Annotated in this window: 53 protein-coding genes and 2 pseudogenes (2 of these 55 only partly in view); 23 read left to right on the plus strand and 32 right to left on the minus strand. The window is 64.1% G+C overall.

Translation table 11 applies throughout. The features are described from left to right. From BIWAKO_RS33065 to BIWAKO_RS33080, 4 genes are all read left to right on the plus strand, one after another. Positions 1 to 359 carry the 3' portion of a Ros/MucR family transcriptional regulator gene (locus BIWAKO_RS33065; protein WP_069883205.1) on the plus strand. It extends 118 nt beyond the left edge of the window, so 359 of the gene's 477 nt are visible here — the last part of the coding sequence; the start codon falls outside the window, past its left edge; the stop codon is at positions 357 to 359. 204 nt (positions 360 to 563) lie between these two features. Next, on the plus strand, positions 564 to 1,268 hold the full coding sequence (locus tag BIWAKO_RS33070) for an SDR family NAD(P)-dependent oxidoreductase (protein WP_069883206.1): 705 nt from the start codon (positions 564 to 566) through the stop codon (positions 1,266 to 1,268). A gap of 709 nt (positions 1,269 to 1,977) precedes the next feature. Further along, entirely contained in the window at positions 1,978 to 2,679 is a 702-nt protein-coding gene (locus BIWAKO_RS37510; RefSeq protein WP_371332367.1) for a hypothetical protein, read from the plus strand. A 947-nt stretch (positions 2,680 to 3,626) separates the two neighbouring features. Next, entirely contained in the window at positions 3,627 to 4,871 is a 1,245-nt protein-coding gene (locus tag BIWAKO_RS33080) for a hypothetical protein (protein WP_141740454.1), read from the plus strand. 1,252 nt (positions 4,872 to 6,123) lie between these two features. On the opposite strand, the gene BIWAKO_RS33085 is transcribed toward BIWAKO_RS33080, so the two are convergent. The 3 genes from BIWAKO_RS33085 to BIWAKO_RS33095 are packed head-to-tail and all read right to left on the minus strand — an operon-like array spanning position 6,124 to position 8,060. After that, entirely contained in the window at positions 6,124 to 6,918 is a 795-nt protein-coding gene (locus BIWAKO_RS33085; protein WP_069883208.1) for a metallophosphoesterase, read from the minus strand. A gap of 50 nt (positions 6,919 to 6,968) precedes the next feature. Continuing rightward, entirely contained in the window at positions 6,969 to 7,598 is a 630-nt protein-coding gene (locus tag BIWAKO_RS33090; RefSeq protein WP_069883209.1) for an HAD family hydrolase, read from the minus strand. Positions 7,599 to 7,604: 6 nt separating this feature from the next. Then, positions 7,605 to 8,060: an antitoxin Xre/MbcA/ParS toxin-binding domain-containing protein gene (locus BIWAKO_RS33095; protein ID WP_069883210.1), complete on the minus strand. Its 456-nt coding sequence runs from the start codon at positions 8,058 to 8,060 to the stop codon at positions 7,605 to 7,607. 116 nt (positions 8,061 to 8,176) lie between these two features. On the opposite strand from BIWAKO_RS33095, the gene BIWAKO_RS33100 reads away from it, so the two are divergent. The 7 genes from BIWAKO_RS33100 to BIWAKO_RS33135 all read left to right on the plus strand — a co-directional run bounded on the left by BIWAKO_RS33100 (position 8,177) and on the right by BIWAKO_RS33135 (position 15,029). Next, on the plus strand, positions 8,177 to 8,404 hold the full coding sequence (locus BIWAKO_RS33100) for a helix-turn-helix domain-containing protein (protein ID WP_069883211.1): 228 nt from the start codon (positions 8,177 to 8,179) through the stop codon (positions 8,402 to 8,404). An 851-nt stretch (positions 8,405 to 9,255) separates the two neighbouring features. Further along, positions 9,256 to 10,467 carry a plasmid partitioning protein RepA gene (gene repA / locus BIWAKO_RS33105; RefSeq protein ID WP_069883212.1) on the plus strand — a complete coding sequence of 404 codons (1,212 nt, stop codon included), beginning with the start codon at positions 9,256 to 9,258 and terminating at the stop codon, positions 10,465 to 10,467. Then, positions 10,464 to 11,504 carry a plasmid partitioning protein RepB gene (gene repB / locus BIWAKO_RS33110; protein WP_069883213.1) on the plus strand — a complete coding sequence of 347 codons (1,041 nt, stop codon included), beginning with the start codon at positions 10,464 to 10,466 and terminating at the stop codon, positions 11,502 to 11,504. Before repA ends, repB begins: the two co-directional genes overlap by 4 nt. Before the next feature lie 284 nt (positions 11,505 to 11,788). Then, positions 11,789 to 13,018, plus strand: coding sequence for a plasmid replication protein RepC (repC, locus tag BIWAKO_RS33115; RefSeq protein WP_069883214.1), 1,230 nt, complete (start codon positions 11,789 to 11,791; stop codon positions 13,016 to 13,018). Positions 13,019 to 13,219: 201 nt separating this feature from the next. Next, complete coding sequence (locus BIWAKO_RS33120) at positions 13,220 to 13,534, plus strand: WGR domain-containing protein (protein ID WP_069883215.1); 315 nt, start codon at positions 13,220 to 13,222, stop codon at positions 13,532 to 13,534. A 590-nt stretch (positions 13,535 to 14,124) separates the two neighbouring features. Further along, entirely contained in the window at positions 14,125 to 14,514 is a 390-nt protein-coding gene (locus tag BIWAKO_RS33130) for an MbcA/ParS/Xre antitoxin family protein (RefSeq protein ID WP_069883217.1), read from the plus strand. Next, a complete protein-coding gene (locus tag BIWAKO_RS33135; RefSeq protein ID WP_069883218.1) occupies positions 14,511 to 15,029 on the plus strand; it encodes an RES family NAD+ phosphorylase in 519 nt (172 codons plus the stop codon). Before BIWAKO_RS33130 ends, BIWAKO_RS33135 begins: the two co-directional genes overlap by 4 nt. A 501-nt stretch (positions 15,030 to 15,530) precedes the next feature. Here BIWAKO_RS33135 and BIWAKO_RS33145 read toward each other — a convergent pair. From BIWAKO_RS33145 to BIWAKO_RS33155, 3 genes are read right to left on the minus strand one after another with little or no spacing between them, the layout of a single operon-like run. Then, positions 15,531 to 16,598, minus strand: coding sequence for a tyrosine-type recombinase/integrase (locus tag BIWAKO_RS33145; protein WP_141740455.1), 1,068 nt, complete (start codon positions 16,596 to 16,598; stop codon positions 15,531 to 15,533). A 13-nt stretch (positions 16,599 to 16,611) separates the two neighbouring features. Further along, entirely contained in the window at positions 16,612 to 17,016 is a 405-nt protein-coding gene (locus BIWAKO_RS33150) for a PIN domain-containing protein (RefSeq protein WP_069883220.1), read from the minus strand. Beyond that, positions 17,016 to 17,261 carry a type II toxin-antitoxin system Phd/YefM family antitoxin gene (locus BIWAKO_RS33155; RefSeq protein WP_069883221.1) on the minus strand — a complete coding sequence of 82 codons (246 nt, stop codon included), beginning with the start codon at positions 17,259 to 17,261 and terminating at the stop codon, positions 17,016 to 17,018. Before BIWAKO_RS33155 ends, BIWAKO_RS33150 begins: the two co-directional genes overlap by 1 nt. 269 nt (positions 17,262 to 17,530) lie before the next feature. On the opposite strand from BIWAKO_RS33155, the gene BIWAKO_RS33160 reads away from it, so the two are divergent. Both BIWAKO_RS33160 and scpB read left to right on the plus strand, forming a co-directional pair. Next, entirely contained in the window at positions 17,531 to 18,487 is a 957-nt protein-coding gene (locus BIWAKO_RS33160) for a DUF1403 family protein (protein WP_069883222.1), read from the plus strand. Between the two features lie 3 nt (positions 18,488 to 18,490). Further along, the gene (gene scpB / locus BIWAKO_RS33165) at positions 18,491 to 19,192 is read left to right on the plus strand and encodes an SMC-Scp complex subunit ScpB (protein WP_069883223.1); all 702 of its coding nucleotides are present in this window, start codon (positions 18,491 to 18,493) and stop codon (positions 19,190 to 19,192) included. Positions 19,193 to 19,256: 64 nt separating this feature from the next. Here the strand turns inward: scpB and BIWAKO_RS34670 are convergent, their stop codons facing one another. Further along, positions 19,257 to 19,436, minus strand: coding sequence for a cold-shock protein (locus tag BIWAKO_RS34670; protein WP_074471711.1), 180 nt, complete (start codon positions 19,434 to 19,436; stop codon positions 19,257 to 19,259). A gap of 40 nt (positions 19,437 to 19,476) precedes the next feature. Between BIWAKO_RS34670 and BIWAKO_RS33170 the strand changes: the two genes are divergently transcribed. Further along, positions 19,477 to 19,716 carry a helix-turn-helix transcriptional regulator gene (locus BIWAKO_RS33170; RefSeq protein WP_069883224.1) on the plus strand — a complete coding sequence of 80 codons (240 nt, stop codon included), beginning with the start codon at positions 19,477 to 19,479 and terminating at the stop codon, positions 19,714 to 19,716. A 415-nt stretch (positions 19,717 to 20,131) separates the two neighbouring features. Beyond that, positions 20,132 to 20,338 (plus strand): hypothetical protein, encoded by a 207-nt coding sequence (locus BIWAKO_RS33175; RefSeq protein ID WP_069883225.1) that lies wholly within the window; start codon positions 20,132 to 20,134, stop codon positions 20,336 to 20,338. 133 nt (positions 20,339 to 20,471) lie between these two features. Here BIWAKO_RS33175 and BIWAKO_RS33180 read toward each other — a convergent pair. From BIWAKO_RS33180 to BIWAKO_RS33190, 3 genes and pseudogenes are all read right to left on the minus strand, one after another. Beyond that, a pseudogene (locus BIWAKO_RS33180) lies at positions 20,472 to 21,175 on the minus strand (IS6 family transposase). A 36-nt stretch (positions 21,176 to 21,211) separates the two neighbouring features. Beyond that, the gene (locus tag BIWAKO_RS33185; RefSeq protein WP_201788733.1) at positions 21,212 to 21,997 is read right to left on the minus strand and encodes an SDR family oxidoreductase; all 786 of its coding nucleotides are present in this window, start codon (positions 21,995 to 21,997) and stop codon (positions 21,212 to 21,214) included. A 76-nt stretch (positions 21,998 to 22,073) separates the two neighbouring features. Beyond that, a complete protein-coding gene (locus tag BIWAKO_RS33190) occupies positions 22,074 to 22,814 on the minus strand; it encodes an SDR family oxidoreductase (RefSeq protein ID WP_069883226.1) in 741 nt (246 codons plus the stop codon). A gap of 113 nt (positions 22,815 to 22,927) precedes the next feature. Here BIWAKO_RS33190 and BIWAKO_RS33195 point away from each other — a divergent pair. Next, positions 22,928 to 23,820, plus strand: a pseudogene (locus BIWAKO_RS33195) (LysR family transcriptional regulator). Positions 23,821 to 24,222: 402 nt separating this feature from the next. After that, the gene (locus BIWAKO_RS33200) at positions 24,223 to 26,010 is read left to right on the plus strand and encodes a Rieske (2Fe-2S) protein (RefSeq protein WP_069883227.1); all 1,788 of its coding nucleotides are present in this window, start codon (positions 24,223 to 24,225) and stop codon (positions 26,008 to 26,010) included. Positions 26,011 to 26,470: 460 nt separating this feature from the next. On the opposite strand, the gene BIWAKO_RS33205 is transcribed toward BIWAKO_RS33200, so the two are convergent. Then, positions 26,471 to 27,259: a FadR/GntR family transcriptional regulator gene (locus BIWAKO_RS33205; RefSeq protein WP_084652470.1), complete on the minus strand. Its 789-nt coding sequence runs from the start codon at positions 27,257 to 27,259 to the stop codon at positions 26,471 to 26,473. A 106-nt stretch (positions 27,260 to 27,365) separates the two neighbouring features. After that, positions 27,366 to 27,869 carry a MaoC family dehydratase gene (locus tag BIWAKO_RS33210; RefSeq protein WP_074471712.1) on the minus strand — a complete coding sequence of 168 codons (504 nt, stop codon included), beginning with the start codon at positions 27,867 to 27,869 and terminating at the stop codon, positions 27,366 to 27,368. Positions 27,870 to 28,032: 163 nt separating this feature from the next. On the opposite strand from BIWAKO_RS33210, the gene BIWAKO_RS33215 reads away from it, so the two are divergent. Further along, positions 28,033 to 28,818, plus strand: coding sequence for an SDR family oxidoreductase (locus BIWAKO_RS33215; protein ID WP_069883228.1), 786 nt, complete (start codon positions 28,033 to 28,035; stop codon positions 28,816 to 28,818). Between the two features lie 59 nt (positions 28,819 to 28,877). Here BIWAKO_RS33215 and BIWAKO_RS33220 read toward each other — a convergent pair whose 3' ends face one another. From BIWAKO_RS33220 to BIWAKO_RS33235, 4 genes are all read right to left on the minus strand, one after another. Then, positions 28,878 to 29,927: a phosphotransferase family protein gene (locus tag BIWAKO_RS33220; RefSeq protein WP_084652472.1), complete on the minus strand. Its 1,050-nt coding sequence runs from the start codon at positions 29,925 to 29,927 to the stop codon at positions 28,878 to 28,880. A gap of 5 nt (positions 29,928 to 29,932) precedes the next feature. Next, entirely contained in the window at positions 29,933 to 31,330 is a 1,398-nt protein-coding gene (locus BIWAKO_RS33225; protein WP_084652474.1) for a phenylacetate--CoA ligase family protein, read from the minus strand. A 96-nt stretch (positions 31,331 to 31,426) separates the two neighbouring features. Beyond that, entirely contained in the window at positions 31,427 to 31,846 is a 420-nt protein-coding gene (locus tag BIWAKO_RS33230; RefSeq protein WP_069883230.1) for a Zn-ribbon domain-containing OB-fold protein, read from the minus strand. Positions 31,847 to 31,850: 4 nt separating this feature from the next. Beyond that, positions 31,851 to 33,029, minus strand: a complete 1,179-nt coding sequence (locus tag BIWAKO_RS33235) for a thiolase C-terminal domain-containing protein (protein ID WP_069883231.1) — start codon at positions 33,027 to 33,029, stop codon at positions 31,851 to 31,853. 314 nt (positions 33,030 to 33,343) lie between these two features. On the opposite strand from BIWAKO_RS33235, the gene BIWAKO_RS33240 reads away from it, so the two are divergent. The 3 genes from BIWAKO_RS33240 to BIWAKO_RS33250 are packed head-to-tail and all read left to right on the plus strand — an operon-like array spanning position 33,344 to position 38,486. Beyond that, a complete protein-coding gene (locus BIWAKO_RS33240; RefSeq protein WP_069883395.1) occupies positions 33,344 to 34,564 on the plus strand; it encodes an acyl-CoA dehydrogenase family protein in 1,221 nt (406 codons plus the stop codon). An 11-nt stretch (positions 34,565 to 34,575) separates the two neighbouring features. Next, positions 34,576 to 36,681, plus strand: a complete 2,106-nt coding sequence (locus tag BIWAKO_RS33245) for a 3-hydroxyacyl-CoA dehydrogenase NAD-binding domain-containing protein (RefSeq protein WP_069883396.1) — start codon at positions 34,576 to 34,578, stop codon at positions 36,679 to 36,681. Beyond that, complete coding sequence (locus BIWAKO_RS33250; protein WP_069883232.1) at positions 36,678 to 38,486, plus strand: acyl-CoA dehydrogenase; 1,809 nt, start codon at positions 36,678 to 36,680, stop codon at positions 38,484 to 38,486. Before BIWAKO_RS33245 ends, BIWAKO_RS33250 begins: the two co-directional genes overlap by 4 nt. 86 nt (positions 38,487 to 38,572) lie before the next feature. On the opposite strand, the gene BIWAKO_RS33255 is transcribed toward BIWAKO_RS33250, so the two are convergent. The 10 genes from BIWAKO_RS33255 to BIWAKO_RS33300 form a co-directional block, all read right to left on the minus strand. Further along, positions 38,573 to 39,751, minus strand: coding sequence for an ABC transporter substrate-binding protein (locus tag BIWAKO_RS33255; protein ID WP_069883233.1), 1,179 nt, complete (start codon positions 39,749 to 39,751; stop codon positions 38,573 to 38,575). Positions 39,752 to 39,815: 64 nt separating this feature from the next. Further along, positions 39,816 to 40,511: an ABC transporter ATP-binding protein gene (locus BIWAKO_RS33260; protein WP_084652476.1), complete on the minus strand. Its 696-nt coding sequence runs from the start codon at positions 40,509 to 40,511 to the stop codon at positions 39,816 to 39,818. Further along, positions 40,511 to 41,221: an ABC transporter ATP-binding protein gene (locus BIWAKO_RS33265; RefSeq protein ID WP_069883234.1), complete on the minus strand. Its 711-nt coding sequence runs from the start codon at positions 41,219 to 41,221 to the stop codon at positions 40,511 to 40,513. The genes BIWAKO_RS33260 and BIWAKO_RS33265 overlap by 1 nt, the downstream gene beginning before the upstream one ends. Continuing rightward, complete coding sequence (locus BIWAKO_RS33270; protein ID WP_084652478.1) at positions 41,218 to 42,222, minus strand: branched-chain amino acid ABC transporter permease; 1,005 nt, start codon at positions 42,220 to 42,222, stop codon at positions 41,218 to 41,220. The genes BIWAKO_RS33265 and BIWAKO_RS33270 overlap by 4 nt, the downstream gene beginning before the upstream one ends. Continuing rightward, positions 42,219 to 43,067, minus strand: a complete 849-nt coding sequence (locus BIWAKO_RS33275; protein WP_069883235.1) for a branched-chain amino acid ABC transporter permease — start codon at positions 43,065 to 43,067, stop codon at positions 42,219 to 42,221. The genes BIWAKO_RS33270 and BIWAKO_RS33275 overlap by 4 nt, the downstream gene beginning before the upstream one ends. A 3-nt stretch (positions 43,068 to 43,070) precedes the next feature. Continuing rightward, complete coding sequence (locus tag BIWAKO_RS33280; RefSeq protein ID WP_069883399.1) at positions 43,071 to 43,844, minus strand: SDR family NAD(P)-dependent oxidoreductase; 774 nt, start codon at positions 43,842 to 43,844, stop codon at positions 43,071 to 43,073. A 7-nt stretch (positions 43,845 to 43,851) separates the two neighbouring features. Further along, entirely contained in the window at positions 43,852 to 44,628 is a 777-nt protein-coding gene (locus tag BIWAKO_RS33285) for an SDR family NAD(P)-dependent oxidoreductase (RefSeq protein ID WP_069883236.1), read from the minus strand. Beyond that, entirely contained in the window at positions 44,625 to 44,825 is a 201-nt protein-coding gene (locus BIWAKO_RS33290) for a hypothetical protein (RefSeq protein ID WP_069883237.1), read from the minus strand. The genes BIWAKO_RS33285 and BIWAKO_RS33290 overlap by 4 nt, the downstream gene beginning before the upstream one ends. Before the next feature lie 95 nt (positions 44,826 to 44,920). Beyond that, complete coding sequence (locus BIWAKO_RS33295; protein WP_176733503.1) at positions 44,921 to 45,715, minus strand: enoyl-CoA hydratase/isomerase family protein; 795 nt, start codon at positions 45,713 to 45,715, stop codon at positions 44,921 to 44,923. A 148-nt stretch (positions 45,716 to 45,863) separates the two neighbouring features. Continuing rightward, a complete protein-coding gene (locus BIWAKO_RS33300) occupies positions 45,864 to 47,045 on the minus strand; it encodes an acetyl-CoA C-acyltransferase family protein (RefSeq protein WP_069883238.1) in 1,182 nt (393 codons plus the stop codon). Between the two features lie 675 nt (positions 47,046 to 47,720). Between BIWAKO_RS33300 and BIWAKO_RS33305 the strand changes: the two genes are divergently transcribed. Then, positions 47,721 to 48,707: a hypothetical protein gene (locus BIWAKO_RS33305; RefSeq protein ID WP_141740456.1), complete on the plus strand. Its 987-nt coding sequence runs from the start codon at positions 47,721 to 47,723 to the stop codon at positions 48,705 to 48,707. Positions 48,708 to 48,710: 3 nt separating this feature from the next. Here the strand turns inward: BIWAKO_RS33305 and BIWAKO_RS33310 are convergent, their stop codons facing one another. The 4 genes from BIWAKO_RS33310 to BIWAKO_RS33325 all read right to left on the minus strand — a co-directional run bounded on the left by BIWAKO_RS33310 (position 48,711) and on the right by BIWAKO_RS33325 (position 51,815). Continuing rightward, entirely contained in the window at positions 48,711 to 49,016 is a 306-nt protein-coding gene (locus BIWAKO_RS33310) for a hypothetical protein (protein WP_141740457.1), read from the minus strand. A gap of 99 nt (positions 49,017 to 49,115) precedes the next feature. Then, entirely contained in the window at positions 49,116 to 49,859 is a 744-nt protein-coding gene (locus BIWAKO_RS33315; RefSeq protein WP_244523725.1) for an SDR family NAD(P)-dependent oxidoreductase, read from the minus strand. Between the two features lie 75 nt (positions 49,860 to 49,934). After that, positions 49,935 to 50,654: an SDR family oxidoreductase gene (locus BIWAKO_RS33320; RefSeq protein WP_069883241.1), complete on the minus strand. Its 720-nt coding sequence runs from the start codon at positions 50,652 to 50,654 to the stop codon at positions 49,935 to 49,937. A 45-nt stretch (positions 50,655 to 50,699) separates the two neighbouring features. Further along, the gene (locus tag BIWAKO_RS33325) at positions 50,700 to 51,815 is read right to left on the minus strand and encodes an alkene reductase (protein ID WP_069883242.1); all 1,116 of its coding nucleotides are present in this window, start codon (positions 51,813 to 51,815) and stop codon (positions 50,700 to 50,702) included. A gap of 110 nt (positions 51,816 to 51,925) precedes the next feature. On the opposite strand from BIWAKO_RS33325, the gene BIWAKO_RS33330 reads away from it, so the two are divergent. Continuing rightward, positions 51,926 to 52,837: a LysR family transcriptional regulator gene (locus tag BIWAKO_RS33330; RefSeq protein WP_201788730.1), complete on the plus strand. Its 912-nt coding sequence runs from the start codon at positions 51,926 to 51,928 to the stop codon at positions 52,835 to 52,837. Between the two features lie 1,145 nt (positions 52,838 to 53,982). On the opposite strand, the gene BIWAKO_RS33335 is transcribed toward BIWAKO_RS33330, so the two are convergent. Together BIWAKO_RS33335 and BIWAKO_RS33340 are read right to left on the minus strand one after the other, a co-directional pair. Beyond that, a complete protein-coding gene (locus BIWAKO_RS33335) occupies positions 53,983 to 55,281 on the minus strand; it encodes an NAD(P)/FAD-dependent oxidoreductase (protein ID WP_069883244.1) in 1,299 nt (432 codons plus the stop codon). A 43-nt stretch (positions 55,282 to 55,324) separates the two neighbouring features. Beyond that, positions 55,325 to 56,185: the 3' portion of an alpha-hydroxy acid oxidase gene (locus tag BIWAKO_RS33340; protein WP_069883245.1), read on the minus strand. The gene runs 294 nt beyond the window's last position; the window shows 861 of its 1,155 coding nt (coding positions 295-1,155); its start codon lies beyond the right edge, outside the window; the stop codon is at positions 55,325 to 55,327.

The following is a 56,185-nucleotide window of genomic DNA, read 5'->3' on the forward strand; positions in this document are numbered from 1 at the left end:
CGCTTACGCAGCTGGGCGCCAAGCCCGAAATCCCGTCAGCGCCGGTCGTGCCCGTTCCCGCCGTTCCGATCAAGAAATCCGTAACCGCCGACGCCATCATCTGCCTGGAAGACGGCAAGGCGTTCAAATCCCTCAGACGTCATCTGGGCACCGCCTACAATCTGACCCCCGAGCAATATCGCGCCAAATGGGGCCTGCCTTCAGACTATCCGATGGTCGCACCGAACTATTCCGAGGCTAGGGCCGCTCTTGCAAAGGCATCGGGCCTGGGGCGCAAGGCCAAGGTGACAACGGCCGCGCCCGTCGTCGCGAAGCCGCCCCGGGCAAAGCGCGGCCCACGTTCGGTGCCCAGCGCCTGACCCTGCCGCGAACCAAAACAAGCGGCCCGGCGCCATGGGACACGACAGCCACGGAGGCCGGCGGCGTCTTCTCATTTCGCCTGCGCTGGGCTCTGGAGGACGCTCGCGTTTTCTGCTGACCGGGCCGCCGCAGCGCCTGCCGCGCGATCGGCTCGCCGGTGACACCAATCGCCTCCGTCTGACCTCGAGAGGAAGATCATCCTGATGCCCAGCAAGGAACGCGTCCTCATCACCGGTTCCGCCGCCGGCATCGGCCGCGCCACGGCCGAGCGCTGCCGGGCCGAAGGCTATGAGGTGATCGGGATCGATCGCGACGGCGACGGCATCCGGGCGGACCTGTCCGATCCTGAAGCCACTGCCACCGCGCTGTCTCAAGCCCTACGCGGCGGGCCGATCACGCGGCTCGTCAACAATGTCGGCATAGTGCGGCCCGGGACCGTCGAGCAGCAGGGCCTGGCCGATCTCGATCTCGCCGTCTCGCTGAACCTGCGCTGCAGCCTGCAATGCCTACAGGCGCTCCTGCCGGGAATGAAGGAAGCGGGCTTCGGCCGGGTCGTCAACATCGCGTCCAGGGCGGCGCTCGGCAAGGAGCGGCGCAGCGTCTATGCAGCGACCAAGGCCGGTCTCATCGGCATGGGCAAGGTCTGGGCGCTCGAACTCGGCCGCCACGGTATCACGTCCAACAGCATCGGGCCGGGGCCGATCCGCACCGAGCTGTTCGAGCGCGCCAATCCCCCCGGAAGTCCGGCGACGCAGGCGATCCTCGACGCCGTTCCGGTCGGACGCATGGGAGAGCCGGACGACGTCGCCAACGCCGTCGCTTTCCTGCTCGACGCGCGCAGCGGCTTCGTCACCGGACAGACCCTCTATGTCTGCGGCGGCATGACCGTCGGCGCGGCCGGAAGCTGAATGCCAGTGAACTAGTGGCCTGGCTCGCAAGCGCGCACCATCCTGCGGAAGAACGAATGCCAGCTTTCCGGCAGATGCTCGATGTCTGCTGTTGGCGCAAATCGCCATCAATTGTGTAGCCACGCTCTGGACCACTACGCGCTCGATCCCTTTTCAGAACGGCAACTTTACCGTTGAAGTAGGAGACAGCCTGCATGGTTCACAACGCGAAACTTCGGGACAATCTCGCCCTTTGACCAATCGCAAAGAGGATTGCCGAAAAGCAGTCGTCCCAAATGTCAGGAAGGCGCCGGTGCGGGGGGCGGTTCCGCCCTTAACAGAAAACATTGGGACCAAGGATTTAGCACGCCGTGTGGGAGCGCAGCTCCATCTGCCGGGAGTCCTGTTTTCCATTCTGAAGCTGCTCACCACTGAGCTCTGGAATAAGGCGCATTGCTCCGCGGAACTCATCGCGCGCCCAAAGGTTTTCTGGCCTAGGAGGACCGCACCATGAGCAGGAGTTCCGATCATCTCACTGATGCACCCGCCCCCCTCAGGACAGCCCGACGCCCCGGACAGTCCGGAGAGGATGCTGAGCGTCGTGCCGGCCCAAACCCGCGCTCAGCTCATCCCACAGGGCCCCATGCGCCTTACGAACCGGGCGATAGCGAGGGCCTTGCAGCGGAAAAACACTATTCCGACTCGGTATCAGATCCCACCGCCGTGACAGGTGAGCCCAAGCGCGAGCCGAGCGGGACCATCAGGATCATCGACACTCGCAACAGCCACGACTAACGACGACCCGGCGGCGAGCGGATTTCTTCCCGCCGTCGTCAACGGCGTGCATCCATACGTCAAAGACCAGATCCTTGGGCATGCGGTCGACGACATGTCCCGGCTCTATACGAACGTGCCGAAGCAGCCGCTGATTGACGCGATTAATCAGATTGCCGTGCCGGAGCTTTGGCAAAAGGCCGAGTGGGACCCGCTGAAGTGGTCTGAAAAACTGGTCAACAGCCAGGAAGCGAGACGGACCCAAAGCGCCCCTAGACGCCGCCTGCGACAGCATGTCAGCCTAGCGACGGGAACAGTTGGGGCGGCAAAGATGAGGTGTCAAATCACGGCAGCGTTGGCTGTCCTGGCTTTGACGTCGGTGGGTGAGGCAAAGGCAGACACTGTTAGCAATGCCCACGCGCTTTGTCGGGTCATCGACCGTACCGGCCTTGCGAGCACCCCCTGCGCAGTGTCCGGCGGGAAACGGTCCGTTACGGAGGTGATCGATATGAACAGCGGCGATGCCAGTAAGACCTGCGGGAAAATCGTCGATCTGATGCGAGCCAAGAAAATCGGCTTCGACACTGGGTGGACGCTGCAAATCAAGTCTCCCTCCAGCGGATCAAACACCATCGCGATCTGCAACCTGCCAAAATAGAGCGATGGCCCTGCTCACGAGGCTGGCAAGTTATGGCAATCCACTAACCGCGCCAACCGGATGAGGCGTCATGACCAATCAGTGTCTCCGCCCCGTCTTCGTCAGCCATCAGACCGCGGCCGCCCTCTAGAGATCAGCATTGACACGTCCGACGGTTGGGTTCGCCGTGCCTCCGGCCGCCATAAACCGCGGGCGAATCGTGCCCCCTACCGCTCTCAGATGAGCGGTACCTCCACCAGAACAGCCCCTCGAGAGCGCGCGGCGGTAACGTCGGAATCTGCATTCATCTCCTCGAAGGAGCGCGGCGCTGGCAACTGCTTACCGGCAGCAAGCGAGTCCGCTACCCAAGTTCGGAGGCTGAACGCGCATGGAAACGCAGGGTTCCGCCGCAAAGAGGCCCGCCACACCTTTCGGAGCGACGGGCCAGCTTATTCCGGGCGAAGGATCGGGTCGCCCGACGATGTTCTAATTTTGACGCCAGATTCGCTCGCGTGAAAACCGAAGCTCCACAATGAGTGCGAGGAGGCTGCCGGGAGAGCCTGGCCAAGTGATCTGCGGCCAGAGCCACGAATGAAGCTGAGGAGCAAATCCCCGCGATCTCGGATCCAGACTATCAGGACCACTCCAATCGGCCGCGACTAGGCGGCCCTGCCGCGGACACGGGCGAGGAACAGTCCACTGCGAATGACGGGCGTATCCTTCTTCCAGCTGACGACGCCGTTCCGCTGGCCATTGAGAGCGGGGCTCCGGCAGCACACTCCTCACGTCCGCTTCCGGGCCGTGCGCCAATGTCTGGAGCTGGCGCCAGGCGGACGGGTAGGCGAGCGCAACGACCGAGATGGGTGGCTTCCGAATATGTATCGACTACCGAAAACCGGTCGCTGCCGCCAGAATAGCAAAGCCGTCAGGTTTGCCTCACACCAGGACCCAACTTTGCGCGGGGCATCATGCGCTATCGTTTCCCAGTGCTAACTCTGCTTCTGTGGTCGACATTCACGGCTTGTGAGGTGGGAGCGGCCACTCCGGTGGTCGTTGGATGCGGCAGCGGGGCCATTGATCCTGTCGCGGTCTATGCACCCTTCGGCGCCGGCCCGCTGACGCTTGCGAAGGTCCATTGCCTCCGATTTCCGCTAAGCAATTATCCCGTGTCTCCGCCGACACTGTCGCTGGACGGGAGCGCTGTCTTCGTTTTCGACAGCGTCAATGGTTTATGGCTCGCTGCTATGGAGGATGAGCCCGTTCTCCAGCGCTTCGATGGGCGCGTGACCGGCCTCATTCCCGGTGGCGACCTGCCGTTCGCGTGGTCGGAGGACGCGCGCTCGGTCCTGGGTGTCAGACAGAAGACCTCGAAACCTGGCGGCCTCGCCCTGGGGCCGCTCAAGCCTTTCCTCTTTTCGGTGGACGGCACGACGCAGCAACTGCCGGACCTCCTGAGCCCGGCCGGCCCTCTGGACGAGCTATACTGGGCGGGGCAAGCCGGCATGGCCGTGGCCGCTTTCGGGACCAGGGGCGCCTACTACCAACCCGAGCATGCTGATCCACAACCGACCATCGCGTTCGTGAATGCGCGCACCGGGCAAGTCATACAATCAATCGAGAAGAATGCTGTGCCCGGCCTCACCGGGAATGCCAGAACCAATGCGGTCGCATCGGTTGTGGGCGCCGATGGCCGTATCCATGCCCTGATCGCCTTCTCACCCAATCAATGGGTCCTGTGGGTTCAAGGTGAGCGGCCCCAGATCGTCCCTGTCGGCGTCACGATCTGGCGGACAGAGTTCGCGCTCAGTCCCGACGGCCGCAACGTGCTTGTGATGAAGAATTTGCGCGCATTTGGCGGAAACTGCGATCGCAGCGGCTCGGACTGTTCCCAATGGACGCCTGACACAGGCACCAGCGCCGAACTGCGTGAATTGCCAAGCGGAAGGCTGATCTGGTCCGTCAGTGGGACAGCAAAGGCATCGTCGAGCTACGGCGCGCCTGCGATCAGCCGGGATGGCCGATACGCGCTGATCTTAATGCTCACAGAAGATCGAGGACCAACCGCTGCCCTCATTTCCATGGAAACGGGCGAGGTGCTTCAAGAGATACCCAGCCCTGGGATGAGCGAATGTGCGATTGGCTTTTCGCGGGATAGCAGTGCTGCGTGGATCAGCTGCCGCTCACGTCTCGTGAAGTATGACATCGGACCGTGATGGCCCTCCGCACAGACCTTCGCAAATTGGGCTGAATTGGCACCCGCTATCGTCGCGCCGCTGACGAGCCAGAAATCCTGAGAGCGGATATTGGCGGGGTCCGTTTAGGGGAGCTTTCGGCCGTGCCGCTGTGCGCCAGGAGGTCGGCTTTCGGGCAGCAGCGATGATCCGGGACCCGGCTTTGCCAATCGAAACACCCGGCGAAGAATGAAGGAGCCGAGCAAAAGGCTTGCCATCAAGACAGCGCCGGACGCCGCGCCGATCAAGAGCGTATTGGCACGCAAAAAATGCCCCTACGTTGAAGCTTCGTCACCACCATGAGCATTGGACCGGTTCTGGGTAGGGCTCGTCCGCGCACCACGACGACCACCGCAGCTAGTTTGAGTTGCCCGGCACGGGATCCGAAAAGCGGCGGCAGGCCTTGAGAATTGAACCGGCGCGCTCATCTAATGGAACGGTGCCGGCTCCCATCACGGCGTTCCTCCCGGGTTGCCATTTCCACGAGGCGCTAAAGCACACTCGCGATTGGCCCCGGTTCCGGGGGCGTTCTCGAAAACGCAGGCTGTCCCAGGAGGGCTACCGCACATTCTCGGCATGTCGCGGAAGCCGACGCACCTTCCGCTTGAGACATGCCGATATCCGGGCCCGCCCTTGCAGCCGCACCCAGTGCATCGGCTTGTGTCCATGATACATCCGGCGGCGTAGGCAGGGCCACCACACAGCAGCAGCAAGGCGACGAAGACAGCGCCGTGCATCTGGCTGAAGCGTCGACGCATTTCTGGAAGAGCCAAGCGTGGATGTGTACGCACTGGATATCCCTGTGCTGCAGTCGGTCAGTTAATCAGAGGCGTGCCGAGCCCAATACGATCTCCCGGCAATTACTGCTTGTTATTATCCGCCAAAAAATTGTTCCCGCCTGCCTTGGCCTTCCATCATGAACCGTCTCGCCGGGGCCCGCGCAATACCGTTTCGCGGGGTTCATTTGACAGCTTTAGAACGGCTCGGATGGCACCCTCGTTGGCCTTCAGCCATTCCAATGTGCGAGCAACTGCCCCCAGGCGTTCCAGGTCGAACTTCTCGACGCTTTCGCCGCAGTTCCCCCGCACTGTCGGGATTCGCCGCGGGCTAAAGTCCGACCACCCCTCCCCTCCCCTACCCTACCCAGTCGCTCGTCATCGTGGGCGACGCTGTTTACCTCCACCGCTGTTCAAGCCCGAACGCTGCGCCGACAGGTCGACGAGGCCCCTTCCGCTTAAGCAACTTCAACGACGCAGCGTGGGTTGAATCCCTGATTTTCCCGATCGCCGTGAAGGTTTGGATAGCCGGCCTGATTGGCGAAGACGCGTGTCCGCCCGACACGATAATCATGCGAGCCGTGATCGTGACCGTGGATCCAGAGTGCAGGCTGAAACTCCTCGATGATGTTGCTGAGGTCAGAAGTGAATGCTGGGGTAAGCGGGCTGCCCTGATACCGAGACTCGATCGAATCCGGATGAGGGGCATGGTGAGTGACTACGACAGTCGGGCCGCTGTGAGGTATCGCAAGCTCGTGCCGGACAAACGTCAAGTCGAGCCTGTGCTCAGCTGCAGCGTGCCATGGCATGAACCGGCTATAGTGCCCGCTCTCTTCTCGATATCGTATGAGGCGGTGATCGTTCAGCGTTTCCCCGGCATAGACCATGGATGGCTTCGGCGTCCCGTACAGCCGATAATCGGTCCATAGGATACATCCGATGAAGCGGGCGCCGTTGATGATGACCGTCCGGCGAAAAAGCAGATCGACATCGGCGAGCGCCGCCGCCTTCACGCCCTTGGCAAGATTGGATTTGAATTCGGTTCCGTAGAACTCGTGGTTCCCTGGAACGTACACAATCGGCCTATCTCGCAGCGGTCCGATTTCCCTTTGTGTGGCCAGCCACTGAGCCGCTGCGGAAATTGGCTGCCCGATGTCGCCGGCGAAAACGGCCACGTCGAATTCGGGCATCGGGGCTGGAAACTCGAACCTTCCACATTCGAGATGAAGGTCGGAAACCACTAGCAGGCGCATTCTATATCCATTCGTAGATGGCGGCGTGCTCGGGCGGGCGGCCGGAGCTTTCAGCCTGCCTGGGCAGCGGCAATTCGGGCGAAGAGTTTGACGATCCTGCTTGGCGCATAGATCGATGGCCGCGCGGCATAAGACGCTTCGAACTCGACGATCGGCATTGCGGAGGCGCCTGCAGCCAGGGGGCCCATCACGTCGGCTTCGAGGCTATCGCCGACGAACAATATCTGTGACAGCTGAAGTTCGAGCTGCGAGGAAACCAGCTGATAGATTTCTTTCTGTGGCTTCATCAGCCCGGTTTGAAAGGAAAGAATGAACGCGTCCGGGAAGCCCGGGAGGCACTCGATCAGCGCTTCTTCGTATGGCGCCGTTAGATTCGAGCAGATGGCGATTTTGAGCCTCGCCCGTCGCATTGCCGCCCAAACCCCATCCATGCCCGGCCTTGCCCGGGTCGAAGCGCACTCGGCCTTGAGATCGCCCTCAAGCTCCGCCAACTTGTCTTCATCAATGAAAGTGGCGATCTTCCGTGAAAGCTCGCGAAGTCCGAGCGGCTGAGTAAGCGCCCGCACGGCTGCGACTCTTGAAGGCTCGCTCGCAAGAAGCGCGCGGAATGGTTGCCGCTTATCGGTGATCTCGACAACGGTGCCAAAGGCATCGAAGCAAATGGCGCGGATCTCAGTCATCGAGCCTCAGTGCCACTTTATGTCGTCGACGGTGTACGGCCGAAAGTTCTCGTCAGCTTCGTTTGGGGCGATGTGACGGACGACGCCTGCCAGGCATTGCCGAACGTCCATTTGACGTTCGAACGACACGCACAAAAGTTCTATCGGTGCCTGCCCAGCGAACGGTTCGGCCTCAATTGGGCGCAAGAGCCAACGCCTTTCCTCCTCGGCGGTGTTCACAAGCTGCCGTAAGCCGGCGAAGACTCCTAAGATCGCCGAGATCCGCATCATGGTGTCTGTTTCGAGAACCAGCGGCTTGTGCCATCGGGAGAGGCGAACCCAGCGGTGAAATTCTCGCTGTCTGCAGCCAAGAAGTTGAAGCTGTCTCCGCTCCGGCAGATCCCATCGCTTCACGATGTTGACGAACACGCGCATGACGGAGCCGCTCAAGCGCGCCCGCTCTTCGTCGGTTGGTTCTTTCACCGCTTGGCTCCTACGTGGATTCGAGTTTGACGAATGGCCGCACGGCAGCGTCATTCGAGATTCGTGTTGAGTATACTCCGTGGTGAAATACTCTACAATCCAGCTCTTTCCATCGGATGGAAATCCGTGAGGTCCTGGCGGCCAACATAAGGCGATACCGGCGCACCGCAGGTTTGTCGCAGGAAGAACTCGCTCTTAGAGCAGGGGTCGACCGGACGTACGTCAGTGCAATCGAGCGCTGTCGCTACAGCGCAAGCGTCGACGTATTGGATAGGATCGCCCGGGAGCTCGGTGTCGAAGCGGCTGCGCTTTTGACACGACCGAGCACCGAATTTGGCGAGTGAGGCATCCGCGCTGCGAGGCGTCCCACTGGCAGCGGTGCCGCGACCTATCCCGGTGCATCGGCTAGTGGCCCAAGTGGTAGGTGCGCTGCGCGCCCGGCAGGCGCCGGGGTTTGCGCATTGGCAGGTCGTCCCCTGCCCTCGAGGCCAGCACTGCCGCCGCGACAGCGGCCCGGGCATGCGTCTCCTCTTTCGCCCTCGCCTGCGCAAACAAATCGGACGCTCGGCACCCTCGAGCCACTCTTCGGCAAGCGAAAGCGAACTTCCCGACAAGGTCGTGATGTTGTCCGCTGGTTGAGCGGCGTCAGAGCTATCCCAGTTTACTTCCGGAGCTGCGATACCAATCGCGCGTGAGCCATCTTGTCCGGCGTCTTAGATCGGCATCCTGCCGGACGATCATCGCAACATCGCCGCCGCCGGTGTTGCTGCGGCTCTCACGAGGCGACCGGTCGAGGTGGAAGCGATCGTTTCAACTCCCCGAGGGACAGATGTGGCGCGCAGATTGTCGAGCCAGAATTATTCTGCCTGCCGGCCCAGAGTAATTAGCTCCTGATTCTACCAATCTGGCAGCTGTGCGAGCCTCGCTGGCCATCGGCTGACGCGACTTGTGGCCGATTGTTGGTTGGCCCGGAACGTATCAGGGAAGGCGGCACATTCGATCCGGTAAGCCAATGATATATATTGTCTATTCTCCGTAGTGGCCAACTTGAAAAGCTCTGGTTCGGCGCCGGTTCCACAAAGGTCAGAATCCATTAACCTTAAATGGCTGGACGCCCGCGGAGAATCGTGGCGTAGCTTGTCGGGCAATGGGCGCTAGAACGCCCTTAACCCGACAATGAGGACAAGAAGCGCCAATGGCCGACCCCCTGGCGAAGGATATCCGCCATAGTGAAGCCGCGGAGCGCGTCTGGCGGCACGCCGGTGTCCTGTCACGTCAGCTGAATGTCCTGCGTGAACGGATGTACCCGCCTCACGCACAGAAGCATTTGCGACACTTTCTAACGAATGAGGTGTCGAAGCTTACCTCTATTCCTGACTCGACCCTTAAGCTGATGTCGAACGAGGGCAAAGGTCCCCTGCCCGCTCGGCTTGAGAACAATCATCGAGCTTACACGCTTGCGCAGGTAAATGAGTTACGGCGCCTGTTTGCTCAACAGAAGCCTTCGGAGGCACTGCGCTTTTTGCCTCACCGGCGCCGTGGCGAACATCTGCAAGTTATCGCAGTTGCGAACTTCAAAGGCGGTTCGGCGAAAACCACCACGAGTTTGCATCTGGCGCACTTTCTCGCTCTGCAGGGCTATCGGGTACTGACCATCGATCTCGATCCCCAGGCTTCACTGTCTGCGATGTTTGGTGCGCAGCCGGAGATCGACGTTGGCGACAACGAAACGATCTGGGCGGCATTGCGATACGACGAGTTGCGCCGGCCGATGCGGGAGATCATTCGGAAAACCTACTTTGACGGCGTCGATCTTGTCCCGGGCAACCTCGAGGTTATGGAGTTCGAGTACGACACGCCCCGCGTGCTCGCACGAGGAACTAAGACAGACAGCTTATTCTTCGAGCGCCTGGGCTTGGCCATCGACGAGGTGGAAGCTGACTACGATGTTGTTGTGCTCGATACGCCCCCTTCCCTCGGCTATCTGACGCTCGGCGCGATTTACGCGTCGACGGGAATGATCGTGACGATCCATCCAGCGATGCTCGATGTGGCGTCGATGAGCCAATTCTTGTTGATGATGGGTGACCTGATTAATGTGATCGCCGGCGAGAATGCTACGATGCGTCAGGATTTCTTTCGCTATCTGGTCACTCGCAACAATCCGTACGACAAGCCGCAGACCGAGATTGTTTCGATGCTGCGGACGTTATTCCCTGATGACGTAATGACGCCGACGGCAGTCGAGAGCACTGCAGTTGAAGCCGCAGGGCTCGCGAAGCGTAGCATCTATGAACTCGAGTCGGGGGAGATCGGCCGAGATGCGTTCAAGCGCGCACGGGAGTCGTTCGACGCAGTCAACGAAGGAATTCTGGATCTCATCAAGCAGACCTGGGGGCGGGCATGAGTAAGCCGCCTCGCCGCTCGATCGTCTCCAGCTTTGGGGCGCTCTCGCTGACCGCGAGTTCCGCCGCAAGCGAAACGGATCCGAACCTCGACAGCGCGCTGAACACCCCGCCTCCGAGAGTTCCGGCTGGAGTAATCGGAGCCACTCAGCGGACGCTATCCGATATTCGCGAGGAGCGCGATCGGCTCAAGGCGTTGGTCGAGTCCGGGGCCGCTGGCCTTAAGGAACTTGATCCGGCGCTGATTGATCCGTCTCCGTTCCCTGATCGGTTAGCGGACGATTCTCCGGCGGAGTTTGAGGCCTTTCGAAAGACGTTTCTGGAAGAAGGACAACAGATCCCAATCCAGGTTCGGCCGCACCCGGAGCTGGAGGGGCGTTACCAGGTCATCTACGGACACCGCCGTGTCCGAGCTGCGCGCGACCTTGGTGTTCCGGTCAAGGCGTTGCTCCGGTCCCTCACTGATTCCGAGTTGGTGGTTGCGCAGGGTCTCGAGAATGGCAGCCGCCAGGACTTGACCTGGATCGAGCGCGCCCTGTTCGCGTGGCGAATGGAGAACGCCGGAATTAAGCCGCGCGACATCAAAGCGGCACTGTCGTTGGATGACCAGGAAATGGCGCGGATGCGTTCCGTCTGGCGCGCGCTGCCAATCGATCTGATTACAATGATTGGTCGCGCGCCAAAGGTGGGCCGGCCGCGCTGGCTAGAGTTGGCGGGAGCCCTTGGGGAAAAGCCGGCGATGCTCGAACTGGCTCGGAAAACCTTGTCAGCTGACAAGGTTTTGTCGTTGCCCTCTGACGAGCGTTTTCGCGAAGTCCTTGCGACTGTGCAGCCATCAGCCTCGCCGTCTCAGACGGAAGTCGCACTGCTTGCCGGGTCCGGAGACCGACTCGGGCGAGCGAGTTTCACCTCCAAAGAGGTGCGTCTTGTCGTTGATCGAGCTCATGCGGCTTCATTCGCAGAGTTCCTCAGGGGCGAACTGCCATCACTGATGGACCGATATCTGAGCCAAGCGAGTGCTGCGAAGGGCTCCGGGTGAGAAGACCTTGTCAGCTGGCAAGGTTTTGAAACGCGAAGAATGAAGGAGAGGGAATGGGAGCAGCTAGACTAGGCCCGACGGTGTGGAGTTCTCAAAGGCCTGGTCGACAACGAAGCTAACTGCAGTAGGCAAAGAAAAAGGCCCCCGAAACGGTGTTCCGGAAGCCCTTCTCATAGTCCGCAACTTGAGAATCGCACTTCCCTGAATCCCCGTCAAGAGTCCCGTTGGGATTTGAGCGCCATTTCGGCGAGCGGAATTCTTTTGCCCTAATCAGGCGAAGATCCATGGAAAAACGACTTTCGACGACGCCTTTTGGGCGGCGAACGCTGACGCTTGCGCATGTTGCAGGCCAAGTGATCGCAGACACTTGCCCGCCCGCCAAGGCGACTCATAAATGGAATGTGTTTCGAGATATCTGCGCGGCGAAGGTCCGGGTCGGCGTGTCCGAGCGTGCGCTTGCCGTCTTGGATGCCCTTTTGACCTTTCATCCGGAGACCGTGCTGACTGGCGAAGGGTTGATCGTCTTCCCGTCCAACCACCAACTCTGTCTGCGTGCCCATGGCATGGCACCGGCGACACTGCGCCGGCATCTTGCTGTTCTTGTCGATGCGGGGCTCATCGTTCGCCGCGACAGCCCAAACGGCAAGCGCTATGCCCGCAAGGGCAGCCACGGCGAGATCGAGCTGGCTTTTGGGTTTGATTTGGCACCGCTTGTTGCGCGGGCCGAGGAGTTCGAAGCCTGGGCCGAAGAGGTTCGCGCTGAAGAGCGGGCGCTGAAGCTTGTGCGAGAGCGCATCACGATCTGCCGTCGCGACCTCACGAAGATGATAGCGATGGGGATAGAAGAGGGCATCCCGACTCAGCGGCAGGGGATAGGTCCCGCGAGCTGGGCCGATATTCAGGGCGAACTCCTTACCATCCTCGGGCGGTTGCCGCGGAAGGGCTCGGTAGCGGTCCTGGAGCCGCTAGCGCAGGAGCTTTCTGTACTTGCGAACGAGGTGCATAGCCTTCTGGAAATGCACCTTAAAAATCAAAATATGAGCGGCAATGAGTCTCATACTGAGCGTCATATACAGAGTTCAAAACCAGACTCCCTCACTGACTCTGAACCTAGCTTTCCAGAAAGCAGGGGCGCCGCTTCGGAGAGAGAACTGGAAGCAATGCGCCTGCCAGTTCGCGCCTACCCCTTAGGGATGGTGTTGGACGCCTGCCCGGACATTATTGATTACAGCCGCGGCGGTATCTCGAGTTGGAGGGATTTGGTGGCGACGGTAGCGGTGGTCAGGCCGATCCTCGGAATTAGTCCGAGCGCCTGGGCCGAGGCACTGGCGGTCTTGGGCGAGATAGAGGCATCGATCGTGGTCGCTGCCATCCTGCAGAGGGCTGAAGCGATCACTAGCGCGGGGGGCTATTTGAGGAACCTAACGCGGCGAGCGGAAGCAGGGGAGTTCTCCTTGGGGCCAATGCTGATGGCGTTGATCGGATCCCGAACGCGCGATAGGCGAAGTGCGTGATCGTCAATAGAAGTTCGTTAAGGTTAATGAAGCCGCTGCAGCCTGCCTCGCGTGACGAGGCGAACTCTGGCTTGCGGGTGGGGGAGGGGAACCAACAAGAGTGTTATTCGGGTGGCTCGCATCAATCCGGTGAATCGATAATCGCCAATCGATTCAAGCTTTGCGTTGGACGTCGTCAGGGTGTGAGGATGAAGTGGCAGCATGGAACACGTGCTCGAACCTCCTCATTACAAGCTGCAAATGCTGATCCTCGAACGGCGAGACCAGGCGCGCAACATGGCGCGCTTTTATGTCCTGGCCGTCGAGCCAACTTTGTTTGACGAGTTCGCTCTCGTGCGCGAGTGGGGGCGATGGGGCAATTTCGGCAGGCGACGGTTGGATCTGTACAGAGATCTCGACGAAGCGGCTGAGGCGCTGGAGGATTGGCTGCTTCGAAAGACGAAGCGCGGCTATCGCATCGTCAGCACCACGGCTGGAGACAATGAGCCTGTATCGGATGAGACGCGGCGCTCCTAGTTGCTGGGGGGTAACAGCTGCGCGCCGGCTGCCACCGAGAGGCAAAATGGCATCGTACCCGGCGTACTCCCGCAGAAAGGTGCCTTCGATAAGGAGGCCATCGGTTTGCGTACGCCTGAAAACGCGGAAGCCTCAATGGCTCGTATTAACGCGGTTATGCTTCGGAGCGCCGTGGTCGTCGCGATTGCTTCGTTGGTTCTTTGATGTCCGTTTGCCCGGTGAAGTCAGCATTTTCTCGGGGAGGCTTTCCTGGCGCAGCAGCTTGAATGCGCGGCCGCGCACGACATTCCGGTCGAACGGCTGAAGGCCATGGCGGCGCATTTTGCGGCTTGGTCCGGCGAGAGCGATGAGCTCGCAGGGTAACGGCCGAGATTTACAGCCACGGCTCGTTCGGATGGCTGGCGCTTTGAGTGAGCGCGTTGGATCTGAATGCCACAGATTCGAGCCAAGCCTGGCGATGGTTGATCGAGTGCGGGCCTGTCAGGAGCACAAGCTCGGCTTCGAATGGGGGCCCGAGGTTGAACCTGGGCGATGAGTGCCATATATTCTGTCAGGTCGATGTGTGACTGGATGTGGCAAAGGAGAGCAGAATGGCTCAAGCTGTGAAGGCTCCGCTGCAGAGCGAATCCCTGATCCTGTCCTATATGGACCGAGCCGGCAGGATTGCGATCACTCAGCTGGCGGACGGCTTCGGCATGTCCAAGACCCAGCTCGCCGAAACCGCGGGTCTCGCTCGCGAGACGCTTTACCGAGCCGAGCGGAGCGGTGCAAGACGGACCCAGGGCCGGCTCCGCGAAATGCTCGAAATCATCAGCCGCGTCTCCGAATGGGCGGGTGGCAAGGAGCAGGCGATGGCCTGGTATCGGGCCCAGCCCCTGCCGGCCTTCGGCGGACGAACCGCCGAGGCACTAGTTAAGGAGGGTAAGGCTGCGGCCGTTCGGGACTATCTCGACCACATGGCGCTTGGCGGCTTTGCGTGAGGTTTGTCGGGACCTGCTACCGGGCACATGATCCGCGCTGGGCTTTCAAGCCGCTGTCGGGGGACGGCGCGGCGATCAGGGGCGCCCGCTTCAACCCAAAGGGGGTCCCTGCGCTGTATCTCGGCTTGAGCATCATGACCGCGATCAAGGAGGCCAACCAGGGTTTTGCGCATCGCATCGACCCCTGTGTGTTGTGTTCCTATGAGATCGATTGTGAGGATATCGCTGACCTGACGACGGAGCAGGGCAGGAGAGAGCATGCGGTCGAGCGCGATGAGTTGGCCTGTGCCTGGGGAGGAGCTCTTGCCGAGGGCGACCGGCCGGCTTCGTGGTCGGTCTATGATCGGCTCAAAGCACGGGGGATCGCCGGTCTGCGGGTGCCAAGCTTCGCACCAGGCGCCGAAGCGGCTGATCTCAACCTCGTGCTCTGGCGCTGGGGACCGGATCTGCCGCACAAGGTGACGGTCTTCGATCCCAGCGGTCGGCTTCCGAAGGATCAGCTGTCGTGGCGCTGACCTCCGATCGGGCAGAAGGGGAGGGGACGTTGGCGGCTATAACCCGGCGGCCTTGGTCAGGTTCACCCTGAATCGATCGCGCGGCGCTGATCACGGTGGGGCAGTTCGGCTGCGGCATGACCGGGTTGGCTGAGCCGCAAGGTGCAACGTGGCTCCCAAGCTGTTGCGCAGTGAATTGTTGGCTGATTGCGCGATCCGCCCATTTCGCTTGGCGTGCATTGCCCATAGCATAGCGCTCGGGGATGCGTAGACGAGGGGCGTGGGGTGATGACAAATCGCGTTGAACTCGCTGTCGAAGCGGCAGCGAAGGCTCTTCATGAGACGGTCCGACGTCAGCATCAGCTGCGCTGGGAGCTGATGACGGAGCGCTGGCGCGCTGACATGCGCGACTATGTCCGCCCCTGCGTTCTAGCGACTTTGAAAGTTGCAGATACACTCAGCCCGCAGCCGCGCCGGCCGACCGTTCCGAGCCGAATCTCGCTGCGGGCCCGAGGCTAAGCTCTAAAGGCCGGCTGCCTTCGTCAGATTGACCCGGAAGCGATCGCGGCGGCGCTGGTAGCGCCGGGTCATTTCGGCACTGGCGTGGCCGAGCTGCTTCTGGACATAGCGCTCGTCGACTTCGGCCGAGGACGCGAGGCCGGCCCGGAGCGAGTGGCCGGAAAATTTTTCGGCCCGCTGCGCCTCGGGGAGATCGCCGCGGACGCCGGCAGCCAGGGCAGTGCGCTTGACCAGGCGCGCGACCTCCTGGTCGAGCAGGCGCTCAGGACCGACATCCCGGCCCTGGCCGGTCACGCGGCGAAACAGCGGCCCGTGCGCGATCCGGGCGAACCTGAGCCAGGTCTGCAACGCGACGACGGGGCAAGTTGCGTCCGACGAGCCGCGACCGATCTCGACCTCGCGCCAGCCCGTCTTGCCGCGCAAGGTCACGATCATGCCCTTGTCGAGGATCTCGACCCAGCCGCGGCCATCGTCGCTGTGATCCGGGCCAACATCGAGGCCGACGATCTCCGAGCGCCGGAGACCGCCGGCGAAGCCAAGCAGCAGCATGGCGCGGTCGCGCAGGCCGCGCAGGCTGCCGCGATCGAGCGTCTCCAGCATGGCGATGACGTCTTCCGGCAGCACCGCCTCTTTCTGGACAGGCGGACGGCCATGGGTGTTTCGGATGCCGACGAGCACGGTGGCGATATGGCGATCCTGCCGGTCGAGGGGATGACCGCGCTGAGCGTAGGTCCAGGCCAAGGCAGAGAGGCGGCGTTCGATCGTGCTCACCGATGACGGCCTCCGGTCGCCGCTGGCGGTGCCGGAGGCGAGGGCGGTGATGTAGAGCCCGACGACCTGGGGATCGGGCTCTTGGGCCGAAATGCCCTGGCGGCGGCACCAGCCCGAAAAGTGCTTCCAGTCCGAGGCATAGGCGCGGCGTGTATTCGGCGAGCTGGCCGCTTCGACATAGCGGCGGGCCCGGCCGGCAAGATCCTCGAGCTGCGGCGAGAGACCTCCGTGAGCAGCGGCATCGGGCGCCGTGGGAGGGGAGGGGAGGGCTGTTCCGGATGGCCCTGTCTCGCTGCTCATGACTGCGCCGCCATCAGCGGACGTCCCAGGGATTGACGACCGAGGCGCCCATCGTCTCGAACTGGCTTGGCCGGCGGCTGACGACCAGCATGTCATGGACGATCGCTGTCGCCGCAAGCAGCGCGTCCGCCACGGCATCGGGGGCAGGGGAGGGGATTTGGCCCCACGCGGCCGCGACGCGATCGCAGACCGGCAGGATGCGATCGTGATGGTCATGGCGGAGCTTGCGCAACCACTCGCTGAGCTGCGCTGCCTGGTCGGGATCGTGCGACCGCTGCGCGGCGATGGCCCGGGCGAGCTCACCGAGGGTGATCACGCTCAGATACACCCCCAAAGGATAGACGGCGCGCAGCCACGCAACCGCCGGCGCTGATCCCGCGCGGACCTCGGCAACAAAATCGGTGCTGAGCAGGTACATCAGACGGACTCGCGATCGACCGGGGCCGGCCTGAGCGCCCGTGCCAGCGCCTCGTCCCAGAGCGGCGGGGCCAAAAGATCATCGACCAGCGTCGGCTGTGCCGCACGCAGTGCCTCATAGGCCTGGGTGGAGAGGATCACCGCCGCCGCTTCGCCGCGCAGCGTCACGACCTGCGGGCCTTCGCTGCGCGCACGCTGGACCACTTTTGAAAAGTGGTTCTTGGCATCCTGCAGCGGCCAGTCCATCACGCGAATCTCCTGGCTAGACAGGCTAGCTTGTTACGCCCGCCGTTAACCATATGCAATGTCCTCGCCGGCCGGACGACCGGAGCGGGGGGCGGCGGTTCCGGCTCGCAGCTTGCTCAGGCGATCCGGCGCGGCCCGAGTGAGCCTTTTCGGATCATGGCAGATATGAATGATAATGCAAGATTATCATCATTTTTGGCAAACGACATGCGCGGCGCTTTAATACGATATCTCTGGCGAAAAGCGCCGCTACTTGCTACGCTGCGGAGATGCTCCACCGCAGCGCCACCTTGCCTCCGCCGCCCGCGACCGTCCGCCCGGTCCCCGGTTGGGTCCGGCCAAAACCGCAATCTTATGAAGCGCTTGATGCGGTGTTTCAGGCGGGCGCCAGCCTCGCGGCGCTCGATCCGATTGCCCGTGACACGCCGGCCTGGAGCGGGGTGTTTCGGCAGCGCCTGGCGCTGCAGGCGGCGGCCACCAGCCTGCGCCTGATCGGCCGCCGCGAGGATCTCGGCCAATTGCGCGACGCGCAGTTGCTGCGCCGGCCCGGCGATGATCCCGGTCCGGCCGGACGCGTCCTGCTGGCCTGGCGGCAACTCGCCGGGCGTTCGCCCGATTGGTCGGAAGCGGCGATCGCGCGCGCCGCCAGCGGTTTTGGGTTGGCCCTGAGCGCGACCGAGCTTAAGGCGCTGGCGGATCTGGCCTCTGAAGCGGCCGGTTCGGCCCGAGCGGCGATCGTCGCCGTGGCCGAGTTGAGCGAGCGCGTCGTCAAAGTGCGCCCGGATGCCGAGATCTTGGCGCTCTGGCTCGCCGACGCGGTGCTCGCCCAAAAGTTCAAATGGGTTTTGCCGGTGCCACTCCTAGCCACTGCGATGCTGGAACCAGGTATCCGGATCGGAGCGGCGGGAAGACGTCCGCGCCCGGGCGGGGAGGGCTGGCAGCCGGCGCTGGCCCTGGCTTATGCGAGGGCGGCCGCTGGCGCGATCGACCTGGCCGGGGAGCTGGCGCGCCGCTCTGATTCCCTCCAGGCCGCGGCGCCCAAACTGCGCGCGAAAGGGGCGGGGGCGGTGATTGCCGCTTTCCTGAACGATGACGCGTTGGCGGGTTCGGCCAAAATCGGCGGCATTTCGGATCGCGGCTTGCGCCGTCTGTTCGATCGGCTTGTGTCGCTCGGCGCACTGCGCGAATTGTCGGGCCGGCCGAGCTTTCGCATTTATGGGCTGTGAGCCATGGCACGTCGCCCCAAACCGGAGGTTGCGCTCGACACCGAACTGGCCGAGCTGCCGCCCGAACTGCGCTGGCGCGAATGGATGGGCAGGGTCGAGGCCGTGATCTTTGCCGCGCCCGGGCCGGTCTCGCGCGAGGTGCTGGCGCAGGTTGTCGGGCGCGACTGTGCGATCGATCTCATCATCGCCGACATCCGCGAGGAATTGCGCGGCCGACCCTACGACCTGGTCGCCGTCGCCGGCGGCTGGCAGCACCGGACGCGGGGCGCCTTTGCGCCGGCCGTGCGGGTGGCTTCGGGAGCGCCGCAAGCGGCCGCCAGCCTGTCACAGACCGAGATGCTGTTCCTGTCCGGCATCGCCTATCTGCAGCCGATCACCCGCAGCGAGCTCGGCAAGGTCTTTGGCAAGGAAATGAGCCGCGACATCGTCGCGGCGCTGAAGCGCGCCGGCGTCATCACGGCCGGGCCGCGCAGCCCCGAGCCTGGGGCACCCTATACCTACGTGACGACCGAGACATTCCTGTCGGTGTTTGGTCTCGCCAGTCTGCGCGACCTGCCTGATCTCGAAAAGCTCGAGGATGCCGGCCTGCTGACGAAGGATACGGTGCTGGCCGAGGAGATCCCGATCGGCGGCGGCGATGAGGGAGAGGTCGACGCAGAAGGCGACGGCCTCGCCAATAATGATCTGGACGCGACGGGGAACTGAGCCTCGGCTCTGAGCCGAGATCATCTCGGCGATTCCGCCCGGCCCTCGCATTCAATTGGAGGAGTCACTCGGCGCGAAGATTCTCGGCTGACGCTTTGCCCGACCGCCTGTCCGGCACGAGTTCGTAGGAAATCTTTTGTCTTTCGCGCAGGTCGCGCATGCCCGCTCGTTCGGCCGCGCTGATATGAACGAGGGCGTCTTGGTCGCCATCATCCGAGGCGCAGCACCGAGCTTCTCGCGGCAAATCTCGACGGTTCGGTCGCGCTCAAATCACTGGCCGACGCTTGCGGCTTGTCGACCAGTTACTTCTGGCGGCCTTCCGCACCTCGACCGGCCTCGCACCTTTCCAATGGCTGCCGCACCGGCGTGTCGAGGCGGCCACGGACCTCTTGCGGCAGCCGCGCCATTCCCTTCGCGAGATCGCACTCGCTTGCGGCTTTTTCGACCAAAGCCACGTCACCAAAGTGTTCACCCGGATCGTCGGCACCAGTCCCGGCGCCTGGCAATGCAATCTCGACGAGTAAAGCCGAATCCGCGACGGATAGACATCGCAGCCGCGTCCGCGAATCCGAGCGCGGCGGAGAGTTCTCCGTCGGGCGGAATGCGACCCGCCACTGCATGGAAAGCTCCCCGCAACAAGGGGCAGGTCGACCGGGCTAGGAGAAACGACGCCATCGGCGGCAAGGCGGCAAGGCGGCAGAAAGGCAGGCACGTCGGCCGGGTCGGATGCAAAAAACCCGGCTGAATGATCTGCGCCAGTTCGATATCCGGCATATCCGGGGCTGGCGCGGGGACAATGTCATTCCCTGGTCAGGCTTGTTGATCCCGCTGCCTTGGCACATTTCGTTGTGTGTGGTCTCCTGCCCCTTGTGGAAGTATGCTCTTGGGGAGGCGTGGACGAGCTTTCATTCACGAGGCATTTTTCCATAGTAGGTTTCCATGTCAGGCCATGCGATCCACATCAAGATCGACGGAAGAACCTATTCGGGGACCTTCAAAGTTGACCGAAAGATGCTGATCGTCACAACAACCTACGGCAGCAAATCCGCCGAAACGAACCCGCGGGTGGCACATGAGACCCTTGCTCACCAACTCCTTCAGGAACTTGTCCAGCAGGAAAAGTCGCGCAAGGGCTCGACGCTCTGACGAAAGGCGTGCGCTCGGCATTGTCACTGGAATGGTGCGATCCGAGCCTGCCACGGTAGGCTAGGGGGATGCAGCCGGGTGTTGTCACGTTAACTGCCGGCGGGCGCCAAGACCTTTGGGCCTGATGACAGGTTCAAGCGGCGACACCGGCCACGGCATTCCATTGTGCCATGGCGCGCAGACGATGCAGATGGGTGGCAGCGCGGAGCGACGAGACCGGGGCGGGACGAACAGATTGCGGACGGCGGAGAAGACGGCGACGAAGCGCTGCAGGCTCCCCGGAGATCGAAAGCCTTGCATCGTCCGCTCGCGCTTTCGGAGCGGCAGGTGTGAGTTCTCGGCGCGGTTGTTGAGGCCCTTGTGCGCGCGATGCTCGATCGTCGGCATGATCTGGCGCCGGGCAGCGGCATAGGACCCGAGCTTGTCGGTGATCATCCGCCGGGGCGCGGAGCCCTGCCTCTGGAGAAGGCGTATCAGCAGTCGCCGTGCTGCCTTGGTGTCTCGCCGGGTCTGGACGATCTCATCCAGGATATAGCCGTCCTGATCGACCGCCCGCCAGAGCCAGTGCTTCTTACCGGCGATGGTGACGACGACTTCGTCGAGATGCCAGAGGTCTCGGCGGCTCGGCCTCTTGCGCTTCAGGCGGCGGGCGTAACCCCGCCCGAACTTCAAGGCCCAGCGCCGCACCGTCTCGTAGGATACGGCGATGCCGCGCTCCAGCAGCATTTCCTCCACCAGGCGAAGGCTCAAGGGAAAGCGGAAATACAGCCACACCGCATGGGCGATGATCGCGGGTGGAAACCGATGGCGCTTGTAGCTGATGGTGGGCAGGGTCATGCACGCCCGCCTATACGGCTTGCCGCCATGCCGGAGTTAACGTGACAACACCCGCTTGCCGAAAGGCGCGTCGACCACGCGGACGATTGCGCGGGCGACCTCGGCAGGATCGGCATCGGCGGGTTCGAGGCTGGCAAGGCCCTTCAGCGCCTTGTCCGCGACGCCGGCATAGGGACCAGCTTCGTACTCCGCCGCGCGGGCTTCGTCGGAGGGCTTGCCAGAATGGGCGAAATGGTTGGTCCCCTTGGTGAAGGCGCCCGGCACCATGATCGTAGTCTCGATGCCCCAGAGCGCGAGCTCGGTGGAGTAGGACACGGCCAGCGCATCCATCGCCGCCTTGGCGGCGAAGTAAGGCGACAGGAAGGGCGGCGTACCGCCACGGGTCGAACTCGATCCGACCCAGACCAGCAAGCCTTCGCGCTGACCTCTCAGATGGGGAAGCGCGGCGCGGTTGACGCGCTGCGCGCCGAGCACGTTCACGTCGTATTGCTGGATGAACTGGTCGGGAGTGAAGGCCTCTGCCGGTCCGAAGACCATGTGGCCGGCATTGTGGACGACGACATCGAGCCGTCCGGCCTCGCCGAGGAGGTTGGCGACGCCTGCGTCGGCGGAAGCGTCCGACTGGACGTCGAGTTCGACCGTGCGCAGATCGACACCTTCCGCCTTGGCCCATTCCGCGACGGCTGCGACCTGCGGCGCGTTGCGCCCCCGTGTCTCGCGCATCGAGGCGTAGACGGTGTGCCCGGCCTGGGCGAGGGCCCTGGCGGTCATGAGGCCGAAGCCCGACGAGGCGCCGGTGACGAGAATGACTTGCTTGGACAGGTTCTTGGGCATGACGATGGTCCTTGAGTGAACTGGAATTGAGGTCGAAGGTCCCGGTGTTTCGCAGGCGGCGCGATCAGATGATCCCCCCATTGGCCCGCAGGGTCTGGCCGTTGATCCAGGCGCCGTCCGGTCCTGCGAGGAACGCGACGGCGTCGGCGATATCCCTGGGCTGGCCGAGGCGTTCGAGCGGGGCGAGCTTGGACAGGCGGTCGATCACCTCCTGCGGCTTGCCGTCGAGAAACAGCTTGGTCGCGGTGGGGCCGGGCGCGACCGCGTTGACGGTGATGTTGCGGCCGCGCAGCTCCTTGGCGAGGACGCTCGTCATGGCCTCGACAGCGGCCTTGGTCGCGGCATAGACGCCATAACCCGGCTGCAGCATGCCGACGACGCTGGAGGAGAAGTTCACGATCCGGCCGCCATCGCGCAGCCTCTTGGCCGCTTCGCGCAGGGTGTTGAAGGTGCCCTTCAGGTTGACGGCGATCTGGCGGTCGAACAGGGCGTCGTCGCTGTCGGCGATGCTCGCCAGGGTCATGATGCCGGCATTGTTGATCAACACGTCGACGCCGCCGAAAGCGGTCTCGGCGCTGTCGAACATGCGGCGTACTGCCTCGACATCCGCGATATCGGCCTGGGCGGCGACGGCGCGGCCGCCCGCGGCCTCGATCCGGGCGACGAGCGCCTCGGCCGACGCGGCATTGCCGGCATAGTTCACCACCACGGTGAAGCCGTCGCTGGCGAGACGCTCGGCAACCGCCGCCCCGATACCACCGGAAGCGCCCGTCACGATCGCGACCTTGCTGCTCTGGTTCGTCATGCTCTTTCTCCTTGGCTCACTGCCGGTGTCCGGCGGGTGTGAGGAGAGAATGGACGTTCCCTTGTGTTGGATAATCAGCCAATATCCGGCATCACTATTCGAATGAGCGAACAATGGATCGTTTCGATGCCATGCGGGTCTTCACCCGGATCGTGGAGCGCCGCAGCTTCACGCAAGCAGCCGACGATCTCGGCCTGCCGCGTTCATCGGTGACCGATGCGATCAAAGGGCTGGAGGCGAGGCTTGGGTCCGCCTGCTACAGCGGACAACGCGGCAGGTCAGCCCAACGCTCGATGGTGAGGCCTATTACCAGCGTTGTCTGGCGCTGATCGCTGATCTCGAGGATGCCGAAGGCGCCTTTGCCGGAGCGAAGCCGAGCGGCCTCGTCCGGATCGATGTCCATGGCACGCAGGCCCGGCATTTCCTGCTGCCGGGGCTTGGCCGATTTCTGGAGACCTATCCTGGCATCCGCCTGCATATCGGCGAGGCGCATCAGGCGCTCGACATGGTGCGGGAAGGGTTCGATTGCATCCTGCGGGCAGGGACACTCTCAGACAGCCCGCTGATCCGCCGCAAGCTCGCGGATCTGGGCCGAGGCACCTTCGCTAGCCCGTCCTACATCGAACGGTTTGGCGAGCCGCGGACGCCGGACGATCTGGAGGACCATCGCATCATTGGCCTGTTCGCGCCCGACGCGGCCAGCGTCAGTCCGCTGATCTTCACTGATCGCGGCAAGGAGCGGCAGTTGACGCCGCCGGCGGTGGTGACCGTGACCGGGCCCGAGACCAACGTCGCCTGCGCCTGCCTCGGACTTGGGCTTATCCAGGTTCCGCGCTACCGCGTCGCTCCCGAACTGGCCAGCGGCGCGCTCGTCGAGATCCTGGCGGACTACCCGCCGACGCCGCTGCCCGTCCACGTCCTTTATTCGCACGCGCGGCAGCTTTCGCCGCGCGTGCGAATCGTCATCGACTGGATGGCCGAACAGTTCCGGTCACGAACGGTCTAAGGCTTTGCGTGGTGGTCGCGCAGATTACGGCGGCGGAAGGCCTGTACCGAGGACCGAGGCTGCGCTGTTCGACGGGGTCTCTGCCCTCCACTGAGCAGCGTTGCTGCAAGACTTAGGGGACGACGGCCGTCCGCTTCCAGGCGAGTACCCAATGTCTGCATTTGGCGCTTCACGACGAGCTTTTTCTTGCGGTAGCCTCCTTGTCGAAGCCAGCCAGCACCGCATCCGACAAGGCTCCGCCTCAACATCCACCCACTCACGCCAACAGGGCGAATTCAACCACCAGACCAAGCTCGCCGCCGGGATATTTGGGGGCAACGTCACTACATTCTTGTGGAGCCGCATTGAGGCGTCAGCGGGCGCCTGCTTCTCGCCGCAGATGATCGCGGGCCGGAGTCGCCCATGGATAAGCAAGACAAGGCCTTCGTCCGCGCGGGCAGTCTTCAGGAATTGAAGGCGAAGGGTCGGCTCGTCGTGCACGGCCCCCATCGCCCGATCCTGGTCGTTCACGACGGCGGGCGCGTCTTCGCCCTCGACAATCGCTGCCCCCATATGGGCTTTCCGCTCGATCGCGGCAGCGTCGAGGACGGCGTGCTGACCTGCCATTGGCACCACGCCCGCTTCGATCTGGCGAGCGGCTGCACCTTCGACCTGTGGGCGGACGATGTGCCGACCTGTCCCGTCGAGCTACGCGCGGACGGAGAGATCTGGGTGAGCCCGAGTTTTGGCTATGCCGATCCCGCTGGGCACTGGCGCAGCCGCCTCGAGGATGGTCTCGCCCACGATCTCAGCCTCATCGTCGCCAAGGCCGTACAGGGGGAACTGGCGGCCGGCGTGCCGCCGCGCGACATCGTGCGGCAGGTTGCGCTGTTCGGCGCCGCCAACCGCGACGGCTGGGGCATCGGTCTGACGATCCTCACTGCCGTCGGCAACATCTTGCCGGTGTTGGGCGAGGAGGACGTCTGCCTCGCCCTGTTCCACGGAGCCCGCCGCGTCGCCGCGGACTGCGACGGGCAAGCGCCGCGCCGGGAGCGCGCTCCGCTCGCAAGCCGGCCTGCTCTCGCCACGCTCACGCGCTGGCTCCGGCGCTGGACGGCCGTGCGCCACCGCGAGGCAGCCGAGCGCACCGTGCTCACCGCCATCGCAGCCGGCGTCGCGCCGAATGCGCTCGCAGAGCTGCTGGTCGCGGCCGCCACGGATCGCGCCTACGCCGACGGCGGGCATTCGCTCGATTTCATCAACAAGGCCCTCGAATGCCTGGATCTGATCGGCTGGGAGCACGCAGCCGCCGTACTGCCGACGGTGGTCGGCCAGATGGTGGCGGCACGTGGCGCCGAGGAGGCGACCGCGTGGCGCCAGCCGGCGGATCTCGTCGCCTTGTGCGCGGAGACCGCCTCCGAGTTGCCGCGCCTATTCGCCGCCGCTCGCGGCGCCTGCCTCTGGGCCAATCATGCGGCCCTGGCCGAAAGCCTGCTTGGTGATCAGGCAGCCGCGATCATGGATGCGATCAAAACAGCGGTCCGTGCCGGAGCAACGCCCGTCGATCTCGGCCGGTCGCTGGCCTACGCGGCGGCGCTGCGGGTGGCGCGTTTCGGCAGCGCCAATGAGCACGCCGACTGGGAGACCGCTCACCATGTCTTGACCCACGCCAACGCCATCCACCAGGCGCTCAAACGGATCGGCGCCGGGACCGCGGACCATCGCGGCCCTGTCGACGGCGTGCGGGGCATCCTTCACGGGGCGATGGCGCTCTATCTCGCTCGCTATCTCAACGTGCCGCCTGCGCGCATGCCTGGCGAAGGCGACGACACACTGGATGACCTGCCCGTCGATGCCGCGAAGATCAGAGCAGCCCTGCTCGACGCTTTCGACCGGCAGCGGCAGGTCGACGCGGCCGGGCGCTTGATTGCGCGCCATCTCACGCGCGGTCACCCGCCCCAGGCGTTGATCGCGACCCTGGCGCACGCCCTGTTACGCGAGGACGCGGGCTTCCACGCCTATCAGATGTTCGAGGCGGGCGTTCGGCAGTTCGCCGAGTGGGGCGCTACCGATGAGGGCCGGCGCATTCTGATCGCCGTCGGCCGCTACCTCGCCGCCCACTCGCCGACCGAGCGCGCCGCCCTGCAGACGGCTGACATCGCGTGCCGGCTTCTGCGCGGCGACCAGCTTCACCAGGACGCCGAGACGTGATGAAGGGCGGCCGCCTGTTGCGCACCAGCCGGCGCGCATCACGCCGCGCGGTAGACCTCGATTCCATCTCTCGCGCGGAAGGGTAGAATGCGTCGGGGGTGACGAAGTCGCTCACGACATTCACAGAACCGAAGGTCTCGACCGCGATCTCGATGCGCTACATCGCCATGGCATTCTGGACGAATTGGCGCATGTGAACGCGTCCGCTTTCGGGCAACTCGCCAATGTCGGCTGATGGCGCATTTTCCCCGGACAACCGACGGGCGTTTGTGGCCCTTAGCCGACGTCTGGAACGTCCGCTCTCGGGCAGTTCAGTTCGGGACCTGGCTGCAGATCCGGATTTGGCCCAAAACGGACGGCATGGACGTCTGCTTCTGACAGAGCGCAGGCTTTCCACGTAGCTCAGCTCGGCGAATGGCAGAGCGGCCGTTATTGACGCAGCCCAGATATCGAAACGTGATCAGAAACTCTCCAGCGGCTTGTCCAGATCGAGCCCCGTCTGTTCAAACCCGCGCTTGAAGTCGGCGATGTGGCGATGCATCCAGGCTTCCGCCTCGTCGGCGTCCCGCTCCTTCAACGCCTTTAGCAACGCGTGATGCGCGTCGAGGATGCGCCTCTGCGTCTTGAGGCGCGGCAGGATCGCCCTGCCTGCCGGCATGAAAAGCTGACTGATCGGCTCGCGAGCAAGGCCGAGGGCACGGTTGCGAGCCGCGTGGGCGATGATATCATGGAACTCGATATCGAGCCTGACGACCTCGACATGGTCCGTTATCGCCTTCTCCATCTCGGCAATGTTCTGCTGGAGCTGAGCCAACTCAGCGGCCGTGATCCGTTCGGCTGCATAGCGCGCCACCACCGGCTCGATTGCGATCGACGCCTCCCACAACTCGCGGAAGGTGACCTCATGCAGCCGTAGGAGCCGGCTGGTGCGCGCGGCGGTGGCGTTGAGGTGGGGCCGGGTCACCTGCAGGCGCTTGCCCGTTTTGCGCTGGACGAGACCGCTCTCTTCCAGCATCCGGATGCCTTCGCGTACCGTGGAACGGTTGACGCCGAACTGCTCCGCGAGATGGGTCTCGGTCGGTAGCAGCACACCAGGCTTGAGTTCGCCGTGAACGATCTGCTTTTCGATCGCGTCATAGACGAGCCGGTAGACGGGAGCAGTCTCGAGCTTCTTGAAGGTCTGTTTCGTCACGGCATTACCATCACTGGCGGGCTTCAGTGAGATCGGCGGGTAGAGGTTCGGCAGCATTGCCGCATTCTTGCCATAGCATGTCCTGCGCGGCCGGGTAGACACTCCCCCGGAAGCGCCCGGCAGTTGTTTCGACATCTCCCCCGGCGAAGCGAACGTGTGGTGCTCATGTCGGCCGGGGCCGCTTGAGGGCTTCATGCGGCATAACGGCGATGGTGGCGTTCGCTTCGACAAAGACCGCCCCCTTCGGATCGACAAGACCGCCGTCCAACTCGACGAGTATGCCGTACAGGGACGGCTTCGGTATGATGCTACGAACCGTCCAGCGTGCGATGAGCGCGGCGTCAGCCGGCACGGCCTTTCGCAGCCGGAAGGAGCAGTCCAATCCGAGCGAGGCGTTCTCCGGGAAGATATGGTTGGCGAGGCTGCCGAGGAGGAGACCCGTCGTCTGCGTGCCGCTGGCGATCAGCCCTCCGAAACGGGTGGCGGAGGCGAGATCGGCATCATGATGGAGGGGGTTGCTGTCGTTGGTCAGCGTCGCGAAGGCGCGTACTGAATCCGGCGTGAAGAAAATTGGCGCCTCGAGCACCTGCCCCACTGTGAAGGGGGGCTGCCATTCCCGCGCTCCGGCCGCTGGCGCAGTGCTCCTTCCCGTGTCCACCGTCGTCATGGCCTCTCACCGCTGCCTGCGGGCGCCGCAGGACTTGCTTTCACGATATGTCGGGTTATTGACTTGTCCAACAGAAATTCGAGCGGGTCAACGGATGCCCCGACGGCACCGGTCGGGCTGTACTGACCCACAGAGCTCAAGTACGCCGAGGAAACGCCTTCCCATGCCCGCAAGCTCGCTCCATGCCCTGCTCGATCTTAGTGGCCGTGTCGCCATCGTTACCGGCGGATCACGCGGGCTCGGCCTACAGATCGCGGAGGCGCTGGGCGAGTTCGGCGCCCGGATCGTACTCGTCGCCCGCAAGGCGGCGGAGCTCGAAGCGGCGGAGCAGAGCCTGAAGGCACAGGGCATCGACGCTGCGGGCTTCACCGCCGACCTCTCGCGCCCCGAAGCGATCGAAGCGCTCTGCGGCTTGGTCGGCGCGCGCTATCCGCAGGTCGACATCCTCGTCAACAATGCCGGCACATCCTGGGGTGCGCCGACGCAGGACCATCCGCTCGAAGGTTGGAACAAGGTCATGGCGATCAACCTCACCGGCATCTTCCTGCTGACGCAGGCGGTTGCGAAGCGCTGGATGCTGCCGGCACGGCGCGGGCGCATCCTGAACATCGCTTCGATCGAAGGCCTGCGCGGACACCATTCCGACCTCGTCGGAACGATCGGCTACAATACCGCCAAGGGAGGGCTGGTGAACTTCACGCGTGCGCTGGCGGCGGAATGGGGACCGCACGGCATCACTGTGAATGCGCTGGCCCCCGGCTATTTCCACTCGAAGCTGACGGCGGCGACCCTGGATCAACACGAGGCGCAACTCGTCGCGCATACGCCGCGCGGCGAACTCGGCGGGTCGCAGGATCTGAAGGGTGCGGCGCTGCTCCTCGCCTCGGATGCGAGTGCCCATATCAGCGGGCAGATTCTCGCCGTCGATGGCGGTTACACGGCGATTTGATCCGTGCCGCCGGTCTCGCCGCCAGAGGCCGCTGACTTTACGAGAAAACGCGGCACGCTCTAGGCTCGGGTGGCGAAGGCTGCGGCCTGCGTAAGGCAAAGCTCCGCGACCCGGCCGCGCGTCAGCGCCTGCGGCGAGGCAGCATTTCCGTCTAGCGCGCGCTTGTAGACGCCCTGCAGGATGGCCGCGAGCCTGTAGAAGGCGAAGGCGAGGAAGTAGTTGCGGGTGGCAACGGCATCTATCCCGGATTCGCGGGAATAGATGTCGAGGAATTCGGCCTCGTCGGGTATGCCGAGCGTCCGGAGATCCTGATCAGCGAGGCCGTTCAGCACTGAATGCGGCAGATGGTACCAGATGCAGCAATAGGCCAGATCGGCTAGTGGTTCGCCCACCGTGCACAGCTCCCAGTCCAACACGGCCGCGACCTCACTGCCCTGGAAGATCAAGTTCTCGATCCGGTAGTCGCCGTGGACGATGCCGATATTCTCGGTTGTGGGTTTGTGCTCGAGCAGCCATTGCCCTACGGCCTCGATACGCGGATCGTCCTGCGTCATGGCCGCGAGATAGGCGCCGCGCCAGACGCCGATCTGCCGACCGACGAAGTCGCCACGAGGCTTGACGCCTGCCCCTTCCAGAACGGAAGGCTTGATGCGATGCAGCCGCGCCATCGTCCCGGCCGTCGCTTCATAGATCGCGCGCCGCTGAGCGGGCGTATCATTCGGGAGGGCCGGGTCCGAATGAACGGCACCGGGGATGTAATCCATCACGAAAAAGCTCGTGCCGATGATCTCGCGCTCTTCGCTGGCGAAGAGCGGGTTCGGCACGGTGAAGCCCGCGCCGTGTAACGCCTGCATGATATTGTGCTCGCGCACCACGTCATGGGCGCGGGGCAGCAGATGGCCGCAGGGCTGCTTGCGCAGCACGAAGCGGCGCTCCCCGGCGGCCAGCAGATAGGTCGGGTTCGACTGCCCAGCTTCGAACTGACGCTCGATCTCGATGGTTTCGGCCGGCCGGATCACGCCGGCTTCGCGCAGGGTCGCTTCGAGCCGGGGCAGGGAGGCGGTGAAGGAGACGCGCTCCTCGGTCGATGGAATCGGGCTGTCGGCCATTGCGCTCAGGAGGCCTTGTCGGAGAACTGGTAGCCGGCGGGGCGCTCGTCCTTCCAGCGACGAGCCTTGTTCTCGAAGAACGGCAACTCGTCGCGCGGCACTTCACGTACCTTCATCTGGACGTTGGTTCGTTCCTTGATGGCGGTCTGGACGCGCAACAGGACGGCCGCGCGCTCGGCCTCGCCGCGGGCGGCGTGCTCGGGCTTGAGCCCGACCTTGACCATGACCTCGGTGCGGCCCTTCTCGTCGACGAAGACGCTGCCGACATATTCCGCGACCTCGTGATGGGCGAAGATGGCGAGATCGACGGCTGACGGCCAGACATTGTTGCCGCGGATCTTCATCATGTCGTCATAGCGGCCGATGGTGCCGCTCTCGATGCAGGTCCAGGCGCGCCCATTATTCGCCGATGCCTTCGGCAAGAGCCGGACGCGGTCGCGCGTGCGGAAGCGGACGACCGCCGAGCCTTCGATGTCGAGATTGGTCAGTACGATTTCGCCGAACTCGCCTTCCTTCACCGGCTCGTCGGTATCCGGGTCGAGCACCTCGACGATGACGTGCCAGTCGAAGCACTGCATCGGCGCACGGCCGCCATCGGCCGAGACCACGCCCTGCTCGCTGGTCGAGCAGATGAAGCCGGCACCCTGCGTGCTGCCATAGCCTTCGTGCAGCGTCGCGCCCCAGACCTCCTGGATGGTCTGCGCCCATTCAACCGGGTAGCCCTCGGCCGCGATGAACAGGCTTTTCATTGTCGGAAAGCGCTCGCGTGGATCGATGCCGCGGCGACGCATGGCCTCCGTCAGCGTGTGTAGGTAGTTCGTCGAGGCATAAATGAAGTGGATCTCGCCGAAGCGGCACATCAGGTCGACCTTGGCGTCGGTGCTCATCGTGCCACCGACCGTCAGCGGCAGGGCGCCGGCGGCACGGAAGCCTTCCGTCGGCCCCCAGCCGCCGGTCGTGAGCCCGCCGGAGGGTACGCAGTTCAGCCCGACATCGCCCTGCCGCAGACCGGCAATGTGCCAGGGAAGCTGGTGGAAATAGCCCTGCATGACGAGGTCGCGCTGCGAGCGGCCATAGACTTCCTGTCCCTGTCCCGACGTGCCGCCGGTCATGCAGACCAGCGCGACGTCTTCCCGTGGGATGCCGAGACGCCGGCCGAAGGGCTGGTGCTCGTTCTGGTCGGCGAGGCAATCGGCCTTGGTGATCGTCGGGATGCGCCTGAGATCCGCCAGCGAACGGATGTCGTCGAGACGAACGCCCGCCTTGTCCCACCGCTCCCGATAGAAGCCGCTCGTGGCATGAAGCCGCTCGATCTGGCGCCTCAGCTTGGCGAGCTGGAGCGCCTGCATCTCGTCGCATCTAAGCGCGCCCATCTGGGCGATGATGGCGGAGGAAGCGTGCATCGCCGTCGTCCTATGGCGTTTCCAGTTCCAGGTCGGGGTCGGGCGCGCGGTTGACCCGCGTCTGTTCCCTCTCCCCGCCGTCCATTCTCGTAGACTTCAGGCCGGCTCGAATAGCGGCAGCACCAGCTCTTCGGTGACTTGCCTGAACGCGACCTTGAGCGGCATGTCCGCCACCACATCCTCGGGCGCGCAGCCGACGATATTGGACGGCATCCGCACGCCCTCGGCGAGCTCGACCAGCGCGACGACATAGGGGACGTCGTCGACATAGACCGGCTTCGGCACGGGATGGCGCACGACGATCCAGCTGAAGACCTTACCGGCACCCGAGGCCTGTTTCCATGACACGCGCCCTGAGCCGCAATGCGCGCAGATATTGCTCGGCGGGAACTGATTCCGGCTGCAATCGTCGCAATGCTGGATCATCAGGCGCTGCTCACGGCAGCCGGCCCAGAACGGCGCGGAATCGGGATCGGGAACCGGGACCGGCTTGGCGTATGCTTCTGGTGACGACATCGCCCTACCTCCTCAGGATCATCGCGCTGCCGCAGGTCATCGCCCCGGCGGTGGTGAGCGCGATCTCCGCATCGGGAACCTGGCGCGGGCCGGACTGGCCGCGCAATTGCTCCACCGCTTCGATCACATGGTTGAACCCGTGGATGTAGCCCTCGGAGAGCAGACCGCCATGGGTGTTGACCGGCAGCTTTCCGTCGCGGCGGATATGGCCGTCGGCGATGTAGCTGCCGGCCTCGCCCAGCCCGCAGAAACCAAGTCCTTCAAGCTGCATCAGGATGCTGTAGGTGAAGCAGTCATAGATCTCGGCGACGTCGATATCACTCGGCGTCACGCCAGCACTGCGCCAGAGGTCGTCCGCGATATAGTGGCTGTAGTTCTTCGAATGGTCCGGCCAGCGGATGCAGTCGAACAGGTCGTCCCCTTGCTGCGGCCCGCCGCCATAGGCGCCGCCCATGATGTAGACGGGCTTCTGCTTCATGTCCCGGGCGCGTTCAGCCGAGGTCACGACCACAGCGCACGCGCCGTCCGTCTCCAGACAGATGTCGAACATGCGGAAGGGATCGACGATCGGGCGCGAGGCCAGATAGTCGTCCATGGTCATCGGCTTGCGCTGCATCGCGCGGGGATTGAGCACGGCGTTCTCTCGCAGTGTGACCGCGACATTGCCGAGCTGTTCCGGCGTCAGCCCGTATTCGATCTGATAGCGGCGGCACCACATCGCCATGGCCTGCGGATAGGTGATCCAGCCGAAGGGCGCGGTAAATTGCGTCGGACCCAGTGCCCGGAATTCGCGCCCGCCGCCGAGCCGGAAGCCGGAACGGCCGTTCATCGCGCGGTAGCAGACGACGGTATCGGCCAGCCCGGCCTCGATCGCGGCCACGGCCGAGAGCACGATCAGGTTGGCGGCGTTGCCGCCCGCCAGGAAGTCGACCGCATAGCCGGCATTGGGGATGTCGAGTCCGGTCGCGACGGCGATCGCCGGCGCCGAATCGTTGAAGTTATAGCTGACGATGCCATCGATATCGGCGGGTTTCAGCCCGGCATCGGCAATGGCATTGGCCGAAGCCTCGATGGCGAGCGCGCGGACCGTGCGGCCTGAATTGGCCGAGTAGTCCGTCGTGCCTATGCCGACGATCGCGTACTTGTCCTTGAGCGCATAAGCGGATCTGCGAGCGGTTCCCATCTCTTGCCTTCGCCTGAAAGGGCCTGGAAGCGCCCAGCGCCTCGCCGCCTGTCAACGGCCCACTTGGCAGGCCACAGTTGAGTATTGCCCGACAACCGGACAATTGACAACCCACTCTCGCGATCTTCCTGGTGCTCCCGTATCGTGTTTTGTGGCGCGATACTGCCTTATAACAGATTGAAATTTAACAGATAATGATCACATTCGCTCTTCGGTTTTCGATGGTTGCATTATCTATTTTTGTCGTGTTGTCCGACAAGACAACATCGGCTAGGGATAGCTCCGCGCCATCGCAGCAGCGAAGGGGGAGGATGATGGACTTCGAACATTCACCGAAGGTCAGGGACCTGCTCGCTCGGCTCGGTGCCTTCATGGCCGAGCATGTCTACCCGAACGAGCGGGTCTATTCCGAGCAGGTCGCCTGCAGTGCCGATCGTTGGGTGTCGCCGCCCATCATGGAAGAGATGAAGGCGAAAGCTCGCGCAGCCGGACTGTGGAACCTGTTCCTGCCCAATCATGATGGCGGTGCGGGCCTGAACAATCTGGAATATGCGCCGCTCTGCGAAGTGATGGGCCGTTCACCCATCGCCGCTGAGGTCTTCAACTGCTCCGCGCCCGACACCGGCAACATGGAAGTGCTGGCGCGCTACGGCACATCCGAGCAGAAGAGGCGCTGGCTCGAGCCGCTGCTGGCGGGCGAGATCCGTTCCGGCTTCGCGATGACGGAGCCACAGGTCGCATCCTCCGATGCGCGCAACATCGCCTCGCGCATCGTTCGCGACGGTGACGACTACGTCATCAACGGCCGCAAATGGTGGACTTCGGGTGCCGGCGACCGGCGCTGCAAGATCCTGATTTTCATGGGCCTGACCGATCCCGAGGCCGAGCCCTTCCGGCGTCAGTCGATGATCCTCGTGCCGATGGACGCGCCCGGCGTCGCGTCTGTCCGACCGCTGACGGTATTCGGCTACGATCATGCGCCGCACGGCCATCTCGAGATGCGGTTCACCGATGTGCGCGTGCCGGCCACCAACATGCTGCTCGGTGAGGGACGCGGTTTCGAGATCGCGCAAGGGCGGCTGGGTCCCGGCCGCATCCATCACTGCATGCGTGCGATCGGGCTGGCCGAACGGGCATTGGAATCGATGGTCGCACGCGCTCGCAGCCGTGTCGCCTTCGGCAGGCCGATCGCCGAGCAGGGCATGCTGCGCGAGGCCATCGCCGAAAGCCGCATGGGGATCGAGCAGGCGCGGCTGCTGACGCTGAAGGCCGCCTATATGATGGACACCGTCGGCAACAAGGCGGCCCGCGCCGAGATCGCGATGATCAAGGTCGTCGCGCCGCGCATGGCGCAGGCGGTGCTCGACCGGGCGATCCAGATCCATGGTGGCGGCGGCGTCAGCGGCGATTTCGGCCTGGCGGAAGGCTGGGCGCTGGCGCGCACGCTGCGTCTCGCGGACGGTCCCGACGAAGTCCATATGGACCAGATCGCCCGTCTCGAACTGGCCAAACCGGCCGAGCTCTGGAACTGGTGAAGACGCGCAACATGACGTCCCCATCCCTTGTTCGTACGGCGTTGGACGGCACCGTCGCAGTGCTCACTATCGGCAATCCTCCGGTCAACAGCCTCTCCTCCGCTGTGCGGCGCGACCTTACGGTCGCGCTGTCGCGCGCTGTCATCAACGGCGCCAGCGGTGTCGTCCTCATCGGCGACGGTGGACACTTCTCTGCTGGCGCCGATATCCAGGAGTTCGACAACGGGCTCGATCCGACCGCGCCCGACCCGAATGATCTACACGCCGCGATCGAAGCTTCGCCGGTGCCGGTGGTGGCGGCCATTCGCGGCACGGCGCTCGGGGGCGGTCTCGAACTCGCTCTCGCCTGCCATGGCCGCGTCGCCACCCCGCAGGCCCGGATCGGCCTGCCCGAGGTGAAGCTCGGGCTGCTGCCGGGCGGCGGGGGAACACAACGCCTGCCTCGCGTCGCGAAAGCGGTCGTCGCGGCAGGGATGATCGCGAGCGGACGCATCCTCGGCGCGGCGGACGCACAGGCGGCCGGGATCATCGACCGCATCGGCGACGCCCCCGTGGCAGAGGCCATGATCCTGATCGAGAAACTCGGTTCGGCGCCCCTGACCGCCGCCTCCAGCCGGGCGCTCCCGCCCGATTTCGCCGAGGCAATCGACGCCGCGCGCGCGGGCATCTCGGCCAAAAGCCCGCATGCGGAAGCATCGCGCACCGCGCTCGACGCCGTGGCACAGGCCGCGCGCCTCTCCTTCCCGGAAGCGCTCGCCGAGGAACGCCGGCTCTTCCTGAGCTTGATGGAAACGACGACCTCGCGTGCGTTGCGCCACCTCTTCTTCGCGGAGCGCGCCGCGGCCGGAACGCCCGGCATCGGCAAGGATACGCAGACACGCCCGGTCGAAACGGTCGGCGTCATCGGCGCCGGCACGATGGGCTCCGGTATCGCCATGGTCTTCGCCAATACGGGTTTGCCGGTCACGCTGATCGAGCGCGATGCGGCGGGGCTGGAGCGGGGTCTCAAGCTTATCCGCGACGTCTACGACCGCGCCGTCGCCAAAGGCGATCTCACCACTGAAACCGCGCAGGGCCGGCTGCAGCAGATCACCGGGAAGACGGAGATCGCGACGCTGTCCGGGGCCGATCTCGTCATTGAGGCCGCTTTCGAGGAGATGCAGGTCAAGCTCGCAATCTTCGCAGAGCTCGACAAGGTCGCGAAGCGTGGTGCGATTCTCGCCACCAACACCTCGGCGCTGGATGTCGACGTCATCGCAGCCGCGACCTCGCGCCCGGCCGATGTTGTTGGGTTGCATTTCTTCAGCCCGGCCCATGTCATGCGGCTGCTCGAGATCGTGCGCGCCAGGCAAACCGCGCCGGACGTACTGGCGACGGTGATCCGGCTCGCCCGCAAGACCGGCAAGACGCCCGTGGTGGTGGGTGTCTGCGATGGCTTCCTCGCCAACCGCCTGCTCTATCCCTATCTGCGGCAGGCTGATTTGATGCTGGAGGAGGGCGCGCTGCCGGAGCAGATCGATGGCGCTCTCAATGCCTTCGGCCTGGCCATGGGCCCCTGTGCTATGCTCGACATGGCCGGGCAGGATGTGGCCTGGCATGTCCGCCAGCGCCAGCTCAAGGACTGGGACCCGGAGAGGCGCTATTCCCGCCTGGCCGACCTTCTGGTGGAGCAGGGGCGACTCGGTTCGAAGACGGGGGCGGGCTGGTATCGCTATTCCGGCCGGCAGAAGGAGGCCGATCCCACCGTCGAGGCAATGATCCTTCAGGAATCCGACCGGCTCGGCATCAGCCGGCGCGCCATCTCCGACGAGGAGATCGTCAAGCGGGCGCTCTATGCGATCGTCAACGAAGGCGCATTTGCGCTGGCCGACGGCACGGTGCAGCGCGCCTCCGACATCGATGTCGCCTATACGCAGGGCATGGGCTTCCCCGCCGCGCGAGGCGGTCCGATGTTCTGGGCAGATACGGTCGGGCTTGCGCCGATTTACGCGGATATCCTGTCGTTTGGAGCCGATGGCGATGCGAACTGGCGCCCCGCACCACTGCTGAAGGAACTGGCCGAGGGCGGCCGAAGCTTCGCCGATCATGATCGCGAGCGGCGTGCGGAGGCGGCATGAGCTTTCTCGACGAACGCGACCTATCGTTCTGGCTCTACGACTGGCTGGATGCCGAGCAACTGACCGGGAGGCCGCGCTTCGCCGAGCATTCGCGCGAGACCTTCAATGCCGTGCTCGACCTCAGCGCGAAGCTGGCCGCCTCTCATTTCGCGACCCATTACAAGAAATCGGATCGAATCGAGCCGGCTCTCGACGGTGAGACGGTGCATGTTCTGCCCGAAATCGGGCAGGCGCTGAAAGCGGCCGCGGATATGGGCCTTTTCGCTGCCGATTTCGACAGCAAGGTCGGCGGCCTGCAACTGCCAAAACTCGTGCAGACCGCCTCGATGGCGCATTTCATGGGGGCGAACATCGCGACGTCCGCCTATGTCATGCTGACCCAGGCGAATGCCCGGCTGATCTGCAATTTCGGTACGCCGGCGCAGATCGATGCCTTCGCGCTGCCACAGATCGAGGGGCGCTGGTTCGGCACGATGTGCCTCTCCGAGCCACAGGCCGGCTCCTCGCTCGCCGACATCACCACCCGTGCCGTCCCAGATGGCGAAGACGGGTTAGGCCCTCGCTATCGTCTCGCTGGCACCAAGATGTGGATCTCGGGCGGCGATCAGGACATCTCGGAGAACATCGTCCATCTCGTCCTGGCCAAGATCCCGGATGCTTCCGGTGCGCTTCTGCCCGGTGTCGGCGGCATTTCGCTCTTCATCGTGCCCAAGCAGCTGCCGGACGGCACCCGCAACGACATTGCCGTCGCCGGGCTCAACCACAAGATGGGTTATCGCGGCACCAGCAACTGCCTGCTCAATTTCGGCGAGGGCACGCGCCACCGTCCCAGTGGGGAGGCCGGCGCGATTGGCTACCGCGTCGGCGAGACCGGCAGCGGGCTCACCCAGATGTTCCAGATGATGAACGAGGCCCGTATTTCGGTCGGCCTCGGCGCCGCGGCGCTGGCGGCGCGCGGTTACCGCCAGTCCCTCATCTACGCACGTGAGCGGCCACAGGGCCGGCCGCTCGTCGCCAAGGACCCCACTGCGAAGCAACGGCCGATCGTCGAGCATCCCGATGTGAAGCGGATGCTTCTCGCCCAGAAGGCCTACGCCGAGGGGTCGCTGGCGCTGATCCTTTATTGCGCGCGGCTGATCGACCGGGAGGAAACGGGGCAGACCGACGATGAGCGAGTTCGCGCCGAAGCGCTGCTCGGCCTGTTGACACCCGTCGCGAAGAGCTGGCCGTCGGAGTTCGGCCTCGCCGCCAACGATCTCGCGATTCAGATCCATGGCGGCTACGGCTACACGCGCGACTTCGACGTCGAGCAGCTCTACCGCGACAACCGACTCAACCCGATCCACGAAGGCACGCACGGCATCCAGGCGATCGACCTGCTCGGTCGCAAGATCCTGCGGGATCGCGGACGGGCGCTTGCCCTGCTGGGCGAGGAGGTCGAGGCGACGATCGCGCGCGCCCGGCAGATATCGCGGCTGACCGATCTCGCCGGTTTGCTCGACGAAAGCTGGCATGCGGTCGGCGAGACGGTTGAGGCATTGTCGGCGCTCGACGACCCGGCCGGGGCACTGCTTAACGCGTCGAACTTCCTGACCGGCTTCGGTCATGTTGTCGTCGGCTGGCTCTGGCTTGATCAGGCTTGCGCATTGCTCGCGAAAGGTGGCGAGCTGGATGCGTTCGCCCGCGGCAAGCTGCGGGCCTGCCGCTATCACTGTGAGGCCGAACTGCCGAAGGCGCGACAGAACCTCGCCTTCGTTGCGAGCCTGAACACCACCGCCGGGCTGGCGCCGCTGGATGAATTCTGAGGCACCGACCCAACCGGCCGCGCGGACTGATCACATGCAAAAAGGCCGGAGCGGGAGCCCCGGCCTTCGCTTTCGCGGCCGAGAACTTACTTGGCCTTGCAAACCACCTCAGGCGCCACATCGACCGCCGCGACCGTCGTCTTCACGACCGGACGCAACTCGCCATTGACCGTCTCGACGACGCCGAAATAGTTCGGCTTCAGCAACTGGCGGTCCTCGGCGCGCAGGACGAGCTTGCCCATGATCGTGTCGTAGGTCTTCCCCGGCAGCGCCTTGACGATGTCGTCCGTCTTGACGCTCTTTGCGTCTTTCACCGCCTGGAAGAGCACCTGGTAGCCGAGATAGGCCTCACCCTCGAAATTGGTCGGAGGCACCTTGTACTTGTCGTTCCAGGCCTTCACGAAGGCCTTGTTCTCCGGCGTGTCGAGCGTCGAGGAATAATTGATGATGCCGAAGACGCCCTTGGCGGAATCGCCCAGCGTCTTGACCGTGCCGTCAGTGGTGAAGCTGACGCCGGCGACGGTGATCGCGTCCGTCAGGCCAAACTGCTTCGACTGCTGGGCGAAATTGACGGCATCGCGCCCGGCGAGCACTACCCAGACGCCTTCGGCGCCGGCCTTCTTGATCTGCTCGATATAGGGCGCGAAATCGTTGGTGTTGGCCGGCGGGAAGAGCTCCGCGACCATGTTGCCGCCGGTTTCCTTTACGGCCTTCGAGAACAGCTCGGCCGAGCCGCGGCCCCAGGCGATGTCGATCGCGACCACCGCCCATTTCTTCTCTTTGCGCTCCTTGAGCCATGGCTTCACCGTCGCCGCATCCATGGCCGACTGGGTGTTGACACGGAAGACGCGCGGCGCACAGTTCGCGCCGGTCAATTCGTCGGCCTTGTTGACGACGGAGATGTAGAGCGAGCCCCAGCGCTGCATCAGCGGCGCGATGGCGAGCCCTTCGCCGGAGGCGATCATCCCGGTAATAACTGGATAGCCTTCCATCACGAGCTTCTCGACCTGCCGACGCGCGACGTCGGGCTTGGCCTCGGTGTCGTAGGACTTGAACTCGACCTTGTGGCCGTCCACACCGCCGGCCGCGTTCGCCTCGTCGATGGCGAAGCGGGTGGCGCGCATCACCTCCTCACCGAGCGAGGCATAGGTGCCGGACATGTCGGTCGCGACGCCGATCTTCAGCGGATCAGCGGCGAGCGCCGCGCCGGAAACCGAGAGCATGGCGCCGAGCGCGACGCCAGTCATCATCACTGCCTTGAACATTTCTTCGTTCCTCCCTGAGATTGGCCACTTTCGGCGTGGTTTGCCCGCTTCTGCGGCGGGCTGGTCAGATGGCGATATGCTTGTGGAAGTCCTCCGCCTCAATCTCGGCGAGCGAGCCTGAGGCGGCAACAGCTCCCTTCGACAAGACGTAGAAGCGCTCGGCGACACGCCGGATCAGCCCGACGCTCTGCTCGATCAGCAGGATGCCCATGCCCTCGTCGCCGAGCCTGACGAGCAAGTCGGCGAGCTCGTCGACAATGACGGGCGCCAGCCCCTCGCTCGGCTCGTCGAGGATGAGCAGATCCGGATTGGCCATCAACGCCCTGCCGATGGCGAGCATCTGCTGCTGCCCGCCTGAAAGCGCGAGACCGGGGCTGGCCTTGCGTTCCTCCAGGATGGGGAAGAGCGCCTTGACGCTCTCCAGCGTCCAGGGGCCACGCCGGCGTGTGGCTGTGCCGAGCAGAAGGTTTTCCTCGACCGTCAGGTTGCCGATGATGCCGCGCCCCTGTAGCACCACCGAGATGCCGTTCTTGGCTGCCGTGTAGCGGCGCAGATCGCGCACCTCTTCGCCGCGGATCTCGACATGGCCGCTCTCGATCCGGGTGACGCCGCAGAGTGTGTTGACCACCGTAGTCTTGCCAACACCGTTGCGCCCGACGAGTGCAACGCGCTCGCCTGCGGCGATATCGAAGCTGACTCCGTTGAGGATGCGGGCCTGACCGTAGAGCGCGTGGACGTCATGAAAGGCGAGCAGAGTCATCACGCCTCCGTCCCGAGATAGGCGGTGACAACGCGCTTGTCGGCCCTGATTTCCGCAACATTGCCTTCAGCGAGCGTCTCGCCGAGATGCAGCACGGTGATGCGGTCGCAGATCGAGAACACGACCTGCATGTCGTGCTCGACCAGCAAAACCGTGACGTTCCAGCGGCTGGCGAGGTCGCGCAGGATCGTCGCGAGCCCATGCGATTCCTCGACCGTCAGCCCGGCCGCCGGTTCGTCGAGCAGCAGCACGCTCGGGCGGCCCACGAGGGCGAGCGCGAGGTCGAGCCGTCGCTGGTCGCCATAGCTGATCTCGGCCGCCGGCATCCGCGCCAACGCGGTGAGGTTGAGTTCTTCCATCACCTCTTCGACGCCGACCTCGGCGACAGCCCAGGAAGCGATGCGCAATTGCTGCTCGACGCTCAGCATCGGGAAGATGTTGGTGCGCTGGAACGAGCGCGCTAGCCCGAGCCTGCGCCGCTCCTGCGGTTTCAGCCGCGAGACATCCTGCCCGTCGAGCAGGACGCTGCCGGGCTGGCCGCGGACACGGCCGGAGAGCACGTCGATCAGCGTCGACTTGCCTGCGCCGTTGGGGCCGATCAGTCCACGGATCTCTCCGCGCCGCACCGTGATGTCAACGCCCTTGAGTGCCCGGAAGCCGCCGTAGCGGCGTTCGAGGCCGATGCCTTGGATCGCGATCGCTTCGCTCATGGCTGCCTCCGCATCCGGAGCCAGCCGGCTTTCAGCAGGCCGACGATGCCCTGCGGCATGACGAGCGTGACTATGACGAGCACGCCGCCGACGATCGCCGGCCAGTATTCGGCGAAACGCCCGGCGAAGTCCTTGAGAATGAAGAAGCAGACCGCACCGATTGCTGGGCCGAGGATGAACTGCGCGCCGCCCACCACGGCCATGATCAGGGCGGAGCCCGACAGGCTCCAGTGGAACATCTGCGGGGCGATATAGCCGTTATAAGTCGCCTGAAGCAGGCCGGCGATGGCGGCGAGCAAGGCCGAGATCGCGTAGACGATCGCGGGCGGGATCGTGGTGTCGTGGCCGATGAAGCGGGCGCGCTCGGCATTATCGCGCACCGCAGCGGCGATCTGGCCCATCCGGCTGTTGGCGAAGAGGGCTAGCCCGAGCAGGGCCAGCACGAGAATGGTCCAGGCGACGACGACCATCACGGACGGATCCTGCAGCAAGCTTGAATCGAACCCGAAAATGCGCGCCGGCAGGTTGAATGACATGCCGTCGTCGCCCTTCGCCAGCTCACGCCAGCGAAAGGCGATCTCGTAGAAGGCCTGCCCCACGGCGAGCGTCAGCATGGCGTGGGCGACGCCGGTGATGCGGGCGAAGACGAGCCCGAGCAGGAAGGCGACCAGCGTCGGCAAGGCGAGCGCGGTCAGGAAGGCGAGTTCGGCCGCCATCAGCCCGCGCGCCACCAGCACGCCGAAGGCATAGCCGCCGAGCCCGAAGAAGGCGGCCTGGCCGAAGCTCACGCGCCCGTTCTGCAACACGAGGAAGCCGACACTAGTGGCGAGCAGCGCATCGAAGATCGCCTGCGTCGCCAGCGAAAGCATGAGCTGGGACGAGACCAGCCTGGGCGCGGCCACACCGAGCACAAGCGCCCCCACGGCAATCACAAGCAGGCCACGCGTTTTCGGCAGGAAGCTCGATGGGGCAGGAACACTGCCCTGGGACAGGGCCGTCATGTCCGCGATCCCGCGAAGCCGGTGGGCCGCCAGATCAGGATACCGATCATCAGCAGGAAGGGCAGCATGGTCGCGGCCCAGGGCAGGTAGATCGCGCCGAGACTGTGGATCTGGCCGATCAGTAGCGCCGCGAAGAAGGCGCCTGCGAAGCTACCGAGGCCGCCGATCACCACGACGATGAAGGAATCGATCAGGATGTAGTTGCCCATGGTCGGCGAGAGCGTCAGCAGCGGCCCGGCAACGACGCCGGAGAGCCCTGCGAGCGCCGTGCCGAGCCCGACCACGATAAGGCTCAGCCGGTCGACGTCGATGCCCTGGATCGAAGTGACGTGCGGATTGGTGCTGGCGGCGCGGACATAGAGACCCATCCGCGTGAAGCGCAGCCAGGCCGCGAGCCCGCCCGCAACGAGCAGGCTCACCGCGATGATGAAGAGCCGGTAGATCGGGAAAGGGGAACCCACGATCGTGACCGTGCCGTCGAGCAGCTTTGGAACGGGATAGCTCAGATACGCCTTGCCCCAGGTCACCGTGACCACGGTCTCGAGGATCAGCAGCAGCCCGAACGTGATCAGCACCGTAACGATGTGGTCGTGCTTGCGCAGGCTGCGGAAGACCAGCACGTCGAGCACGCAGCCCACGGCTGCCATTGCCACCACCGAGACCAGCAGCCCGAGCCACCAGTGGCCGGCTGCGGCCAGTGTGAAGCCAATATAGGAGCCGAGCATGAAAAGCGCGCCATGCGCGAAGTTCACCACCTCGCGCAGGCCGAAGATCAGCACGAGCCCGACGGCCAGCAGATAGAGCAGGCCGCCATAGACGATACCGTTGAGGAGCTGGATCGTCATGCGCTATCCCGCCGTATAGCCGCCATCGACATAGATGGTCTGGCCCGTGATGTAGGAGGCGGCGCGGGAGGCAAGGAAGACGATCAGCCCCGTCACGTCCTCGACCTCCCCGAGACGGCCGATGGCCGAGCGCTGCAGCACCTTGTCATAGAGCTGCGGTTGGGTGCGGATCAGCTCGCGATTGAGATCGGTGACGATGACGGTCGCGCCGATGGTATTGACGGTGACGCCGTGCTTGCCGAGCTCGAAGGCCATCGCCGCGCCAAAATTCGCTAGTCCGGCCTTTGCGGCGCAATAGGCAGTGCGGTTCGCCATGCCCCGGCCCGATAGGATCGAGCCCATGTTGAGGATGCGGCCATAGCTGCGCTCGCTCATCACGGGCGCGAAAGCGCGCGAGCAGAGAAAGGCGCCGGTCAGGCTGACGTCGACGACGCTCTGCCAATCGGCCAGAGTGGTCTCGGCTAGCAGCTTTGGCGAGGTGACGCCAGCATTGTTGAACAGGATATCGGCGCGCCCGAAGGCAGCGAGCACGGCATCGCGCGCCGCCGCGACTGAGCTTTCGTCAGTGACGTCCGCCTCGACGATGAGCGCGCGGCGCCCCGCCGCCTCGATCGCCTGCGCCGTGCGCTCGAGCTTCTCCCGGTTGCGGCCCAGCACAGCGACATCAGCGCCGGCAGCCGCTAGCGCTTCGGCCGCGGCGGAGCCGATTCCGCCGCTGCCGCCGGTCACCACCGCTGCGAGCCCGTCGAGACGGAATGGCTCGGAGTACGTCGCCATGCCCACCTCACATCGCCATCTGGCCGCCATCGATCGGCATTGCGATGCCGGTGATGACACGCGCCTCGTCCGAGGCGAGGAACAGGGCGGCGGCGGCGATATCCTCCGGCTCCGGCATCCGGGCGAGCGGGATGGTGGCGCGGAAGCGCTTCATCGCCTCGTCGCGGTCGCCGGCCATGCCAGGCAGGAAGGCTGATAGCATCGGCGTCTCCGTTACCGTCGGGCAGATCGCATTGACGCGAATGTTCTGCGGCGCGAGCTCGAGCGCGAGGCTGCGAACCAGCCCGACGATGCCGTGCTTGGCTACGGTGTAGAGGCTGAAATTGGGCTTGGCCTTCAGCCCCTGCAGCGAGGAGGTAAAGAGCAGCGCGGCCCCGGCGGGATTGCCGGCCGCGCTTTGGCGCAGGGCCGGCAAAGCGGCGCGCGTCATCTTGAGGACGCCGAGCAGGTTGACGCTCAGCACGCGCTCCAGCGTCGCATCGTCAATCGCCTCGAAGGCGCCGGTGAACGGTCCGCCGGCATTGTTGTGCAGGATGTCGAGTGCGCCGAAACGCTCCAACGCGAAGGCGACGGACCGCGCACAATCCTCGCTGCTGGTGTGGTCGCAATGGCAATAGACGGCATTTGCGCCAATCTCGCCCGCGACGACCTCGCCGGTCGCGTCGGCGATGTCGGTGACGACAACTTTGGCGCCTTCGGCCGCGAAGCGCCGCGCCACTGCCTTGCCAAGCCCGGATCCGGCGCCGGTGACGAGGGCGACCCTGCCTTGAAGCCGCCCGGTCACGAATGCGCCTCCGTCAGTAGGAGGGCGGGCGGCGTGGCGACGGCAACCATCGCGGCGATCCGCCCGCGCAACTGGGTGGCCTGGCCCGTCAGGAGCGGATCCTGCGTGGCGCAGAGCCGCTCGGCATCGGCGAGCATCCGCGTCAGGATCGCATAGGCGTCCTCGTTGCACGATTCACGGCGACGCTCATCGCCCATCAGCTGCTTCCTTCCCGTTCGGCGGCCTCTTCTGTCACGGTTTGCCGTGCGCGGGCCTTGTTCATTGTCTTAGTGCGCCTTGCGGCGCGGTGCCGTCAGCTCTGGTAGACCGGCTTGCGCTTTTCCTTGAAGGCGAGCAGGCCCTCCGTCGCATCCGGCTCGGTGGTCGCGTAGTTCAGGACGAAGTCCATTTCGTAGCGCAATCCTTCCTCCAGATCGGAGGTCAGGGTCTTGTTGGCGAGGTGCTTGGCCGAGGCCAGCCCGACCCGGCTCTTCTCCGCCAGTTGTCCGACGAGCCGGTCCAGAGCGGGTTCGAGTTCGGTATGCGGCACGACCTCGTTGACGAGGCCGATTTCGCGCGCCTGCTCGGCCGTCAGGAGCTGGCCGGTCAGCATCAAGTGCTTCGCCCGCAGCAGGCCGATTGCGCGCGGCAGGCGTTGCGAGCCGCCGGCGCCGGGCAACTGCCCGAAATTAAGATGGCCGTCGCCGATCCGCGCCGTATCCGCCGCGAGGACGAGATCGCAGGCGAGAAGCAATTCGAGCCCGCCGGCAACGCAGACGCCGTTGATCAGGGCAACATAGATCTTCCTGGAGTTCTCGATGCCCGTGAGCATCGCGTAGAAATCCTCGAGGAAGCCGGAGAACTCCGCAGGCTCGCGATAAAGCCTGAGATAGCCGTCGAGATCGCCACCGGCCGAGAAGCTGCGGCCGCTGCCGACGATGCTGACGAGGAAGACATCGTCCATCGCCTCGATTGCCTCGACGGCCTGCTTGAGCTCCCGCACGGTGGCCCAGTCGAGCGGATTGAGCTTGTCCGGCCGTTGGAGCGACAGGCGCGCATGTCCGCCGACCTTGTCCAGTCCGACATTCGCCATTTCTGTCGTGAGCATCCCACCCTGCGGCAGCATCGTTTTTATTGAATCCATTGTCCGCTTGTCCGACAACGGGACGTTAGCATCACCACCTGCCCCGTCAAGAGAGGAGTGATGCCGCGTCGCCGCTTTTTGGCGTGCGGGAGTCCGAAAGGCGCAGGGCCCGTCAGGCCCGCTCGAAGATCGCCGCGATGCCTTGCCCGCCGCCGATACACATGGTCACGAGGGCGTAACGACCGCCGACGCGCCGGAGTTCATGAACCGCCTTCACGACGTTAATGGCCCCGGTCGCACCGACTGGGTGGCCGAGCGAGATCCCGCTGCCATTCGGATTGACGATGGCCGGATCGAAATCGAGTTCGCGGGAGACGGCGCAGGCCTGTGCCGCAAAGGCCTCGTTCGATTCTATGACGGAGAGGTCACCGACCTTGAGCCCCGCCTTCGCCAGCGCCTTGCGCGTCGCGGGGACAGGGCCGATGCCCATATATTCGGGATCGACGCCGGCATGGCCGTAGGCGACTAGCCGTGCGAGCGGCTTCACGCCCGTTTTGCGGACGGCATCGCCGCTGACGAGCACGACCGCCGCCGCACCATCATTGATGCCGGACGCGTTGCCGGCCGTGACCGAGCCCCCCTCCTTCTTGAAGACAGTGCGCAGCCCGGAGAGATCGGCCTCCTTCACCTCGTGGCGAACATGCTCGTCCTCGGCGAAGATCGCCGACCCCGAGCGCGTCTTGATCTCAATCCCAGTGATCTGGTCCTTGAAGCGGCCTTCGCGGATCGCGCGAGAGGCCCGTCGGTGGCTTTCGACGGCCAGCGCGTCCTGCGTCTCCCGGTCAATGCCGTAGCGCGCGGCGACGTTCTCCGCCGTCACTCCCATCAGCATCTGGCCAAAAGGATCGCGCAGCGCGCCGTCCAGCATGTCGACCATCACCGTGTCGCCCATCTTCACACCCCAGCGCATGGCAGGGGAGAGGAAGGGCGCGCGGTTCATGCTCTCGGAACCGCCGCCGAGCGTGATCTCGGCATCGCCGAGCAGAATTGCCTGAGCCGCCGTGATCACGGCCTGAAGCCCGGAGCCGCACAGACGATTGACCGTCATCGCCGGCGTCTCGACGGGGATACCGCCATTCACCGCCGCAACACGCGCGATATAGGCGTCGCGCGGCTCCGTCTGGATGACCTGGCCCCAGGCGACATGGTCAATTTCGGAGGGCTCCACGCCGCTATCAGCAACGGCGCTCCTGACCAAAGCGCTCCCGAGTTCCCCGGGCGCAACATCCTTCAGTGACCCACCGAAGGTGCCAATCGCGCTTCGGCGCGCTGCAACAATAAAGACATCCGTCATCGAGAAGTCCCAATCCCGCTCAGAAAGGTCATTAGGTATACGTTAATGTCGGCTTGTCCGACAATCAACATGGCATTCAATTTGCGGGTTTTTCAAAGGCGCGCCGATTGATCGGCGCGCGCTGGGCTCGCGCCCATGGTGGCAAAGATAATCCTCGCGGCTGCCGTCCAGATGCGTGGGACACCTCGATCCGTCCCGAGGCTGCCGTGAACGTCCGCTTCCGGGCGGTGGCTCGGGGTCCGGTCATGGCGCATTTTCCCCGGACAACCGACGGGCGTTTGTGGCCCATTCCGGACGCTGAGTACGTCCGCTTTTAGGCAGTCCACTTCGGCGGATTAACGCGCGGGCATGGACACCTGCCCTGCCGGCGGGGCACTCTGTCGCCCTGGGGACGGGGCTTTCGACATGATGATGGAAGAATGGGAGGGCCGGGTCGAAGCCGAGCGTCTGGCGCTGTCGGCGCCCGAGGTCGTCTATGATTTCCTCGCGAAACTCGGGCCGCCGGAGCTCAAATGGTTTCCCCGCGTGCCAGATTTCCTCGTCGAGCGTCTCATCGCCCGCAACGAGCCGCTGATCGATCTCGGGTTGGCTCGGTTCACAACGAATGACCGGGTGCTTGGACCGCTATGGGAGCGGGGCGACGTGGTGCGGCTAGCCCTGGTCGCCAACAGGTCGATGATCTACATCCCGCCCTCGGTCGACCTGAAGCCGCTCTTGGAGGGGGCGTCCCGGGATTTCATCCACGCGATGATGACCAACCCGACAATCGAGCCGGAATTGCTCGCTGGCCTCTTGGCCAACACCGTCAACCTGGAGCCAGAGGCCTGGTGGAACGTGTGCGCCTCCGGGATCATGAATCCCCGGCTTAAGCACACGATCAAGGCCGACACGTTCGACGAGCAGGTCCAGGCTTGGGATCACGAAAAGCCGATCGGCGCCGTTTGGGATCTGTTCCTCACCGCGCCGGCGACGCCGAAATGGGCGTCGGCGCTCTCGAATGTCGGCTCGATACCATTCCTCCTGGTGCTGCCGGATCGCTTCTATCCGGACATGAAAACCGAGGAAGGGCGCGAGGACTGGGGGCAAACCCACGGGCGCCGGAACGCCGCGTATCGCGAGCTATTCATGAAAGCCGTCCAGGAAAAGTGGGTCGGGCCGGAGGGCGTCGGAAACGAGGGTCGGCTCGGCAATTTCGTGTGGGTCCGGCGCGGATTCGCGGAGGCCTATGTCCGCTCGATCTTCGGGCACGACGAGAGGATAAAGTTCGCGACGCATGCCGATCCAGCCTTCCGCATCGGCTACTACCTGGCCGCCGACGTCCGGCCGGAATGGCCGATCGAGGACTATATCGAGCGTGACGGCATGGAATTCGTCGAGGCGGTGGCGATGAACGATTCGCTCTATCTGCGGATGAATTGCGACATTCAGCGCCGGTTGAAAGCCGTGGTGCGGGAGCAGACGAAGAATTTCGACCACGTGATCACGTCCATGAAGCGCTGGCGCGAGCGCATGGTCGCCAAGGACCCCGAGCTCTATGGCGACACGCCTACCGAGGAGATGTTGGAGCACTGCCGGCGCGCGGACGAATTGGCCGCCCGCCGCGAGCGGATGGCGGCCCCGATGGAGGCCGCCAAGCCGGTCAAAAAGGGTTGGTTCCGCTAAGGCCTAGCGGCACTCCTTCCGGCCCTTGTAGTTGGTGTTGAAATAGACGGCCATAGCCATAGATGACCCGCTGCGCGGGGGCCGCTCCCGTCGGCCAATCGCCATGAATTGCGTTTCTAAGACCATAATGGGCTCATAGGTGGGGATCGCCTGGCCGCGCCTAACTGCCGCCTCGGCGAGTTGCTTGAAGCCGTTAAAGTCGCCGCCATCGAACATGGTGGCAGCTCGAGCCATCATGGCATTGGCATCGCCAGGCGCCAGTTCAAGCGCCCGTTTCGTGGCCTCGCGTGCCCGCGTGACGGCTGCCACGCCGTCGGCACGTGGGTTGGGCCCACCCGGTATTGCTGAGCGTAGACAGTCAGGAAGCGGTTTGGGAATCCGTTCTGCCGACAGGGCCAAACTGCGCCCTTACCAGGTTTCCATCGACGTTCGAACGTCGACCTCGAACGACCACGCCCTACGGTGCTGACGATAGAGGAAAGCATAGCATTCTACGATGCCTTCGATATCGAGCAACCGCTCGCGGTGGGAGCCGGCGTCCGGGAAGCGGCTGTGAATCTTGTCGCCGTCGACGGCGCCATCGACGACGACGTGGCCGACATGGATTCCTGCGGGACCATATTCCTTGGCCATCGCCTGGGCCAATGTACGTAAACCCGCCTTGGCAGAATTGAAAGCGCCATAGCCAGCCCGGCCTCGCAGCGAAGCGCTGGCGCCGGTGAACAGGATTGTACCTCGCTTCCCGGGAACCATGCGGCGGAGCGCTTCCCGCCCGAACAGGAAGCCGCCGAAACACACAACCCGCCAGCTATTCTCGAAATAGCCGGCGTCCATCTCAAGAATATCACCCGCGGTATTGTTGCCCGCATTGTAGATGGCGAGGTCCACCCCGGCGCCGGCATTGTCGAACAATGCGACGATATCGGCTTCGTCTGTCGCGTCCGCCACGAAGGAGGAAGCCTTGCCGCCCGCTCTCTCGATATCGGCGACGACCGCATCCAGCGATGCCTGCGTGCGTCCGGACACGATGATGTCGAGCCCTTCCCTTGCAAAGCGCTTGCAAAGCTGGGCACCCAGTCCTCGATCCGGGCCAACGCCGACAATTACCGCCTTGAGCATTGACATCGTCCCAATGTGCTGACCGGACAACATGATTACATATTTGGACCGCGGCGACCCGCGCGGAAATCGGCCGCCGAAGCGTCCTTGATCACTAGTCCTGTTGTTTCAGATGGTAATCCTGCCAGTTGAACCGCCGCCATCGACGAATAGGGTCTGCCCGGTGATGTAGCCGGCATCTTCCGAGAGCAGGAAGGCTATGGCGGCGGCAAGCTCTTCCGGCTTACCGAGGCGCCGCATCGGAATGATCGAAAGGAAACGCTTTTCCGCTTCACTGCCGATCGGCGTGTTCTGTCGGAACATCTCCGTTTCCACCGGGCCTGGCGCAACCGCGTTGACAGTGATCCCGGTCTCAGCCAGCTCCAGCGCCCAGGTACGCGTGAGACTGTTAATCGCCGCCTTGGCGGCAGCATAGGCACTGCGTTGCGCAATGCCCACGACCACCATGCTGGAAAGGTTGACGATGCGGCCCCAGCCCTTCGCCCGCATGGTCGGCAAGATCGCCTGCACCGTCTGGATCGTCGGGTGCAGATTCCCTCGCAAGATGTCGTCCACGTCCACGAGATCGATCTCGCCCAGCCGATGCATACGGATCATGCCGAGATTGTTGACGACGCCATCGAAGGAGTATCGCTGGGCGAGGTCGGCAAGGGCTTGTTCCGAGGCCTTGTTGTCGTTGAGATCGATCGACACGAGCGTACCCGGAAAGCGCGGATCCTTGCCGCGAGCTATCCCGACAACGTGATGACCGGCCGCGGCGAGCCGCGACGAGAGGGCGCGCCCGATGCCTTTGCTGGCGCCGGTGACGAGAAAGGTGCGCTGAGTCATGATTTCAACTCCTCTTCGATCGATTACGCGGTTGCAAAAGGCCGATCATGCTGTCGCCAGCTCGTCGTAGCTGGGATAGTCGATGTACCCGTGAGGACCCGCGGTATAGAAAGTGTCGGAATTCCACTCGTTCAGCGGCAGATCCTGGCGTAGCCGTTCGACCAGATCGGGATTTGCCAGGAACGGCTTCCCGATACCGATCAGATCCGCTTCGCCGACATCAATCGCGGCCTGCCCGCTTTCTCTGAGATAGCCACCGGTGAGGATCACCGGCCCCCGAAACGCGCTGCGGAACTCTCGCAGGAAGGTCGCGGGAATGGTGATGTCGTCGACCCACCGGGTTTGATCGCTGAAATGGGCAAAGGCGATGCCGCGCTTGGCGAGCTCGGCTGCGAGCGTCAGATAGGTCTCGGCCTCGTCATCAAACGCCGGCATCTCATTATACCGGCCGAAAGGCGACAGCCGGATCCCCAGACGTTCGCCGCCGATCGCGTCGATCACAGCATCGACGGCTTCCAGCGTGAAACGAAGGCGGTTCTCGCGCGAGCCGCCATAGCGATCGTCGCGCGTGTTGATCGCACCGTTGATGAACTGATCGGGCAGATAGCCATTCGCGGCATGGATCTCGACACCGTCCAGCCCGCCTTCACGAGCATTGCGCGCCGCCTGCGCGAACTCACTGACAATTTGCGACACCTCCTCGATCCGCAGGGCACGCGGCTTAGGCTGCACAAGGACCGCCGGCTGGCCCTTCTCATCGAAGGCCATGACGATCGCCTTTTCGGCTCCCTTGTCGGTCGAGCTGACCGTCTGCTGGCCGTTCGGCTGGTGGGTGGGGTGGCTCGCGCGCCCACCGTGGCGAAGTTGCCCGAAGATCAGCCCGTCATGATCATGAACCTCGCGGGTGACCGAGCGCCATGCTTCGATCTGGGTCGACGTATAGAGGCCCGGCTCGAACGCCCAGGTGCGCGCCCATGGGCTGATCGCGATGCTGCCGGTGATGATCAGCCCGGCACTGGCGCGCTGCGAGAAATAGCGGGCGGTGTCGGCATCCGGGGCCCATTCGCTATTGCGTGCCCGCGACCGTTCCATCGGAGCCATGACAATGCGATTCTTGAGGCAGAACGGGCCGAGGTCATAGGGGTCGAACAGGAATGACATAGATCTGCTCCAGTGGAGAATTGATGCTCCACTGGACATAATGTAGCGTGAAGATCCCTATTAGACGCCACTTACGCGACTCTCTGTTGCGGACGGAGCTACAAAGCTCGATGGACACGCGCTTCGATGGTATCGCCGAATTTGTCGCGGTAACGCGATTGGGCAGCTTCACGGCGGTCGCCGCGGAACTTGGCGTGACCAAGTCCGCCGTCGGACGCGCGGTGTCGCGTCTAGAGGATCGATTGGGCAGTAAGCTGCTGCACCGAACCACACGTCGCCTGACTTTGACGCCCGCCGGAGAGGCCTGGCTGGAGCATTGCCTCGCGGCGCTCGACGAGCTCGATCGCGGCGAGAGTGCCCTCCTGCTCGCGCGCGACGCGCCCGGCGGTGAGGTGCGGATCGATCTGCCGACGGCGTTCGGCCGGCTGCACATCATGCCGGTGCTGCTCAAGATAGCCGAACGCTATCCGGCGCTGAATCTCAAGGTGAGCTTCACCGATCGACGGGTCGATCTGATCGGTGAAAACATCGATCTTTCGGTACGCATCGGCAATCTTGAGGATTCGACCGATTTGCTCGCGCGCCAGATCGGCGTCCAGCACATGGTGATCGTCGGAGCGGCCGGCTATCTTGCACGGCGCGGGGTTCCCCGGTCTTGGGCCGATCTTACGGCACATGATTGCATCGTCGGACGACGGCAGGGCAATCGCATCGCCTGGCTGATGAAGCAACCGGACGGCTCGACTTCCAGGCAGGCCGTTCCCGTCAAGCATGAGTTGCAGGATTTCGAGACGGTGCTGATGGCCGTGAAGGCCGGACACGGCCTGACTCAGCTTCCGTCATGGATGGTGCAAGACGATGTTCGACTTGGCGCTCTGAAGATTGTCCTGGATGGGCTGTCCGGCGGCGATCTGCCGATCAACGTCCTTTGGCCCCGCACAAAGACGCTGCCGGCCAAGGTAAGGGTGACTATAGATGGCCTGGTTCAATGGGCGCTCGGCTTGTCGAGCGCCGTCGCTTAGCAATGCTTTATGAGAAGGCCAGACTCAGCCGACTGACCAACCGCCGACGTCTATCAACCGCCAGGTGCGTCACCCAGCCTACACCAACCTTATCGCCGCCACCCGTGACGCGGGGGGCAATCTCGATCGGCCTTCCCCTCGAACCGCTCACGCTAAACGAACGCCTGTTCGACATGGGGATTTGGTTGATTGAACACGAACTCCCGCATCGAGCTCCCATTCGATGCAAGGGCGGCCTTCAGCGAGCATTTCGGCACACGCTTGAACTAGCAACTTGCCGATTCCGGTGCCGCCGACGAGGACGATATTGCGCTGATGGGCGAGGATGTTCCCGCCGGCCAGATCTTGGACGAGCGCCCTCGTTGAGCGGAGTGCTGGGTCTCGTCAGCGTCGCAGATGTCTTGTGGGGTCGGCTCCCGCGTCGCAAGTGGCGATTTGAGGCTGACGGTTTGGTCGGGTACAGTCTCGTGCCCGGCCTGTCGATGCGGTCGTTCAAAGACCGCTGGCCCAGATAGAATCCGCGAACCGGGTCCCACTCTGCTTCGCAGGGCTTTCGGGATATCACCCATTTTCTGATCAGCGCTCTCGCCAACGAAGTTAGCGGGACTAAGACAGAGCGCGTGATTGGAAATTTGAGATGCACCCCGAACTGGTGCAGGCCCTAAAAGCCGTTGGCATTGTCGAGTAGCCCTTGGCGATAGCGATTTCACCCCGCACCGCCGGCATTGGGGGCCTCGGGCCCCCCGCTTCTTCGCCCGCGACGAGTGGTGTGGCGGGCCGATTTGCAGTTCACGCCCGCGCACCCCGAAATGCTCCACCGTCGCGATCAATTGACCGGTCGTTTCTGAGCGTGGCGACGACCGCCGATACACTGATTGCGAACTCGTATTGATTTGGCGATTAACGCGAGTCCGCTTTCCGGCAGGCGCCCAATGTCCGGAAGTGGCGCATTTTATCCGAACGAGCGATGGGCGTGTGCGGTGCTTTGCTGAGCTTGGGAAGGTCCGCACTCAGGCAGTCTGACTCTGGTCGCCAAAGAGGACTCTGAACCAGCCTGACCTCTGGAAAGGCCGTATTTGGGTGAGCTTAGCCTCGAACGCTGAGCACATTCTCTTTTCAATTGGGCAGGTTGACGTTCGGCAGCATCATAATCCCATGCGATCCATGATCCTGCCGTGGAGGACGACACTGCGGACGGCCAGGGGCCAGAGCCCGTGGAAACGGATCGGTTTCGGTGAAACCACGGGCAGATCGAGCTGCGCCTGGTTCCCCTTGAGCAGCCGCGCGGCCAGCTGTTCGGCGATCGCGGTTCCCAAAGCAACGCCGCGTCCGTTGCAGCCGAGATAGATCAGGGCGTTCTCTGCCGGCTCGTGAAGGTGCGGCCAGTGATCCTGCGTCATGGCGAGGCGGCTGTTCCAGCCATGGGTCCAGCGCTGGCCTGCGAGCTCGGGCCACAGGCGCCCGGCATAGTCGGTGAGATAGCTGATGTCCTGCGGCGCAGCGATCGATCGCATCGGACCGCGCCCGCCCATCAGGAGCCGGTCATGGGCATCGACCCGATAGTAGACGGTGATGCGTCCGCTCTCGTAGACCGATGCCCGCGACGGCAGGATCCGCCGCACGTGCTCGGCCTGGAGTGGCGCGCTTGCGGCGATGGCGCTGAACACCGGGACGATCGTCCGCCTCAATCCGCTCCAGAGATCATCGGTGAAGCCGTTCGTCGCGATCAGGATCTTCTCGGCCTGGACGATTCCGGTGTCGGTCTGCAAGCTCCAGCCGGACGGCGTTTTCTGGAGGCTGCGCACCGCGGTGCGACCGTGGATTTTCGCTCCCGCGGCCAGAGCCGTGCTGGCCAGCCCCCGGACATAGGCCAACGGGTTCACGTCGCCGCCGCGATCATCGCGCATGGCGGCAAGATACCTGTCGGTGCCGGTCGCCGCGGCGACCTGATCCCGATCGAGGAGGGTCACCGGCATGCCGCGGGCGATGCATTGGCGCGCCGTAGTCTCGACACCCGCGACCGCGCGTTGGCTGTTGGCCACCCGGAGAGTTCCATTCCGGCGCGCTTCGCAGACGATGCCGAGGCGCTTGATCAAGGCAAGCGTGCGGCCGGGCGTGTCATAGGCGAACGCGACCATCCGCTTGCCGAGCTCCTGGCCATAGGTGGCCTCGATCACGTCGGGATCGAATTTCAGGCCGGGATTGAGCTGCCCGCCATTGTTGCCGGAGGCGCCCCAGCCAGGCTCCTGGGCTTCGAGCACCGTCACATCGACGCCCGCTTCCGCCAGGTGCAGGGCCGTCGTCAGCCCCACGATTCCGCCTCCGACGATCGCGACCGAGGTCCGGACCGAACCCGCCAGGGCCGGCGTCTGCGGAGCGAGAGGAGCATCCAGCTGATAGACGTTCGGAGGCAGCGGCAGAGGCTTTTGTGTCGTGTGGGTCATCGCTTCACACTTTCGGAAACGCGGCTGCTCGCTCTCGGCGCGATCATGACGGCGTATTGACGAAGCTGGTGTCGAGCTCGCGCAGGTTCGCGCAGCCGAGGAAGCCGAGCGCGGCCAGCATCTCGTTGCGCAGCAGGGTGAGCGCGTGCGTTGCGCCAGCCTCGCCGGCAGCGGCCGTGCCGTAGAGCGCGGCGCGCCCGATCATGACCGAATCTGCGCCCAGCGCGAGCAGCTTCAGGATATCGGAGCCCCTGCGAACACCGCTATCGGCGATGATCCCGATGCGGCCGCCGACAGCCTCGGCGATGGCCGGCAAGGCACGGATCGGCGCGATGGCGCCATCGAGGTTGCGTGCGCCGTGGCTGGTCACGACAATGGCGTCGACGCCGGCCTCGACGGCCTTCCTGGCATCCTCAGCGCGCAGCACGCCCTTCAGGACCAGCTTGCCGTTCCAGCGCTGGCGCAACTCGCGCAAATCGTCCCACGTCATGGCGTCCGTCAATCGGACCTGCTCCCAGGTCGCCTTGCGCGTGATCCTGGAGCGGAAGCCCGGCGGGTAATGCTGATAGGTCGGAATGCCGCCGGCGCGGATGTAGCGCAGCAGCACCTGCCAGACCCAGCGTGGATGCGAGAGCATGTCGAGGCCTCCGCTGAGGGAGGCGCGGATCGGGATCTCGAAGCCGTTGCGCGTATTGTATTCGCGGTTGGGCGTGGCGACCGTGTCTGCCGTCAGGACAAGCGTTTCGATGCCGTTCTTCCTGGCCCGCTCGATCAGCTCGAAGGACAGGGCCCTCTCGTGCCACATGTAGAGCTGGAACCAGAGCGGACCGTTGCTCGCTGCAGCGATACGCTCCATCGCTGTGATCGAGCCGGTTGCGATGCAGAAGGGGATCCCGGCCCGTGC

The organism is Bosea sp. BIWAKO-01, assembly GCF_001748145.1.
Classification (GTDB): Bacteria; Pseudomonadota; Alphaproteobacteria; order Rhizobiales; family Beijerinckiaceae; genus Allobosea.

Bases quoted from the DNA above. Each gene is read 5' to 3' on its own strand.
- BIWAKO_RS33070 (WP_069883206.1), top strand. From the start codon at position 564: ATGCCCAGCAAGGAACGCGTCCTCATCACCGGTTCCGCCGCCGGCATC.
- BIWAKO_RS33080 (WP_141740454.1), top strand. From the start codon at position 3,627: ATGCGCTATCGTTTCCCAGTGCTAACTCTGCTTCTGTGGTCGACATTC.
- BIWAKO_RS33085 (WP_069883208.1), bottom strand. From the start codon at position 6,918: ATGCGCCTGCTAGTGGTTTCCGACCTTCATCTCGAATGTGGAAGGTTC.
- BIWAKO_RS33090 (WP_069883209.1), bottom strand. From the start codon at position 7,598: ATGACTGAGATCCGCGCCATTTGCTTCGATGCCTTTGGCACCGTTGTC.
- BIWAKO_RS33100 (WP_069883211.1), top strand. From the start codon at position 8,177: ATGGAAATCCGTGAGGTCCTGGCGGCCAACATAAGGCGATACCGGCGC.
- repA (WP_069883212.1), top strand. From the start codon at position 9,256: ATGGCCGACCCCCTGGCGAAGGATATCCGCCATAGTGAAGCCGCGGAG.
- repB (WP_069883213.1), top strand. From the start codon at position 10,464: ATGAGTAAGCCGCCTCGCCGCTCGATCGTCTCCAGCTTTGGGGCGCTC.
- repC (WP_069883214.1), top strand. From the start codon at position 11,789: ATGGAAAAACGACTTTCGACGACGCCTTTTGGGCGGCGAACGCTGACG.
- BIWAKO_RS33120 (WP_069883215.1), top strand. From the start codon at position 13,220: ATGGAACACGTGCTCGAACCTCCTCATTACAAGCTGCAAATGCTGATC.
- BIWAKO_RS33130 (WP_069883217.1), top strand. From the start codon at position 14,125: ATGGCTCAAGCTGTGAAGGCTCCGCTGCAGAGCGAATCCCTGATCCTG.
- BIWAKO_RS33145 (WP_141740455.1), bottom strand. From the start codon at position 16,598: ATGAGCAGCGAGACAGGGCCATCCGGAACAGCCCTCCCCTCCCCTCCC.
- BIWAKO_RS33150 (WP_069883220.1), bottom strand. From the start codon at position 17,016: ATGTACCTGCTCAGCACCGATTTTGTTGCCGAGGTCCGCGCGGGATCA.
- BIWAKO_RS33155 (WP_069883221.1), bottom strand. From the start codon at position 17,261: ATGGACTGGCCGCTGCAGGATGCCAAGAACCACTTTTCAAAAGTGGTC.
- BIWAKO_RS33160 (WP_069883222.1), top strand. From the start codon at position 17,531: ATGCTCCACCGCAGCGCCACCTTGCCTCCGCCGCCCGCGACCGTCCGC.
- scpB (WP_069883223.1), top strand. From the start codon at position 18,491: ATGGCACGTCGCCCCAAACCGGAGGTTGCGCTCGACACCGAACTGGCC.
- BIWAKO_RS33175 (WP_069883225.1), top strand. From the start codon at position 20,132: ATGTCAGGCCATGCGATCCACATCAAGATCGACGGAAGAACCTATTCG.
- BIWAKO_RS33190 (WP_069883226.1), bottom strand. From the start codon at position 22,814: ATGACGAACCAGAGCAGCAAGGTCGCGATCGTGACGGGCGCTTCCGGT.
- BIWAKO_RS33200 (WP_069883227.1), top strand. From the start codon at position 24,223: ATGGATAAGCAAGACAAGGCCTTCGTCCGCGCGGGCAGTCTTCAGGAA.
- BIWAKO_RS33205 (WP_084652470.1), bottom strand. From the start codon at position 27,259: ATGCTGCCGAACCTCTACCCGCCGATCTCACTGAAGCCCGCCAGTGAT.
- BIWAKO_RS33210 (WP_074471712.1), bottom strand. From the start codon at position 27,869: ATGACGACGGTGGACACGGGAAGGAGCACTGCGCCAGCGGCCGGAGCG.
- BIWAKO_RS33215 (WP_069883228.1), top strand. From the start codon at position 28,033: ATGCCCGCAAGCTCGCTCCATGCCCTGCTCGATCTTAGTGGCCGTGTC.
- BIWAKO_RS33220 (WP_084652472.1), bottom strand. From the start codon at position 29,927: ATGGCCGACAGCCCGATTCCATCGACCGAGGAGCGCGTCTCCTTCACC.
- BIWAKO_RS33225 (WP_084652474.1), bottom strand. From the start codon at position 31,330: ATGCACGCTTCCTCCGCCATCATCGCCCAGATGGGCGCGCTTAGATGC.
- BIWAKO_RS33230 (WP_069883230.1), bottom strand. From the start codon at position 31,846: ATGTCGTCACCAGAAGCATACGCCAAGCCGGTCCCGGTTCCCGATCCC.
- BIWAKO_RS33235 (WP_069883231.1), bottom strand. From the start codon at position 33,029: ATGGGAACCGCTCGCAGATCCGCTTATGCGCTCAAGGACAAGTACGCG.
- BIWAKO_RS33240 (WP_069883395.1), top strand. From the start codon at position 33,344: ATGGACTTCGAACATTCACCGAAGGTCAGGGACCTGCTCGCTCGGCTC.
- BIWAKO_RS33245 (WP_069883396.1), top strand. From the start codon at position 34,576: ATGACGTCCCCATCCCTTGTTCGTACGGCGTTGGACGGCACCGTCGCA.
- BIWAKO_RS33250 (WP_069883232.1), top strand. From the start codon at position 36,678: ATGAGCTTTCTCGACGAACGCGACCTATCGTTCTGGCTCTACGACTGG.
- BIWAKO_RS33255 (WP_069883233.1), bottom strand. From the start codon at position 39,751: ATGTTCAAGGCAGTGATGATGACTGGCGTCGCGCTCGGCGCCATGCTC.
- BIWAKO_RS33260 (WP_084652476.1), bottom strand. From the start codon at position 40,511: ATGACTCTGCTCGCCTTTCATGACGTCCACGCGCTCTACGGTCAGGCC.
- BIWAKO_RS33265 (WP_069883234.1), bottom strand. From the start codon at position 41,221: ATGAGCGAAGCGATCGCGATCCAAGGCATCGGCCTCGAACGCCGCTAC.
- BIWAKO_RS33270 (WP_084652478.1), bottom strand. From the start codon at position 42,222: ATGACGGCCCTGTCCCAGGGCAGTGTTCCTGCCCCATCGAGCTTCCTG.
- BIWAKO_RS33275 (WP_069883235.1), bottom strand. From the start codon at position 43,067: ATGACGATCCAGCTCCTCAACGGTATCGTCTATGGCGGCCTGCTCTAT.
- BIWAKO_RS33280 (WP_069883399.1), bottom strand. From the start codon at position 43,844: ATGGCGACGTACTCCGAGCCATTCCGTCTCGACGGGCTCGCAGCGGTG.
- BIWAKO_RS33290 (WP_069883237.1), bottom strand. From the start codon at position 44,825: ATGGGCGATGAGCGTCGCCGTGAATCGTGCAACGAGGACGCCTATGCG.
- BIWAKO_RS33295 (WP_176733503.1), bottom strand. From the start codon at position 45,715: ATGCTCACGACAGAAATGGCGAATGTCGGACTGGACAAGGTCGGCGGA.
- BIWAKO_RS33300 (WP_069883238.1), bottom strand. From the start codon at position 47,045: ATGACGGATGTCTTTATTGTTGCAGCGCGCCGAAGCGCGATTGGCACC.
- BIWAKO_RS33305 (WP_141740456.1), top strand. From the start codon at position 47,721: ATGATCTACATCCCGCCCTCGGTCGACCTGAAGCCGCTCTTGGAGGGG.
- BIWAKO_RS33315 (WP_244523725.1), bottom strand. From the start codon at position 49,859: ATGTTGTCCGGTCAGCACATTGGGACGATGTCAATGCTCAAGGCGGTA.
- BIWAKO_RS33320 (WP_069883241.1), bottom strand. From the start codon at position 50,654: ATGACTCAGCGCACCTTTCTCGTCACCGGCGCCAGCAAAGGCATCGGG.
- BIWAKO_RS33325 (WP_069883242.1), bottom strand. From the start codon at position 51,815: ATGTCATTCCTGTTCGACCCCTATGACCTCGGCCCGTTCTGCCTCAAG.
- BIWAKO_RS33330 (WP_201788730.1), top strand. From the start codon at position 51,926: ATGGACACGCGCTTCGATGGTATCGCCGAATTTGTCGCGGTAACGCGA.
- BIWAKO_RS33335 (WP_069883244.1), bottom strand. From the start codon at position 55,281: ATGACCCACACGACACAAAAGCCTCTGCCGCTGCCTCCGAACGTCTAT.